This window comes from Rhizobium oryzicola (assembly GCF_030504645.1).
GTDB classification, from domain to species: domain Bacteria; phylum Pseudomonadota; class Alphaproteobacteria; order Rhizobiales; family Rhizobiaceae; genus Neorhizobium; species Neorhizobium oryzicola.
Window position 1 is genome coordinate 619,452 of record NZ_JAUKWQ010000002.1, and the last position, 57,671, is coordinate 677,122.

Sequence of the window (57,671 nt, forward strand, 5' to 3'; positions counted from 1 at the left end):
TAGAGTGCCGGAACGGCATCCAACAGCGCCTTGGTATAGTCCTGCGTCGGCTGGCTCAGAATGTCGTGGCAGGGACCGGTCTCGACGATATCGCCGTGATGCATCACCACCACCCGGTCCGAGACCTTGCGGACCACGCCAAGATTGTGCGTGATCATCAGCAGCGCCATGTTTTCTTCGCGGACCAGCGTATTGATCAGGTTGAGGATTTCGTCCTGCGTGGTGACGTCGAGCGCGGTTCCCGGCTCGTCGGCGATCAAAAGCTTCGGCTGGTGCAGCAGCGCAAGCCCGATCAGCACGCGCTGGCGCATGCCGCCGGAGAGTTCGAACGGATAGGCATTCATCACCCGCTCGGCATCGGCGAGCTGCACGCGGCGCAGCACGGCAGCAATGCGGCTGCGGCGTTCGGAACGGGATGTCGAAATACCATTCCGGCGGTCTGCAAAGCGCATCACATCATCGAGATGGGTGCCGATGCGGAACACCGGATTAAAGGAGGAGAGCGGGTCCTGCATGATCAATGAAAAAGCAGTGCCCTTCAGCGCCTCCCGTTCGCCGCGTGGCAGGGTCAGCACATCCTTGTCTTGGACGCGGATGCTGCCGGAACGCACGGTCGCATTGCGGGGCAGTGTGCCGATGATCGCCTTGGCCGTCACCGACTTGCCGGAGCCGGTCTCCCCGATCAAGGCGACCCGTTCGCCGGCTGCGACCGAGAAGCTGATATCGCGCAGCACCTGGCGGGTGCGGCCATAGGAGGTGAAGTCGACCGACAGGTTTTCGACGCTGAGAAGAGTGTCACCCAATGCTCAGCCCTCCACGTCGAACATGTCGCGCAGGCCATCGCCCAGCAGGTTGAAGCCGAGCGTGACGTAAAGCACGGCGGCGCCTGGGCAGAGGACCTCCCACCAGAAGCCGGGCATGAACTGCCGCCCATCAGCCACCATTGAGCCGAGATCGGGCGTCGGCGGCTTCACGCCGAAGCCGAGGAAGCTGAGTGTTGCACCGAACAGGATGACAAAGGCGGCATCGAGCGTCGTCTTGACCGAGATGACGGCCACGCAATTGGGCAGGATTTCGCGAAAGAGAATATGGAGAGGTCCAGCACCGGCGAGCCGTGCCGCCTCGATGTAATCCTCGGATGCGATGAACTTAGAGACCGAATAGATCAGCCGCGCATGCCAGGTCCACCACAGCAGCGTGATGGCAATCATCGCATTCATCAGCGTCGGTTCGAGCAGGTTGGAAACGGCAAGCGCCATCACGAGCGGCGGCATGGCAAGCATGACATTGGTGAGTCCGCTGATCAGCCGCTCGGTCCAGCCGCCGAAATAGCCGGCGATCAGGCCAAGCACCGTGCCGACTGGAACGGAGATGCCGAGAACGCCGAGAACGAGCAGCAGCGAGACCCGCAGGCCAAACACGGTGCGCGAGAAGATGTCGCGTCCGGCCTTGTCGGTGCCGAACCAGTGGCTCGCATCCGGCGGCAGGTGGCGCGCCTTGAAATCGACGATGGTGCCGACATGCTTTGGATAGGGTGTCAGCCAGGGTGCGAAAACCGCGAGAATGACGACTGACAGCAGGATCAGCGTGCCGATGACCGCAGCCGGATTGCGGCTGAAGCGGTACCACATCATGTAGCCGGCGCTGAGGCCGCGATCGGCAGGGTCCAACATCTTGATGTCAGCCATCAGAGTGCCTCCTTCCGGCGCATGCGCGGGTCGATGATCGAGATCAGGACGTCGACAATGAGGTTTGCGACGATGAAGAACAGGCCCGCCACCAGCACCACGGCGGTCACCGCATTGAGATCCTTCTGCAGGATGGCGTTGAGGCCATAGGACGCGAAACCGCCCCAGGCGAAGATCATCTCGATGACGAAGGCATTGCCGATCAGAGAGGCGAATTCGAGCCCCATGATGGTCAGCGGCGCGATGGACGAGAGCTTCAGCAGGTAGCGGAAGATGATCACGCGTTCGGGCACGCCAAAGCTCTGCAGCGTCAGCACATGGTCCTTGCGCTGGTTCTCGATCATCGAGGAGCGGGTGATGCGGGTGATCTGGCCGATGCCAGCCATCGACAGCGCAAAGGCAGGAAGCGCAATATGTTGCAGGGCGCTGCCGACTACATCAAAGCGCGCCGCCAGAAGGCCGTCCAGCAAGAGAAAGCCGGTCGGGCCGCCCTGCCATCCAAGCCCATGCTCAAGACGACCGATGATCGGCCAGCCACCGGGGAAGCGCGCCGCCAGCAGTTGCAGGGTGATGGCAAAGAGGAAGCTCGGGATCGTGACGCCCGTCAGGGAGAGAATGCGTCCGACATGGTCCAGCGTGTGGTCGCGGTAATGGGCGGTGACGACGCCGAGCGGAATGGCGACGAGGAACATGAAGACGACGGAGACGAGGACAAGTTCGACCGTCGCAGGCACGGTCTGGGCAAGATCGGTCGTGACTGGGCGTTGCGACACCAGTGAGATGCCGAGGTCACCGTGCAATGCCTTGCCGATATAATCGAGATACTGGACCGCCACCGGCTGATCGAGCCCCATCTGCTGCCTCAGCGCCTGCACCTGTTCCGGCGTGGCCGCCGGTCCGAGCGCCATCCGGGCCGGGTCTCCGGGAACAACGCGTGCCAGCGTGAAAATCATCAGGGACAGCACGACCATGACCAGCAGGAAACTGCCGAGCCTGGCGAGGATTGCCGTCAACGGGTGTTGCCGCATCGTGGGGAAATCCCTCTCAAGGACGTTATCTGCCCCCAATCTCCTCTGCCGGGTCATGATCGACAAGCAGGTGGAGGTATAGTTTTTTGTACAAGAGGTATAGGTTTTCTATCGGCATCGGCTTATGCATCGATCATGAATGTTCCCTTTGATCGCCCGCGCCTAAGGCACCTTGTTTCCACGAGCGACGCCCGCATCGTCATCCTTTCCGCTGCAGCGGGGGCGGGCAAAACGGTGCTGATGCAGCAGCTGGCCACGGAGGCTGGTGGGCAGGTCTGCACGGCTCTCCAGCCGCAGCAGACGGATGTTCAAGCAGGTGCGCTCTTCTGGGATGTGCCGCGCAAGGCGCGGACGCTGCGCCTTTCAGACCCGGTGATCGAAAGCGCGGAGCGTATCGTCATCGCCTGCAGGCCGCAGCAGAAGGTCACGGGCCTGGCTCGCGCGCGATTGCACGATGGGGCTCTCATCATCGGGCCGCAGGACCTGTGTTTTGGGGATGCCGACCTCGCCCATCTTCCGGTCGATGTGATGCGGACGGTGATCGATCAATATGCCGGCTGGCCCGCCTTCCTGAGGCTTACTGATGACGGTGAGGACGACGCCCATATCGTCGACTATTGCCGGGAAGCGCTGTTCGCCCATCTCTCGCCTGGTGACATGGCAGCACTGTCGCTCTGGCTTCAGGCGAGTGATCAGCCAGCGCCAGCGATCTGTGCGGAGATTTTGCCGCCTCATCTTCTTTCCCAGCCGGATCGCTATCCCCGACTGCTTGAGATCCTGCGCGAGGCGGTCCATCTCAACCTCGAAACCTATACCAGCCCAGCCGCGCTGAAAGACATCGCCGCGACGCTTGAACATTCGGGCCAAGCCCTCTCAGCCATGGCTCTGCTGCTCGATCATGGACTTGAGGGGCCGGCTGCCAGCATTCTCGAACGGGCCAACGGCCGCGACCTGATCTATCGCAGCAGCGTTGCGGCGTTCCAGGACACCATCATGCGGTTCTCACACGAGATGGTGGCGGCGAACGAAACGATCCTGCTTGCGATCTGCCGGGTGCTGATGAAGCAGGGCGAATTGCATCGCGTTCGCCATCTCCTATCGAAATATCTGGGCTTTGATTTTCTCGATCCGATGAAGGTGCTGGTGAAGGGCTCGCGCTTCTCCTTCGATGCCCGCACCTTTCGGCTGAACCTAATGCTTTCGGAGGACATGACGCCCAATGATGCAATGATCGATCGACTGCGCGAGTTCATGGCAGACTATCCGCTGGGAGAATATGGAAAATGGGCATCCTACTACAACGCGATACTGGAGTTCGAAATTCGCCGCCGCAATTTCCGCGAGGCGGAGGCAGCTGCTGCCCGCGCCCTCATCTATCTGAAGAAGATGGGTGGGCAGCCGCTTCTGGAATTCTTCATTCACCTGCACCAGACCGTCCTGCGCCTGTCGAGCGGCGACGCGCTTCTCGCCCTCAAGGCGGTGAGGGACGCTCGTTCACGCCTGGAGCAGGTTCCGCACGAGGCGCCGGCGGAATTTCGCATGCTGCGTCTCGCCGAAGCCTGCCTAGATTACGAAGCCGGGCGTCACCAGCCGCTGCTCCACTTCGTCCAGACGGACTTCGATGGGTTCGCGGCGGCAGAGATCTGGCCAAGCCTGATGCAATTCGCGCTGCAGTATGCGTCGCAGGCGCTGATCGATCACTTCCCGATGGGCGTGCGGCCGGGCTTTCTCGATGGGCTCTGGATCCATCTGTCTGATGGTCTGCAGTTCCACGCCATGATGGAAATCCGCACCGCTATTGCTTACCAGAATGCCGGCCGCTGGCGTGAGGCTGCTGCAACATTGACGGCCATCCGCATGCCGATGGGCAAGAATTGGATCGACAGCGCGGTGGATGAGCTTTCGCGACTGAACCGGCGCGACGAGATTGCCTATGTCATGGCCTGGCTTCGCGAGGCGGTTCATCTGTGGACACCGCGCGCCTATCTCGCGCAACAGCTGGAGGCCCTGATCGCCAATCCGAAGGTGACCAATCGGGAGCGGGTCGCCCTTGAAATCTGGCTGAGCTATGCGGCCCATCAGCGTCGGGAAACCGGCCTTGCCCGCAGCCATCTGCTATCGGCCCTGGAGAGTGCCAACCGCCTCGGCTGTCATGGTGTGCTGTCGGAAGAGCGCCTGTTTCTGTCGCCGCTTCTGGAGAACAAGCCTCTGCGCAGTTTTGTCGAGAAATCCATCGGTGTCCGCAGTTCGCTGGCAATTTTCAGCTCGTCGCTCAATTCGCCGCATGCTCGTGCCCTCAAAGGCGGGCTTTCGCAACGCGAGGCGCAGATGCTGCAGCTGGCGGCAGCTGGTTTGTCCAACAAGCGCATTGCCGCGACGCTCAACATTTCCGAGGTGACGGTAAAGTACCATATCGGCAACCTTTACCGCAAACTCGGTTGCAGTCGGCGCGCGGAAGCGCTCAGTGCTGCCACCGCGCTTGGCTGGATCAGTTAGAGACGATCGCGGTCAGTTCCGCCTAGCGCTGCACGTCAATTACGACACGTCCGCGGGTCCTGCCGGCAACAATGTCATCAGCCATTCCGGCTTCAGGCGCTGGAAGCGGCTGTACCCGCCCCATTCTGTCTCGGAAAGACCAAAGCCGTTGACCAGCACCCGGTCTCCCGCTTTCCAGAGAGGGGAGCGGGATTCCACCACCGTCCCGGCAATGTCGATGCCGCCCACCATCGGAGTGCGGCGCGCGATGCGTCCCTTGCCGCTGATCGCCAGGCCATCTTTATAATTCAGGCCGGAAAAGGCAATTTCCACAAGCACATCGTGATCTGGCAGATCACCAAGGCTGAGCGCTCGGAAGCCTGCCTGAGGCTTCCCGTCCACCAGATCGATAACGAGGGCGTTGAAGGTTTCGCTCATCGGACGAAGCGCTCCTGTCTCTGAAGAATAAAGGTCACTGTGAAGGTCATGCTTCGGAAGCGGCGGAGAGCTTCCGTTCTTCCCGCGCCTGCAGCGCCGTTTCGACGCTATCGGTGGTTCTGACGCTCGTCGTGGTCGTCGTCACGGAGAAATTTCTTGGGCTTCGCATTCATCGCTTTTGAATGCGACTTGGGAGACTTAGCTCCTGTTTCTGACATGCTCCCCGAGTTTGGTTCAGCGGGAGCTCTTTGAAGCCACCATTTCACTTTTTCCGATGGGCCAGTTCAATGTAACGCGGGTTCACAAGGTCGCGGTCGAGTTTCATAGTTTCGTCATTCTGAAGCTTGCCAAGGTGACCTGCTCGTGACGCCTGCCTCTCCGCAACATCGTGTGCCTTCGTCCGAAACGTCCGATGCGGGTTTGCGCGACCAGTCCTGCCGGACGATGCTGGAGGACCTGCGCCAGCGGGGCGAACTGCTGGTCGTTGACGAGGAGGTCGATCCGATCTTCGATCTTTCGGCGCTGTTCTCCCTCACGCATGATACGCATGCCGTCATCGCCAACCGGGTGAAAGGCTTCGACATCCCCGTCTTCGGCAACCTGCTTGCAAATCGCGACCGCATCGCGCTTGCGCTCGATGTGCCGCGCGAGGGCATCCTGCAATCGCTTCTGGCGTCTGTGCAGAAGCCCGTCACGCCGGTGGTGGTGCAGAAGGCGCCCGTCCAGGATGTCGTGCTGTGGCAGGACGTACTGGTGCGTCTTCCCGTGCCGACTTTCTTTTCCAAGGAGACCGGCCCCTATATCACGGCGGGCCTGATGGTGGCGCGGGATCCGGAAACGGGCCTTGGTAACGCTTCCTATGCACGGCTGAAAATCCTCGGGCCGAACGAGGCGATGATCGGCATTGCACCGAACCATCACCTGGCCATCATGGCCCGCAAGGCGGCGGCAAAGGGCGAGGCACTCCCCTTTGCCGTCGTGCTCGGCGCCCACCCGATCATCCAGCTGGCGGCCTGCCTCTATTTGGGACTCGGTGATGACGAGATGCATTGCGCCGGCGCCCTGTTCGGCGAGCCCGTTCGCATGGCCCGCTGCAAGACCAGCGAAGTTCTCGTGCCCGCCGAGGCGGAAATCGTCATTGAGGGCAAGATCCACGCCGATAACCCGGTCAAGGAAGGCCTGGTCTCCGAATATCACGGCATGTACGAGGATTATGGTAGCGGTGTCCTCGCCACCTTCGATTGCCTGACGATGCGCAAGGACGCCATGTTTCAGGTAATCGAGCCCGGTTATCATGCCGAGCACATTTATCTTGCGGCTATCCCGATCGCGGCCAGCCTGAAGGCACAGCTCTCCCGCGTCATCCTGAATGTCGGTGACGTCGCGGTAACGGCATCCGGCTGTGGGCGAACCAATGTGGTCATCCAGATCCATAATCCCCGGCCGGGTCAGGCACGGCGCGCCATGGCCATCTGCTGGGGGGCGGTCTCCATCGTCAAGACCGTCACCGTCGTGGATTCCGATGTGGACCCCTGGGATCTTGAGGCGGTTGAACTGGCCAAGTCCACACGCATGCGTGCCGAGCGGGATATCCTGATCGTGCCGGGGATGACTGCCGATCGTTCCGAGCCACAGGAGGACAGCTTCCTGGTGACCAAGATCGGCTATGACGCCACCTGCAAGTCGGGCGACCGCAAGGAAGGTTACGACAAGGCGCTGCCGCCGGCGGACTCCTACGAACGCATGCGCGCTGTCATCGCTGGTTTGAGGGAAGGCCGCTGATGCAGAAGGGCTGCCTCATTCCGTCGAAGCCGTATGATCAGGGGGGCGCGCCATGCGCAAGCTGATCATCGGCATCACCGGTGCATCCGGCGCCTGCTACGGCATTCGTGCCTTGCAGATGCTGCGTGAGATCGAGGATGTGCAGACCCATCTGGTCATATCGCCATCTGGCATGCGCACCGCGCTGGAGGAGGGGACTGGCCTTTCCGGCGAGGACATCCGGGCGCTCGCCGATGTCTGTCATCACCACAAGGATATCGGCGCTTCCATCGCCTCGGGCTCGTTCCGGGCGGATGGCATGCTGGTTGCCCCTTGTTCCATCAAGACATTGAGCGGCATAGCCCATTGCTACGCCGATGACCTGATGACCCGGGCAGCGGATGTCTGCCTCAAGGAAAGGCGCCGCGTCGTGCTGATGGTGCGGGAGACGCCGCTGCATGCCGGCCATATCACGTTGATGGACCAGGCGACCCGCAGCGGCGCGATCATCATGCCGCCGGTGCCGGGCTTCTACACGCAGCCAAAGACCATTGAAGACCTTGTGACCCAGACCGTGGGCCGCGCGCTCGACCTCTTCGACATCGATCATCCGAGCGTGCGCCGCTGGAAAAAGGAGTGCGCCACCGAGGCATGACGGAATGCGGATCCGGCAAGCTGTCGGGTTCGATCAAAAAGGGGAACGCCAGCTGACGACAAACGCAGCGGCAAAACTGGAGAAGATCCATGACACAGCTGAATTGCATGATGACATCATCGGCATTGCCGGCCGCGCGTGCCACCGCACTGGCTCTGACGCTGCTTTGTGCCACATCGGCCGGGATCACCCGGGCTGCGGCCGAGGAACAACCCGTTCGGGGTGGTGAGATCACCATCGTCAACGGTTCGGATATCAAGAGCTGGGACCCTGCCATCAACGGCGGCACCTTCCCAGGCGGGCCGATGGACATGCTGGATGCCGTTTACGGCTTCATCGTCTACGTGGATGTCGACGGCAAGGTCCAGGGCGGCATGGCCGAAAGCCTGAAGAGCGATGATGCCAAGGTCTGGACGCTGAAGCTTCGCCCGAACGTGAAGTTTACCGACGGTAATCCGTACGATGCGGAAGCGGTCAAGTTCAACTGGGACCGCGTGGCGGACCCCGCGACCCTGTCCCCGGCGCAGGCTTTCGTTGCCTCGTGGAACAAGGGCATCAAGATTATCGATCCGCTGACGCTTGAGATCACTCTCCCGTCGCCGGATCGCAATTTCGGTTCGTCGCTCGCCCAGCTCGCCCCGTTCATCGCCTCTCCGGCGGCGCTGAAAGCTGCCGAGAAGAAGACCGACATCAAGCCGGTCGGCGCTGGCCCCTTCCTCTTCGACAGCTGGAACCAGGGCGTGTCGATGACGATGAAGCGCAATCCGAACTACTGGGACCAGCCTCGGCCCTACCTGGATACGCTGAAGTTCGTCGTCATCCCGGAAACCAACAGCCGTATCTCAACCGTGGTTCAGGGCGGTGCGACGATGATGGCGGGCTATCCCTACCAGTTCGGCTCCAACGCGACGGCCGAAGGAGTGACGACGCATGAGATCAAGATCCCCGGCCTTTACCGCGCCTATTTCAATCAGGCGAGCGGCGTCTTTACCGATCGCCGCGCTCGCGAAGCCTTCTATGAAGCCATTCAGCGTACACGGCTCATGAAGGCCTATACGCAGGTCGACGGCTATGTGATGCCGACAAACTACTTCACCGCATCGTCTCCCTATTACGACGCGACCTACAAGCTGCCGGAATACAATCCTGAAGGTGCCCAGAAGTTGTTCAACGCGCTGGCGAAGGACGGCAAGAAGTTCGACATCAAGATCGTCACCTATTCCAACTCAGACCTGAAGCGTCTTGGCTCCTATCTGCAGCAGGCGCTCGGCGCCTATGAGAATGTCAGCGTCAAGCTGGAACTCGTTGATCAGGCCATGTTGACCCCGACTTGCAAGACGCAGGGCAATTTCGATCTCTGCATCGATGGTGGCGTGCTGGTGTCGAACGGCGCCGAGCCGATCATCTCCAACCTGCTTGGCTCGAAGGGAAGCGACAATTGGGGTAAGTATAGCAGCCCTGAGATGGACAAGGCGCTGGCCGCGGCTAATGCGACCATGGACCCGAAGGCCGTGAAGGCTGCCTATGCTGAAGTTCAGAAGCTCGTGGTGCAGGATCTGCCGCTCTACATCTTCGGTTCGGAAACCCGCCATTTGCTCATCCGCAACAACACCGGCGGCATTGTCCCGTCCAACGGCGGCATTCTGCAAAAGCAGTTCCTCTTCGTCTGCAAGAGCGCCTGCACGACCAAGTGAAACTTGGGGAGGCCTCGCTGAGGAGGCCTCCCGTTCCGCCGCGATCCTCGTTGGCGACAAACCCGTCTGTCGTGTCCTGATGGCGCGGCACCCACTTCTGCGAAGGTAGATTTCGATGTTTGATAAGCGTCCCCGGACAACGTTTCGCGCCCTGATGTCGGCAGGACAGGTGTTCACCCCTTGCGTCTGGGATTGCTATTCCGCCAAGGCGGCGGAAATGGCGGGTTTCAAGGCGATCCTGCTCAGCGGCGCTTCGCTTGGCTTCAGCATGTCCGGCGTACCCGACATGGGGCTGCACAATCAGGAAGAGCTCGTCTGGGCAACGGACCGCATCTCGGACTATTCGCCTCTGCCGCTGATCATCGATGCCGATGATTGCTTTGGCGATGTGGCGCAGGCTTACCGCACCTGCCGCAGGCTAGCCAAGGCGGGTGCCGCAGCCATTCTGCTTGAGGATACGCCGAATGAGCGCGGCTATGCCCGTTTCGGGCGCGCCATGGAAGCGGCGACGCTTGCCGGCAAGCTGGACGGCAATATCGATCATCCCGTCGTGTCGCAGGAGCTTTGGCTCGCCAAGATCAAGGCTGCGCTCGATGCCTGCGCGGGCACCGACTGCGTGGTGATCGCCCGCACCGAATCCAAGCTCGAAAAGGGGCTGGACGACGCGATCGAGCGCTGTGTCCGCGCCGAGGAACTGGGCGCGGAAATGACCTATGTTCATGGCCTGCGCACGCTGGAAGAATGCCAGAAAGTCGCCAAGGCACTGCCAGGCTGGAAGATGTTCGGCGATGTCGCCACCGTCAACGGCAAGGCCTTCGTGGAACTGGAGGACATCGCCGCCCTCGGCTTCAACCTCGTGACCATGCATTACCTCGAAAAGGGATCGATGTGGGGCATGATGGATTTCGGCCGTCGCGTCTTTGCCGAAAGCAGCACCCGCTATTCCGACGAGCACACTATGGGCGGGCTGACCAAGGAAGAGCAGCGCCAGCTCCTGGAGCGCGATATCGGCTGGCTGGCTGCCGAGGACGAGTGGAAGAAGATCTGATCTGGCATGCGGTTTGCTGGGTCCGGCGGACATCTCGGTCTGCCGGCGACAATCCTTCACACGATAATCTTTCAAACCGGGCAGCGAGGAAAGGGATCACCATGACAAATCTGATGCCCTATGCCAGGGCGATATCGGGCCGCCTTCTGGCTGGAATCCCGGTCTTCGTGCTGGTGACCTTCGGTGCGACGGCGCTCTCCAGCCTTGCCCCCGGTTCAGCAGCCCAGCTGATCCTCGGTGACAATGCCACCCCCGAACAGATTGCCCAGTTGAACAGCGCCTATGGCTATGACCTGCCTCTTTGGGAGCGGTATCTGAAGTGGCTCGCTAATCTGCTGCGCGGTGATCTCGGCGAAACCCTCTTCAGCCAGCAACCCGTGCTGCAGGTGGTGTTCGACCGGGCCGCCGTGACCTTCGAAATTGCCTTCCTCGCCATGCTGGTGTCGCTGATCAGCATTCCCTTGGCGATGTTTGCCGCCAGCCATCCGGGCGGCATGGTCGACCGGATTCTGCGGTCCGTCTCATCGATCCTGTTGGCCGTGCCGACCTTCGTCATCGTCGTGCTGCTGTCCTACATCTTCGCCATCGTCCTGCGCTGGCTGCCGGCCACCGGCTGGGCCAATCTGAGCCAGAACCCGCTGGCAAACCTGCGCTATGTGGCGCTTCCCGTCCTCTGCCTCAGCCTGCACCAGACGGCCTATCTCTACCGGGTTGCCCGCAACGAGATGGTGGCAAGCCTGCAGGAGGATTTCGTGCAGGTGGCCCGTGCGCGCGGTCTTCCGCTTGGCTACATCATGTTCCGCCATGTGCTCCGCCCGTCCATGCCGCAGATCCTGACGGTGATGGGCCTGTCGCTCACCTATATGCTGGCCGGTTCCTTCGTGGTGGAAAGCTACTTTGCCGTGCCCGGCATCGGCTGGACCGTGCTGACAGCCGTCAAAAGCCATGACATCCCGCTGGTTCAGGCCATCTTGTCGCTGACGGTCGTCATCTTCGTCGTCATCTTCATGCTGGTCGATATCGGCTATGCGATCATCGATCCGAGGGTTTCCGTATCATGAGACCCGTCGACGCCCATTCGAACCCTGCATCATCGACGAGCCTGGCGGATATCGCGCGCGCCGCCATGCCGGCAACCGCCAGACTGCGGTTTCCGGGGGCTGGCATGTTCGACATGCTGGCTATCGCCTTCCTGGCGCTGCTTGTCCTCGTTGCGCTTTTCGTGGACATCATCCCCGGCCTGGTCAGCCCGAAATTCCCCTATGGCGATTTTTCGCAGCTGCCGGACCTGACGCTGAACGGCTTGTTCGGCACAGACGAGATCGGCCGCAGCATTCTCTCCCGCGTGCTTTACGGCGCCAGGGCGTCGCTCTCGATCGTTCTGGTGGCGACCTGCCTTTCGGTTTCCGTCGGCATCCTGCTTGGCATGCTGGCCGGTTATTATCGTGGGCCGCTGGAGCGGATGGTCGATCTCTATGCCAACACCATGTCGGCACTGCCCTCCATTCTGGTGGTACTCGCCTTCGTCACGGCGACCGGGACCTCGGTGCTCGCCATCATGCTGATCCTCGGCATCCTCGACATCGGCACTTATGCGCGCGTCGCAAAGGCCGGCGTGATCTCCCAGAACAACAGGGACTATGTGCTGGCGGCACGCGCGATGGGTGCCAGCGATGCCCGCATCATGATCCGGGAAATTCTTCCCAATCTGGTTCCGGCGCTCACCGCCGTCATGCCGACGCTGATGGCCGGCCTCATCATCACCGAGGGCTCGCTCAGCTTCCTGGGCTATGGCATTCCGGCGCCGGCCCCAAGCTGGGGCGGCATGATTGCCGCGTCCACCGATCTGCTCAGCCGCTTCCCGGTGCTCATCGTCGGGCCGACGGGAGCCATCGTGCTGACGGTCTATGCCCTCAATACGGTTGGCGACTATCTTGCCCAGCGTCTCAACAGCCGCGAACGGGGGAACTGACATGTCTTCAGCCCCTAATTCCGCCATTCTTGAATGCCGCGACATGTCGTGCCTGATTTCGGCGCGGCCTGAGCCGCTGCGCGTGCTGGAGCATATCGATTTTTCCGTGGCGCGCCGAACCTCGCTTGGCATTGTCGGCGAATCCGGTGCGGGAAAGTCCATGCTGATCAAGTCGATCATGGGCATTGCGCCGAAAAGCGTGCAGGTCAGCGGCGCCATTTCGATCGACGGACAGGATCTGTCCGGGATGAAGCCGAAGGAGCGTGCGGCCTTCATTGGCCGTAAGGTTGGCATCGTCTTCCAGAACCCGATGACCTCGCTCAACCCCTATGTGCCCGTCGGACGCCAGGTGGCGGAAGCCGCACGCCGGCATCTCGGGCTGTCACGGGAGGCGGCGAGAAACCGCGCCATCGAACTGCTGTCGGTGGTCGGCATCGCCGATGCTGCGGAATGTTACGGCTATTACCCGCACCATTTTTCCGGCGGCATGAAGCAGCGCATCATGATTGCCGCGGGCCTCGTCTGTGACCCGGAATTGCTGATCGCCGACGAGGCGACGACGGCGCTCGATGTCACCGTGCAGAAGGAAGTCCTCGACCTCCTGCAGACGATCCAGGAAGAACGGCGCATGTCGCTGATCCTCGTCTCCCATAATCTGGGTGTCGTTGCGGGCCGCACGGATGAGGTTCTCGTGCTCTATGGCGGCCGCGTCGTCGAGTATGGCCCGACAGCGGAGGTCTTCCGCAATCCGCGCCACCGCTATACCGAGGCGCTGCTGTCGGCCATGCCGCAGATGGATCAGCCGGCACACAGCCGATTGCGGACCATACCCGGCCAGCCGCCGAGCCTCGCCGCCAAACCGGATGGATGTCCGTTTGCGCCGCGCTGCGCGGTCGCGGCCGATATCTGCCGGCGCGTCATGCCGCCCATGGCAGTCGCATCGGACTCCAGGCACCGGTTCGCCTGCCACCTGCCGCTGGAAGCCCAAGCGCCTATGCGTTCGCCTGATCCCATTGTCGCTCAGGGAGGCGTCGGTCATGCGTCCTGATATGCCTTCGCCCGCCGTGGCGGACCAGCCTTTGATCAGCATCGAGAACCTTTCGGTGCAGTTCACCCGTGCCGGCAAGCAGATGCGTGCCGTTCAGGATGTCTCCCTGCATGTGGCGCCTGGCGAAACGCTTGGGCTTGTCGGCGAAAGCGGCAGCGGCAAGACGACGATCGGCCGCGCGCTGCTGCGCCTTTTGCCCGAGGCCAATACGCAATGGCAGGGTTCGATCCGCTATCAGGGCACCGATCTTGCGGGCCTTTCGAAGACGGATATGCGGCGCATGCGCGGCCGTCTGCAGATGATCTTTCAGGATCCGGTGTCCTCCTTCAATCCGCGGCGAAAGATCGAGGACATCGTGGCCGAAGGGCTGGAGATCCAGGGCATAGAGCGTTCCGAACGGAAGCTTCGCATGGAGGCGGCCTTGCGCGATGTCGGCTTTTCGCTTGCCGATGTGGCAGGTCGCAGGCCGCACCAGTTTTCCGGCGGACAGTGCCAGCGTATCGCGATTGCCCGGGCGCTGGCGGTGCAGCCGGAACTGATCGTCTGCGACGAGCCTGTCGCCTCGCTCGACGTCTCGGTCCAGGCGCATATCATCAATCTGCTGCAGGATATCCGCGAAGCCCGCCGGCTGACCATGATCTTCATCTCGCATGATCTCGCGGTGGTGAAGAATGTCAGCGACAAGGTCGCGGTTCTCTACATGGGCAAGGTCGTCGAGGTTGGAACCGGCGAGCAGGTCTACAGCCGACCGGCGCATCCCTATACGCGCACCCTGCTCGAAGCCGTGCCGGTTGTTGATGCCAGCCGCAAGATCAAGCCGGCGGCGGAGCGCATGGTCATGCCGTCCAGAAACCGGCCGCCGGAGGGCTGTGCCTTCCGCCTTCGCTGCCCGCGCGCTGCCGATCGCTGCGCGAAGGAAGAACCAGTGCTCGGCGTCGGACCGGGTGGGCAATCGGTTGCCTGTCATTTTCCGCATGACGAGCCGGCGCCCAATCTCGTGTCGGAAAGCGCGTGAGATGGCCATGCAGGACGAGACATTTTCCGAAATGCTCTGGCCGGACATGCTGCGCCTCTACGCAATGCCAGATGTTGCACCGCTCTGCCTCAGCCTGCAGGACGAGGCCGATGTGGATGTTCCGCTGCTTCTGTTTTTGGTCCTGGCGGATCGTCATCAGTTGGGATGCTCCGCTGCAGATCTTCAGACGTTTCTCTCCGCCGCGTCCCAGTGGCGCGAAACCGTCTTGCGGCCGCTACGGGATATTCGCCGCGCGATGAAGAACGCCTTCGACGGAGAGGGTGAGACGGCGCTGCGCGATGAGATCAAGCGCCTCGAGCTTCAAGCGGAAAAGCAGCATGTGGCGCGGCTTGCCCGCAATTTCACGCCGTCTGACGGCGCGGTGGGATTGCTGGCTCGACGTTATCTCACCGAAAGGGCCATTCCTGCGCATCTGCTACACGCGTTTAAGGATGTCTTCCCTCCCGCTGTCGCCGCCTTGGGCCCGATGCACAGCTCCGACATCATTTCCATGACTTCAGCCAGGACCATAGCGCCATGAGTGATTTCGATACCGTGATCCGAGGAACTCTCGTCAACGAGGATGGCGTCACCGAAGGTGGATATATCGCCATTCGCGATGGAAAGATTGCCCATCTCGGACAGGGGGCGGCACCCTCGGCCCGCGAGGTGCATGATTTCGGTTCGGCGCTGGTTCTGCCGGGCACGATCGACGGTCAGGTTCATTCGCGCTCGCAGAAGGACCAGGAGGATTTCGTCTGGTCGACGCGTTCGGCGGCGGCAGGTGGCGTTACCACGGTCGTCGATATGCCCTATGACGCCGGCGCTCTGATCTGCACCGCCGATCTTCTGACGGAAAAGGCGGAAAGTGCGGCGAAACAGGCGCGGGTCGATTTCGCGCTCTATGGGACGATCCGTCCCTCGGAAGGTCCGGCCCATATCGATGCCATGGCGAAAGCCGGTGCGATCGGCTTCAAGTTCTCCACTTTCGAGACGGATCCGAACCGCTTTCCGCGCATTCCGACGCCTCTGCTTTATTCCGCCTTTGAAGCGGTCGCCAGAACCGGCCTCATTGCCGGCGTCCACAACGAAAACGACGAATGCGTGAAGGTGTGGAGCGATGCGGTGAAGGCGACGGGCCGCACCGATTATCTGACCCATGGCGAATCCCGCCCGCCGATTGCCGAAACGCTGGCGATTGCCGAAGTCTACGAGATCGCCGAGGCCACCGGCTGCTCCGCGCATATCGTGCATTGCTCGGTGGGGCGGGGCTATGAACTGGCCCAGGCCTACCGGGCGCAAGGGGTCGATGCGACGATCGAGGCCTGCATTCATTATCTTGTGCTGAGCGAGGAGGAGGATGTGTCGCGCCTCATCGGGCGCGCCAAGTGCAACCCACCCATTCGCTCCTCCAATGAGCGGGAGAAGATCTGGAAGCATCTGGCCGAGGGCCATGTGACCATTGTCTCCACCGATCACGTGTCCTGGAGCCTGTCGGCCAAGTCCTCGCCTAAAATGCTGGAGAACTCCTCCGGCATGCCGGGGCTCGAAGTGCTGCCAAGCCTGCTCCTGGATGGCCTGACGGAACGCGGCCTGCCGCTAACGCATGCGCCGCGCCTGCTCTCAACCAATGTTGCGCGGCTTTTCCGCCTGACGGACCAGAAGGGGTCTCTCGCGCTGGGCCTCGACGCCGATATCGCCGTCTTTGCCGAGCGTCCGCGCATCTACGATCCCTCCGCCAGCGGACACAACATCGTCGGCTGGAGCCCCTATGAGGGCCGCACGATCCGCCATGCGCCGGTCGCGACATTCCAGCGGGGTCGGATGATCTTCGACGGCACGAATGTTCTGGCAGAGCCGGGCGCCGGCCGGTTCATCCGTCCGACCGTCACTGCCCTGGGCGGTGCGGCATGAACGCGATGATCCGCACGGACAGGCAGAAGCTGCAGGCGGATTTCGATGCCTTGGCGGCGCTGACTGAACCGGGCCGCCCTTGGACCCGCCGATCCTTCACGCCGTTGTTCCTCAAGGGCAGGGAGTATCTGCAGCGACGCTTTGCGGAAGAGGGGCTGGACTGCCGCATTGACGTTGCCGGAAACCTGATCGGTCGTTGGGAAGGCAATAATCCTTCGCTGCCCGTCCTGATGACGGGATCGCACAGCGATACAGTGCCGAGTGGCGGCCGCTTTGATGGCATTGCCGGTATTCTCACAGGGCTTGCTGCCATCTCTGCGCTACGCAAAGCCGGCATTCGGCCGTCCCATACGATCGAGCTCGTCGATTTCCTGGCGGAAGAACCCAGCGAATGGGGACTATCCTGCATCGGCAGCCGGGGCATGGCGGCTGCGCTGGAGCCGCATCATTTCGATCTGAAGGGGCCGAACGGTGAGGATCTGGCGTCTGCCATCACCCGCATGGGCGGCAAGCCGGAACAGATCCGCCAGAGCCGCCGCACGGATATCGACCGTTTTGTCGAGATCCATATCGAGCAGGGGCCGGTTCTGGAAAGGTCAGGCATGCCTATCGGCGTTGTCACGGCCATTGCCGGGATTGCCCGACTTCGCATCCGTTTCGAGGGCGAGGCGGGGCATGCCGGTACGACGCCCATGGACATGCGGGCCGATGCGGGTCTTGCCGCGGCAAGGCTGGCGCTGGCGCTTCGCGATGCGGCACGTGCTGTCACCGGGCAGGGGCATTTTACCGCCACGACTGGCATCATGCGGTTCGAGCCGGGTGGGGCCAATGTCGTTCCCGGCGCTGCAGAACTGATCGTTGATATCCGCGCTGAACAGGACGCGGCCATGGACACCTTCCTGAAAACGGCCGAAGGACTTGCCGGATCGGCAGCCGATGCCGAGGGTTGCCGTGTGGCATCCTTTGAACGCTTGAGCCGGACCTTTGCCGTTGCCTGCGACGAAGCCACCCGCACCCTCATTTCGACGGCGGCAAGCGATATGGGCCTTGCCGCCATGCCGCTCGCATCGGGCGCCGGGCACGATGCCGCTTTCGTGGCGCAGATTGCACCCGCCGCGATGATCTTCGTGCCCTCGAAGGGAGGGCGAAGCCATACACCAGAGGAATGGACCGATCTGGAGGCGATCGCGCTCAGCGCCGACCTTCTGGCGCTGACACTGCTGCGCCTGGATACCAGAAAACACACCTGAACACCGCGGAGCCGTGCTTCGGGCCGGCTTCCATACTCATCTGAAGGACCACATCATGACTACCATCATTCTCGACGGCGACACCCTTTCGATCGATCAGGTCGTGCAGATCGCCCGCGAGCATGCGCAGGTGGAGATTTCCCCCGCCGCCCGCGCCGAGATCATCAAGAAGCGTGCCTATATCGAGGAGAACTGGCTGACGGAAAATGCGCCAGCCACCTACGGCTTCAACACCGGCGTCGGCAAGCTGAAGGACTACAAGATCAACCAGTCCGACAATGTCCAGTTCCAGAAGAATATCGTGCTCTCGCACTGCTCGGGCATCGGCGAACCGGCATCCGAGGAGATCGTGCGCGCCATGATGGCGGTGCGCATCAACGCCTTCTGCGTCGGGGTGTCGGGCCTGCGCATGGAAGTGGTGGACCGTCTGGTGGCCATGTTGAACCGCGGCGTGCATCCGGTGGTGCCTATCCAGGGTTCGGTCGGGGCATCGGGCGATCTGGCGCCGCTTGCGCATATGGTTTCCGTGCTGATCGGCTTCGAGGAGGCGGAAGCCTTCTACAAGGGCGAGCGCATGGCCGCTCCGAAGGCGCTGGAGCTTGCCGGCATTTCCCCGGTCGAGTTCGAGCTGAAGGCCAAGGATTGCCTAGCTCTCATCAACGGCAACAGCCTGTGCGCCGGCATGGCGGCGCTGACATTGCATGACGCGGAAAAGATGATGAAGATGGCAGACGCCATTGGCGCGCTCAGCCTGGAAGCCATTCGCGGCGAGCAGGCCGCCTTCGATGCCCGCATCCATGAGGCGCGCAAGCAGCCGGGACAGATCAAGGCTGCAGAAAATATCCGCCGTCTGATCGCCGGTTCGAGACGCACCTCGGAGGCCTCGCGCGCCGTGCATCTGGAAGATGACATTCTGCACCCGACCTACCATCCGCGCGTCCAGGACCAGTATTCCTTCCGCTGCCTGCCGCAGGTGCATGGCAGCTGCCGTGACCAGCTGGAGCATGCCAAGTCGGTGGTAACGCGGGAGTTGAACGCGGCAACCGACAATCCGCTGGTGTTCTGGAATGAGAATGGTGCGCTGGAATTCCTCTCGGGCGGCAATTTCCACTGCGAACCCATCGCCTTTGCCATGGATCTCGCGGCGATCGCCCTCATTGAAATCGGCAATATCTCCGAACGCCGACTGTTTGCACTCTGCGACACCACGCTCAACTACGGCCTGCCGCCGAACCTCGCCGGCAAGCCGATCGGCCTCAACTATGGCTACGGCATCATTTCCACGGCTGCTGCCGCCGTTGCCTCGGAAAACAAGACGCTGGCCTTTCCTTCGGTCGCCGATACGATCCCGACGAAGAGCAGCCAGGAAGATCATGTCTCGATGGCGGCCTGGTCCTGCCGCAAGGCGCAGCAGGTTCTCGACAACATGCCGAAGATCATCGGGGTCGAAGTGTTGCTCGCCACGAAGGCGATCTTCTTGACGCGCCATGCGCTCGGGCATTTCCAGCTGGGGAAGGGCACGCAGCCCCTCTATGACGCAATGGCAGCGGTCATCCCGCTACAGGAAGGCGACGGCTACATGCAGAAGCAGATCAAGCCGGCCTTTGCCATGGTGACCGGCGGCCGCGTCCTTGAGGTCGTCGAGACGGCCGTTGGGGCGCTGGCCTGAGGGCCGGCACGGGCCGGGGAGGAGACCTAATCTCCGGCCTTGTCTGGACATGAGGTTGCGCTGCAATATGCCCTTGAGGGTCGGCGCCCCCCTGCTATTCTGGCCGGCATGGAAAAGAACCCCATTGAGCTTCGTCTCCTGGCCAGCTTCATTTCGGCCTGCCAGAATTCCCGCATTTCAGATACTGCGGCCAGTCTCGGACATACGACGTCGGCGCTGAGTACCGCGCTCCATAAACTTGAAGAGCGGATGGGGCTGAAACTCTTTGTCCGCCACGGCGGGCATCTGCACTTGACGGCGCCGGCCTTCTGGCTCTTCCGTCACGGTTGCGAACTGCTGATGCTGGAGGATTATGCCCGCCGCGCCTGCAGGCAACCTCCGGATCATCTCAACAAGCTCATCGTAATGCTTGACCTCAGCCTGGCGATCGGCCGCTTCTCCAAGGCGCTGATCAAGGCGACGCAGGACATGATGCGCCTTCATGCCGACACCTGGGTGGAATGGCGATTTGCCGATGCGAGCGCAAGTGCGGCGGGCGAGGATGCCGAGGAGCAGATGGACAGTCTGTTCGGCACGCGCGTCGAGCATGTGCGCATTGCCTATGACGAAGCGGAAGGCGTGGTCTCCGCTCGTGGCCATCTCTATGATGACGCCTGGATCGTGGCGGGCGGACATGGCACGGATCTCGATATCGAGGCGGGTGGTGAACCTGCCATCGTGATGAAGATGCGGCCGTCGCTGCTCAAGGCGCTTTCTACCCACATGGAAGGCCGCTCTCTCTCCCATCGGCTTCGTTACATTGATGCGGAGCCCGCCCGCTTCGGCGAGCTTCTGGTGGAATCGCCGCATCACCGTTTCCTGATGCCTGCGAGCATGCTGGCAGAGCGCATGGGGCTCACGCGGATTGACTGGGTGCCTCTCACGCCGGGGCTGATCTCGCCGCTCTCGGGTCATGTCCTGGAGACGCGGACGGGCCGCGGCGCCAGTTTTCTGAACCTGCTGGCCGATAGCCTGAAATCGGAAATCAAGGGACTGACATTCGAGCCGCGTCTCAGCATGCGGCAAGTCAGCTATTTCAACCTCACGTGCTCGGCCGGCGGCATCTCTGCGGCGGCCCGTGTTGCCAATCTCGCGCAGTCGTCGATTTCAGCGCAGATCCAGAAAATGGAAACTGCCATCGGCTGCCCGCTGCTGGAGCGTCGGGGCGATGGGCTGGTGCTGTCGCAGCAGGGGGGCGTAGCGCTGCGGCTGTCGCGGGCCATGGAGGACCGCCAGGCCACGCTCGTGCGCCAGGCGCTGGATCTGGCAGCCCATGCACAGGCGAGAATTCGCATTGGTACGCTTCCAAGTTCCGGTCATGACAGCGTGATGACCGAGAAGATCGCGAAAGTGGTGACCAGCATCCATTCCGCGCATCCGAACTGGTTGTTGCAAGTCAGCGAGGGATCCAATTCCCTGCTGCATGAGAAGGTGAAGAGCGGAGACCTGCACCTAGCCATCGTCGGTTCTGCGGAGCCACAGGTCGCCCGCATTCCACTCGGGCCGACGGAGGCGCTGTCTGTGGTGGCGCGTCCCGACTTTCAGTTCCCCGAGGGGGAGGAACTGGCGCTGGAGCAGGTCTGCAGTCTCCCCATGGTGCTGGGCGTGCGCCATCTGAGCATTCATCAAAGTCTGATGCAGGTTGCCCGCGCCCGCAATTGTTCGCTCAACCCTGTCATCGAGGTGGGGTCGCTGGCCCTTGCGATCGCGATCGTGCGGCATTCGCCACTTTGCACCGTGCTGCCGGCATCGTCTGTGCGAAAGGATGTCAAGGCAGGCCTCCTGAAAGCGCGCAGGATTCGCCGCGACGAAATTCCGGGCGCGCTCTCGGTGATCTTTTCAGCGAGTCGGTCACTATCCGAACCGGAGCGGGTTTTGATCCAGGCGTTCCAGCGTGTTTTTAAGGGTAATTCCGGTGATTGGGCAGACGCCCTTGATGAAGCGTGAACAAATGCTCCTCCTGCGCTACGCGATTAAGACAGGCTCTAGCTGACAACGCAGCCCTCTGATCTTGGATCTCGACCTGTCGCATCATTCTGACGTCGACCGAACGGTGCTAGATCAGGGCGAATGGTGTCGTCTCTAGGCAGTTTTATTGGATCGTCCGAAGCGGGTAGTCACTCGAAGGTAGGACAGTCTGTCGAACGAACACTCAATTTTGTGCTGCCGAATGATCGCTTATGATCGACTTTGCGCATTTACGTGATGATAACCAAGCTGTGCGCCAATATCTCGTGATCGGCCCGGTGCTTAAGCGATGATTATCCGGAATTTAACGGGTTTCTATTATATAATTTAGCTCGTGCAAACTGGTTTATCCTTCATGTTGAAATTCGGATCCCATAAGAATACTTTAAAGTTGTTTCTTCGTGGGCTCGCGGTGCCGGCAGGTAACCCGAATCTGAACCTTGCCCAGTTCACGGCGTTCTCGAAGCAGGTTCCGATATTATATTTGATCTTGCTTACAAATATGATCGCGCTCAGTTGGACGCATTGGGACGTGTCGCCTCTTTGGTTGACGCTTCTGATGCCGGGCCTGTTTGGCGTAGGGTGTATCGTGCGCACCGTCGGATGGGTCCGCAACCGCAACAAGGCAGTGACTGCCGACATGGCGTTTCGACGGCTGATTGCGACGAACCGCCTGGCCGCGCCCATCGCCGTCTTCTGCGTGAGCTGGTCTCTGGCGCTGCTGCGAGACGGGGATGCCTATCAGCAGGCGCATGTGGTTTTCTTCATGGCCATCACGGTGATTGGCATCATCTTCTGTCTGATGCACCTGCGTTCGGCGGCACTCGTTGTAGCCGTCACGGTGAACCTGCCATTCTTCATTGCCATGATGTTGACTGGAAAGCCGACTTTTATCGCTGCGGGTTTCAATGTCCTGCTGGTAACGGGAGCGATGATTGCCATCGTCGTCACGCATTACCGCGATTTTCGCCAGCTGCACGAATCGCGCCAGGTTCTCCTGACGCAACAGGAAAAGCTGCAGGCGCTTTCCGATGAAAATCTTCGTCTCGCCAATCTGGACAGCCTGACTTCCATTGCCAACCGCCGCAGCTTCTTCGCGGCATTGGACGAGGCGTTCGACGCTGCGCGCCGCAATGGCGGTGCGCTTGCTGTCGGTATCATCGACCTGGATGGGTTCAAGCCCATCAATGACATGTATGGCCATGCTGCCGGAGATAGGGTTCTGGTGGAGGTGGCCGAGCGGCTGCAGCATGCGGCGGGGCCGGATCTGCGTGTATTTCGTCTGGGTGGTGATGAGTTTGCGCTTCTCAACACTGGCGATTGTGCGGAAAAGGAATTGAGCGGGGTCGGGCAGAGCATTTGCCAGTCGATCGCTGCCCGAATCGATCTTGGCGGACGCAGCGTGCAGGTCACAGCCTCCATTGGCTTTGCCGTCTTTCCGGGTGTGGGCGATGGTGCACAGGATCTTTATGAGCGGGCCGATTACGCCCTCTATGCCGCGAAGCGAGATCGTCGCGGCGGCGTGGTCGTTTTCAATGCCGATCAGGCCGAGCGCCTGGACAGGCAGCGGCAGGTGGAAGGCGCGCTTCTGTCGGCCGACCTCGATCATCAACTGTTTCTTCTGTACCAGCCGATTTTCGATATCAGGGACAATCGCTGTGTCGGTTTCGAGGCGCTTGCCCGTTGGCACGACGAGAGGCTCGGCCTCATTTCACCAGGAGAGTTCGTGCCGATCGCCGAGCATAATGGCCGCATCAACCTGATCACCCGCATTCTTCTGGCCAAAGCGCTTTCTGAAGCAAAAACATGGCCGAGTGGTACTTATCTCTCGTTCAATCTTTCGCCGCATGACCTGGCAAGTGCGGATACGATGCTGCGCATCATTTCCCTCGTGCAGGCAAGCGGCTTTGACCCTTGCCGTATCAACTTTGAAATCACGGAGACTGCGGTGATCCGTGATTTCGCCCAGGCCATCGAATCGCTTGCCCTGCTGCGCAATCTCGGGGTCAGTGTTTCCCTGGATGACTTCGGTACTGGCTATTCAAGCCTGACCTATGTGCACAAGCTGCCGCTCTCGAAAATCAAGATCGATCGCAGCTTTGTTTCCGATGTTAACTGCCGGCCGGCCAGTGCGAAGATCATCACCTCCGTGCTGTCGCTCTGCCGCGAACTTGATCTCGGTGCGATCATCGAGGGTGTGGAAACGCAGGAGGAGTTGGAGACGCTGAAGGCACTCGGTGCGCAGGTGGTGCAGGGCTATTATTTCTCCAAGCCGCTGACGCCCGCCGCCGCGCGCAGCCTTGCGCTCAATGCCGGTGCGGCTTCGTCTGACGGGCTTGCGCTTTCGGCCTCATGAGCGGGGAGGCTACTTCTTGGAGACCGGATGACGTCCGGGGCGGGAGCGAGGCAGGTGGATACCGGTGCGGTCCTCTGCCGAAAGAACAGCTGCCCGCGACATGTTGAGCCGAATGGCCAGGCGATGGGCGTTCAGCCCTTCCTCCTTGGCCTGGGTTAGAATTTCCTCCCAATTCAGAGAGGGTTTGCCGGTCTTGGCGGCATCCGGGTTAACCCGCCGAAGTCTGATGCCCGTTCGAAACTCGTATTTACGGACGGTTGGCGATTGAACGCCCAGCTTTTCGCTGAGCTCTCGGATCGTCAGGTCGTTCGCTTTGGCATGCGACAATTCCGCCTGCCAGTCTATAGAGTTCTGGGTGGGCAACGTCTCTCACCTATTTCAATTTCGACTCAAGCAGGGCAAGCCTCTGTTCAAGAGCCGAGAGCTGATCCTTGCCCGGCTCTTTGCCGTCATCGGCTTCCCCGTCGCCGAACAGGATAGCATAGGTGATGGGATCGTTGTAGCGCATCATGATCTTCACGAAATCGCGCGGCGGCACGCCGACGGCATTCGCATAGGCTTCATAACGCTCTGCAGGCACGCGCCCGCGCCCTGCCTCGATCTGCGAGATGAAGGTGTAGTATTCAATGCCGACCCGCCCTGCCAGCTCCCGCTGGCTGAGGCCTGCCGTCTCGCGCTTTTCCCGAAGCCAGGCGCCAGCTTCCCGACGCAAGGCGCCCATTTCGTCCTTTGCTTTCATGTTGGCCGCGTGTGGTTGCATTGCCCCAAAACCCTTGAATGATCTGGAAAACGAGCACCGAAACACTTGCGTTCAGGTGCCTCTTGTTTCCATTTGTTTATTGAGCACTGTATATAGCGCTTAATTAATTTGTGTAAAGCGAACAGTGATAAAAAATATGAAACATATTCATGTTGTCGGCGTTATGTTCGATTTTTGCCATATTTTGTGGCGTTTTTCGATGTTTCCACGAACTCACTATACAGTGATAAGGACTCTTTTGTAAAAAAATATCAGATTTTTGTAAAGTGAAGCATTGACGTTTTGAGGGGGTGCGTATAGCAATCGCTTCCGACCGACACACTTGGTCGTTCCAATCGAGAGGAAACTGAAATGGCTACCATCCAAGGCGTATATGTTGCCCTGTTCGGCCGTCCGGCCGACCCGACGGGTCTTGCGTACTTCAACTCCGTCACCAGCGGCGGCGCGAACCTGTCCGCAATCGGCAACCTGGCTGCAACGCAGGAGTACCAGGCTCGTTTCGCCGGCCAGAACAATGTTCAGATCATCACGGCAATCTACCAGTCGCTGTTCAACCGCGATCCGGAAGCTGCTGGCCTGAACTTCTTCGTTGATGCGCTCAACAAGGGCACGCTCAGCGTCAACAACATCGCCATTGCGATCCTCGATGGCGCGCAGGGTTCGGACCGCACCGTGGTTGATGCCAAGGTTGCTTCGGCAAACGCCTTCACCGCCGCGCTCGACACACCGACGGAAGTCGCGACCTATGTGGGCACGAACGCAATCACCGCTGGCCAGTCCTTCCTTGCTGACGTTTCCACGACGGCAAAGACCTCTGCCCAGGCTGACACGGCGATCTCCACGCTCGTCACCACCAGCAACACCGGCAATGTCTCGGTCGCTCTGACGACCGGTACGGACGACAATATCGTTGTCGGCACGGGCGCAAATGATGCCACGTCGAAGAACGACATCATCACCGGCACCTGGGAATCGACCGACAAGGTCAATGGTGGCTTCGGCGTTGACACCTTCAACGCAACGCTCACCGGCAACCTGACGGCTGCTGCTGGCAACATCCAGAATGTTGAAATCTTCAACCTGAAGGCAACGGCTGCTTCGGTGGTTGATGTTGCAAACATCACCGGCGCAACGCAGATCTGGAACGCAAGCTCCACGGCTGACCTCACGGTGAGCAACATTGCGCTTGGCACGACGGTCGGCATCACCGGCACGGAAGCGTCGGCAACGACCTTCAACTTTGCCAACGCAACCGGCTCCAATGATTCGGCGACGCTGGCTGTAAACGCTGCTGCCAACACCGGCACGGTGACCATCGGTGCGATCGAGAACCTGACGATCAACAACACCGGCACGTCCAATGCTGGCGTCGTTGCTGCTGCCGACGCCAAGACGGTTGCCGTTACGGGTTCGGGCGATCTGACTGCGACGATCTCGGTTGCTGCCAATGGCTCGATCGATGCTTCCAGCCACACCGGCAAGCTGATCTTCACCTCAGGCGCTACCGTTGATGGCCTGAAGGTTGTTGCTGGTGCATCCAACGACACTATCAACATCACGGCTGGTGCGCATGGCGTCACCGTCACCGGTGGTGCAGGTTCGGATGCATTCAACTTCGGCGCTCTGACCGGCGTGACCGACGTGACGAAGATCGACACCCAGGTCAACACCATCACCGACTTCTCCACCACTGCGGATAAGTTGACGGTCGGTCTTACGGGCACCAAGGCCGTTCTGGACAATATCGCTCTCGGCAACATCAATGGTGCGACCACGCTTCAGGGCGCTGTTGCTGCAGCTGCTGCTGCCACGGCTGCAAGCGGCTACGCCGTATTCACCTGGCACGGCGATACCTACCTGTTCCAGAACGATGCCACGGCTGGCTTCAATTCTGGCGATGGCCTGCTGAAGGTTGTCGGCGTTTCCGACGTTGCTGCTCTCACGACGGCAAACTTCGCGATCGCCTGATCGGTATCAGACAAAGGTGTAGCCACGGCCGTTGGCCGTGGTGTCCTTCTAGAGCCCGCCGAATCGATTCGGCGGGCTTTTTGCGTTTGAGTGGGTGGACCGGTGAGGGCGTTCTTGTCTTGGTGAGGCAGATGCAGCGGTACACTCTGGCCCGATCTGCCAAGCGTATCTGGGATTTGGTGGGCTATGCTGACGGCGGTATGCTCAAGCTTGTTGGGACCCTCTAATGCCGCGTAATCCTGTTCACATCAGTAAATTCTTCCCGGAAGGCGAGGGCGAATTCGCTGTGACGTTTATCCGCAAATAAAAAGGGCGGGATCTGTTCCCGCCCATTTTCTCTATAGAGTATCGACACGACACGCGGCTGATGCCGCCGATGTCAGAGACGGAACTTGGATTCCAGCCGCGCCAGGCGCGACGCCAGTTCTGCCAGCGAAAGCTGTCCGTCTTCAGAAGCTGCAGGTTCTGCCGGAGCAGGCTGATCTTCAAACAGCAGACGGTAAATCTGCGGCTCATTGTAGCGCATCATTGTTTTGGCAAATTCCCGCGGCGGGATTTTGAGGGCTAAAGCATAGGCTTCATAGCGTTCCGGCGGCACCCGGCCACGCCCGGACTCGATCTGGGAGATGAAGGTATAGAACTCAATGCCGACCCTGGTCGCAAGCTCGCGCTGGCTCAGGTCAGCAACTTCACGCCGCTCCTTCAACCATGCGCCACATTCGCGCCGTAGTGCTGCGAGTTCATCCCTTCCTGTTGCTCTGTGAGCCTCCGCCTGCATCGTCTTTCGCCCTTGTTTGCGTGTTGTGCCGCCCATGGCCTTGTTGTGTTGTAACTCTATAGAGCAATTTTATGACGCCTGTAAAGATGCTGTCTACGTTTCCATTGCACATCATATAGGCTCAAAACCCCCTTTTTCACTTCATTGATGCTTTCATGACGGGTTGTGCACGGTAAAAGAGCGTGTGCAGTGAAATTAATAGTCATGAATTTGTGTGAGGTCGTATAGCGCAGGGTTGACGTTAAGCCAAACACGGTATAGCAGTTCCTACCGACCGACGTACGGTCGTTCCAATCGAGAGGAAACTTCACAATGGCTACCATTCAAGGCGTATACGTCGCCCTGTTCGGCCGTCCGGCTGACCCGACGGGTCTCGCTTACTTCAACTCCGTCACCAAGAACGGCGCTGACCTGTCCGGTATCGGCGATCTTTCTTCGACTGCAGAATACAAGGCTCGTTTCGCTGGTCTCTCCAACGTCCAGATCGTAAACTCGGTCTATCAGTCGCTGTTCGGCCGCGACGCTGATGTTGCTGGTCTCTCGTTCTTCGCGAACGGCCTGGCTTCCGGCAAGTACAACATCAACAACATCGCGATCACCATTCTCGATGGCGCGCAGGGCACTGACCTGACGACCGTCAACAACAAGATCGCTGCAGCCAACCTCTACACGGCTGCTCTCGACACCACCCCGGAAATCGTTGCTTACACCGGCAATGCTGCTGCCGACGCTGGCCGCGCTTTCATCGCTGGCGTAACGACCACCGTTCCGGCCCAGACGGCTGTTGACACGGCTGTTGCCAACATGGTTTCGACCGCTGGTAACGCTTCTGGCCAGACCTTCACGCTGACGACCTCTGCTGACATCCTGACCGGCACCGGCGGCAACGACACCTTCATCGGTGACAACACCGGTACCAATGCGACGGTTACTGCTGGTGACCAGATCAACGGTGGCGCTGGCGTCGATACGTTCAAGTACTACCTCGCTGCCGCTACCGGCGTTGAAGCAGCTGTTCTGCCGCAGCTGACGAACGTTGAGAACATCTACTACAAGGGTGGTGTTCTTGGTGATGCGAAGACGCTTGACGTGTCCGGCATTGCTGGTGTGACGGGCGTTGAAATCGACACGCCTTCTGCTGCATTGGTTGCCAACGCGAACTTCACTGTTAAGACCTCTGCTACGCAGGGTGTGACGCTTGATAAGATCAACGTTGCCAACGGTGGTACTGCGAAGGTTACGCTTTCCGGCGCAACGGCTGTTACCCTCAACGGCAACGGTACGGATTCGACCAACAACGGTACGCTGCAGGTCGACTTCTCAAGCGCGACTGCAACGTCTGCAAGCATTGCAACGACCGGCGCATCCAGCAAGGTTACCCTGCTTAATAGCGGCGCTAAGGTCAGCACCCTGACCATCACCGGTACTCAGGATCTGACGCTCGCTGAAGGCCTGACCACGCTGAAGACGATCGACGCTTCTGCCGCTACCGGCAAGATCGCTGTTGATACGTCGTCCGCGACTGTTGATGCTGCGTTCACCTTCAAGGCTGGCGCTGGCAACGACACCCTCACGCTGTCCCAGGCAAGCCTCCAGGCTTTGACCTCTGGTGCTCAGCTGGCTGGTAACGCTGGTACGGACACGATTTCCATCGTGAACACCGGCAACGACATCACCTTCGCTGCCAAGGAGTACACTGCTCTGAACGCCGCAACGGGCTTCGAAATCCTGCAGGTTTCCGGTAAGTCTGCTGCGACGGTTGATGCCTCTCAGCTGACCTCCATCAAGGAGTTCGCAGTTGGTGCCGGCACCAACACCATCACCAAGGTTGCTTCCGGCTCGGCTCTGGACATTCTTGCTGCTGGTACGCAGAAGGTTTCCGGCTCGGTTGGCGTCAGCGATCTGACTGTTAACCTCGGTTCTGCTACGGCAACGGCTGGTGTCACCAACACTGCTCTCGACGTAACGGGTCTGACCAACGTTACCGTCAATGCCAACATCAAGCCGGGCACTGTCGGCGCAACGTTCGATCTCGGCACGCTGACGAACAGCGACAACTCGACGTTCACCATCAAGGGTAACGGCGACGTTAAGATCGCGCTTGCAGCTGCAACGGCAACGGGTAGCAAGGTTGACGGTTCTGCTTCGACCGGTATTCTCGACATCACCGGCAACAAGGCTAACCTCGATCTGACGAAGGCTGCTCTGGCTGACGTTCTGATCGGCGGTGCTGGCAACGACAAGATCCACGTCGGTGCAAACGGTGCGATCGTAACCGGCGGTGCAGGCAACGACCAGTTTGACGTTGTCAAGGCTGTTGTTGGTACGGGCGCAACTTCAGGTAACACTGAAACTCCGTGGACGACTATCAAGGACTTCACGAAGGGCGACAGCATCCAGTTCGGCACCGACTTTAAGGTTGCCAGCGCTGTTACCAAGGTTGACCTCAGCGGCCTGGCTGCCAACTCCACCGACACCCAGGTTGTTACGGCCCTGCTGGCTAAGGGTAACGCAAAGGGCGATGTTCTTTGGGGTACCTACAACGGCCAGACCTACGTATACGAAGACGCAGGCACTGCAAAGACTGCAGACGCTGGCGACATCGCTGTCAAGATCACGGGTATTGTTGATCTGTCCACCAGCACGCACGCTGCTGACCAGATCCTGGTTTTCGCATAATATTGTGAGACCTTCGGCGTGTTGCTAACGCCTGCGATTTAAGGAGAGCCAGCCCTTTGGGCTGGCTCTTTTTTTTGGAGCTACCGAACAGTTATGGGGAAAGAAGATGGCGGCATGGGCGGCAGGATATGTATCCGACCTTGACTATAATTTCGGCTATTTCCCCGAGTTGAACCCAACCCATCTGGAGCTGGCTTTGCTCAGCAGGGGGATCAAGCCGCCCAAGATCGAGAATGCGTGCGAACTAGGGTTCGGGCAGGGGATTAGCGTAAACGTACATTGTGCGGCCTCGTCAGTGCGATGGTATGGCAATGACTTCAATCCCAACCAGTTGCTTTTCGCGCGAGACCTTGCCAGTAGTTATCAGGATGGCGCGCGCCTGACCGATGAATCCTTCGTTGAATTCTGCCGCCGCGATGATCTCCCGGACTTTGACTATATATGTCTCCACGGCATTTGGAGTTGGATCAACGAGGAAAATCGGGGCGTAATCGTGGACTTCCTGCGCCGCAAGTTGCGCGTGGGCGGTGTTCTTTACATCAGCTACAATACGCTGCCGGGATGGGCTCAACTCATGCCGTTGCGCTATCTGATGGCAAGTCATGCGCAGGCGCTTGGTTCGCCAAAAGGCTCGGTTTATCACCGTTTGACCGATGCGTTGAATTTCGCAACACAAGTTCTGTCTACAAATGCTGCGTTTGGGCGTACGAATCCGACTGTATTCGATCGGCTAAATCTCATTCACACGCAGGACCGCACTTATTTAGCGCACGAATATTTCAACCAAAATTGGCGCCCCATGTATTTCAACGAGGTTGCCGCGCAATTGGAGCCCGCAAAGTTATCCTATGCAGCTTCAGCTAATCTCTTTGATCACATCGATCCTATCAACTTCTCTTCCGAGCAACTGGAGTTGCTGTCAAGCATACCCGACATCGCACTGCGTGAGACGGTTCGCGACTACATCATAAACGGCGTGTTTCGTAAGGACTACTGGGTAAAGGGTACTCAGACGCTCAGTGATGTGGATCGTATAGCGGCATTGGCAGAGTTTCACGTGGTTGCGACTTGTTCCTGGGGGGAGGCGCCCAAGAAGATCACTGGCCCTCAGGGCGAGGCATTGCTTGATGAGCGCATTTATCGGCCGATCCTCGAAATGCTGTCGGACTTTCAGGTGCAGGCGCTATCGCAATTGGCTACCAAGTTATCGGATCGTTTGAATTTCGAGCAAATTCTACAGGCTTTGCTGATCCTTGCGGGAATGGGACGTTTGCATTTCATTCGGCCGCACAACAATCTTAAATCGATCAAGACGAAAACGGCATCGTTGAATCACAAGCTGTGCGAGCGAGCGAAGAGGGGCGGTGAGATTGCGGTGCTCGCCAGCCCGCTGACTGCTGGCGGTGTTCCGGTGGCACGTTTCAGCCAGCTGTTTGTTCTCGCCATGCAAACTGGCAAGAAGAGCGCGGATGAGCTTGCGCTGTTTACGTTGGATATTTTACGTGCGTCCGGCCACGCCCTTGTGAGAGACGGGCAAATCCTTTCTGGGCGAGAGGAAGCACTGGTTGAACTAACCACTCAGGCTACGACGTTTTTGCGCAGCGAATTTCCCAAACTACGCGCCCTGCAGGTCGTGTAGCGATCTGTCCTGAAGATATCAGATTGTCTGAAATACTCGGCGCCTATGCGCCGAGAGACATTCTGCGACGCTTCTTTCGTGCATCATCCATTGATTACATGTCATGAGTCTACTGTATTTTCGCGTTGATGCAGCGCCATCCGGCCGAAGCGGCAACTGTTAGTTCATCAACGTGGTCGTATTCAGTAAAGTCTCTTCTAAAGAAATCTTGAGTCTTTTTGGTGTGATTTCATGCTTCGCGGTGTTTTTCATAGTTTTCGTCAGGTGACATTCTGAAATATATGTGAAGCGATATGCGGGAGCGCTGCATGCGTCCGGCTGGGTCGTCGATTCGCGCATTATCTAGAAGCGATGCATGGATGGTGGTGCCAGCACGCGAGCCATGCGCGCTGCAAATCCGCCATTGCGTCTTTTCCCCGTCTCCTGCACTTTACGTAACAATTGACGACTGGATTCGGAATGATTTGAACAATCCCGTTAAGGCTTCTGTTATGGTCTCCCCATAACGTCCGTCGCAAGTTGATACTTGATTAAGGAGTTCGGAATGATTCCGACGGCAAGAGGGGCGCTGCGCGTCATCAAAACCTCTCTCATCCTGAAGGTTTTTCTGGTCTGTTTTCTGGCCGTGCATGCGCCGTTGATCGGCCTGATTGTCTATCTGGCTTTTGGCCTGCCGGAAGATCCTGTCCCTATGGTCTCCGCCGTGGTTGCGGTGACGGTGTTGGGCACTGTGTTTTCCTTCGCCATGATGTGGATGTTCTTCAAGCCGCTGCGGACGCTGGCCGCCTCCGTGCGCCGCTTCAATGTGGATGGCGTTCCCTTCCAGCTTCCCTCCGATCGCAGTGACGAGGTGGGCGTGGTGCTGCGCTCCGTCACCTGCATGGTGTCGGATATGAACCTTCTGATGATGCGGCTGAAGCATCAGGCGCTGACGGACCCGCTGACGGGGCTTGGCAATCGCCGCTGGCTGAACGAGAGGGTTGCGGAAGAGATCGCGCGCGCCAAGCGCCAGCGTGAGACGATTTCCATCATCGTCTTCGATCTCGACAACTTCAAGCAGATCAATGACCGTTATGGCCATGACGTGGGCGACCATGTGCTGGTGGCTGCCGGTGAGCTGATCACCAAGCATGTGCGGCCCTATGATCTCGCGGCCCGGATCGGCGGGGAAGAATTCTGCGTGGTGTTGCCGCGCACCCGTGGTGCCGATGCACTGACCATTGCCGAGCGCCTGCGCGCCTGCTTTGAGGAAGCGATCGTGCATCCCTTGGCCAAGGGTCGTGTTACCGCAAGCTTCGGCGTCTATCAGGCCGAGCCGGAAGATGGCCTGGCGCGCATGCTGACCTTTGCCGATAATGCGCTTTATCATGCCAAGCAGTCCGGCCGGAACCTTGTGCTCTCCTACGATCCGGACAAGCAGATGAGCAGTACCGGAAACCGGCGCGATTAAGCGCGCAACGGGGTGGGAGGCTGAGGCGTTTCACCCCGCCGAGACTTTGTTCACGCCTCTCTGTAAGGAGAGGCAGATGCGTGACGCCTTCGGTGGGTTGCGTGGTGGCTTGGCGTTGCGTTGTGCCTCAGCGGCCCGTTGCCATCAGCGCTGCCGGTTCGCCGACGATGGCATCGCGCTGCTGTTCGACAAGATCCCGCGCCAGTTCGAAAATTCCTTGCGGATCATCCTCTGCATTTTCATCCAGCATGTCCATGGCGGCGGCGTAGACCGCCTGTTCCTCCGCTGGGGAAAGCACACCTTTCTGCACGAGCACGCCCAGAAGGCTGGTGACCATTGCCGCAGACGCAAGGGCATTGGCCGAGGCGCAAAGAATTTCCGTTTCCGTCTTCATGCAATGCCATCCCCTGTCTTCGATAAGATAGTCTCTCAGCTATCATGAAAAGAAAAGGGGGAATGGCGATCAAATTTTCTCGGCAACGTTGCATGTGCCGTCCGATGGAGACGCTCCCGGCGGGCGGCGATCGCGATGGCCGCTCTGCATTCAGGCGGCGAGCAGCGCTCTCAGCTGTTCCTCGCGGCGAACGCCATGTTCATAAAGATTGATGATGAGGGCTGCAAGTTCAACAGCTTGCGTGCTGCGCTTGTCCAGCCGACGCCTGTTGGCAATGGTTTCGAAGAGCTGCTGCAGCATCGACAGTTCTTCAGGCATGATGACGCCACGATGCGTCGTCTTGTCCTTGATCATCAGGATCACCTTTATCAGATCCGCCCGCCTCATGCGGGAGGTTTATGTGCCGCGCGTGCAGAAGGGCCATCGCGATCGCATGTTGACCGGGGGTCGACGGCCCTTCTGCCTGTGGGGCAGGGGGACCATGGCCGACTCCGCGGCCTTCGTCTTGTTTGGTTCAGGGATAAAGTTAGCGAGAGGTTATGTCCTACATCGAGGCGCATCAATGCGGGACGAATGCCCCGTCAAATTCCCGTTATGGGCTCTTTCCATCTATCCCCACCCGTGGCGCGCGCCTTCCATATGCAGTATGGCTGCGGAAAATTTTCGAGGTCATGTGATGAGCCGGTTGCCCATTCTTTCCCTGCTGTTGACGATCGGCCTTTCTGGCCCCTCACTTGCCACGGATATACGGCCTGCGGCCTCCACGCCTCCCACCGGGGCCTCTGCCAAGTCTCCTGCATTGGTCGAGCCTCGGCTGAAGGTGAAGGGGTCAGGCATTGCGACGCGTCCGCGTGTGGCGCTGACCTTCGATGCCTGCATGGGGCAGGCGGATCCGCGTATCATCTCCGTGCTGGTCAACGAGCGCATTCCGGCAACCATCTTCGTCACTGCCCGCTGGCTGCGCAAAAACCCGGAGACGACAGCCATCTTCCTCCAGCATCCGGATTTGTTCGAGCTGGAAAATCATGGCGAGAATCACATTCCCGCGGTGGATGTGCCCGTCGCGATCTACGGCATTCCGGCGGCCGGTTCACCAGATGCGGTGGCGCGCGAAGTGTCAGGCGGGGCGAGCGCCATGCTTGCGTCCGGCATTGCTGCGCCACGCTGGTTCCGTGGCTCAACTGCGAAGTATGATGCCTCATCCATCCGGCAGATCCGCCAGATGGGCTATCGCATTGCCGGTTATTCGGTGAACGGGGATGGCGGTTCGCTGCTGGGCGCCGATATGGCGGAAAAGCGTGTGGCGGGGGCGAAAGATGGTGATGTGGTGCTGGCCCACATCAACCAGCCGACTCATGCAGCAGGCGAGGGCGTGGCGCGCGCTTTGCTATCGCTGAAAAAGCGCGGCACCGAATTCGTAAAGCTTTCCGACGCGGAAGAGATCGGCGACAACGAGACAACCCGATAACGATCAGCCGCCAATGCGGATCTCTGCTCGGCTATGGGTCTTTTCCAGATTGCCATAGAACTCGCTGGCACGGGCGGTGCGGATCTGGCTTTGCAGATGCTCCACTTGTGCCTCTGCAGTCCCCCGCAGCAATTGATCCAGATCCTCGTGCCTGATGCCGTCGGCCTGCATCAGCATGGCAATCAGGGGATCATGCATGAGATCCTGTACAGTCATTTCCTGGTCCATGACTTTTCCTCCGTCTTCATTGCGAATCATTCTGCCGCAGGATTGCGACGGAAATATCGCTGCGCGCGCCCCGTCCTCTTCACAGGTTCGGGAGCGCATTCAGCCCTTCATGTCCCATTACGTGGCATTTCTCGGAACGGATGTTCCGGGGCACTCATTCTGTGCACAGATAGACAGCGCTTTCATTCTTCTTCCTTACGCGCCAGCAACTTCGGTTCTGCTGCCCGGAGGCGCGGCCTGTGGATGACCTGTGGATAGAGAAAATCAAGTTCGGTAAATGTTTCCATTCCGTTCTGCGGCAGGAATTTTGTTGCATCGCAACAATTATGCTGATGCCAGAAGCACTTGCTTAGTTAATTTTAACGCCTTGGCGATAGCATGGGAACGTAGCCGGTCCTGAACCGTTTGTGTCTGCGCAAGGGAGTATCCGCCATGATCATCAAGCTTCTCGAAATTCTTCGCGAGCAGGACGATGCAGGTCTTGCCACGGGGACCTATGCAGACGGCGCCTTTTATCTGACACGTGATGGAGAGGCCAAGGAAGGCAAGCAGCATTGCATGCGCGAGTCCTATGACAGGGATTTCAGGACCGCCCGCCGTCTCGCAGACAGCGCACTCGTTTTCGCCTGATAAAACTTTGCGTGTGACGGTCGGGAAACCGACCGTCCCTTATATCCGCATATTGTTATGTTCCGCCAAACCTTTATAAGGTTTCGCATTATGTGAATGCGGGCACGGGGACAGGACATGTTTCGGCAGGCGGGGCTGGCGGGGCTCGATATAGAGCAACTCTTCAATCATTCTCCGAACCCCTATGTTATCGTCGACCGCGATCTGCGTATCGTTGGTATGAATGAGGCCTATTTGGCTGTTACCATGCAGAAGCGCGATGCGCTGGCCGGGCACATGCTCTTTGAAGCTTTCCCGAGTGATCCTGAGTCACCCCATGGCCGCATGCTGCGTCAATCCTTCGCGAAGGTTCTGCAAACGGGACAGGTGGATCACATACCGCTCATTCCCTATCCCATCTCCAACCCCGACGGGACGCTTGCGCATCGCTACTGGAGTGCCACGCATACGCCCATCAACGATGCTGAAGGACGGGTGGAGTACATCCTTCAGCACACGGTGGACGTGACAGAACTGCATATGCTGCGGCAAGCCAATCCGGATGCCGATTGGAAGATGCAGACCGACCTTTTGCGCCGTGCAGATGCCGTGCAAGGCCAAAACCTGGCGCTTGGCCGCGAGCGGGAATATTTGCGGGGTCTTTTCGAGCAGGCGCCAGGCTTCATGGCGGTCCTGCGTGGCGAGCGCCATGTCTTCGAGATCGTGAACGCGTCCTACCGGAAACTGGTTGGCCGCGCCGACCTGATCGGCAAAACGGTCCGTGAAGCACTGCCCGAGATTGCTGGTCAGGGCTTCTATGAACTCCTGGATAATGTCTACAGCTCCGGAAATCCCTATAGTGCGCATGGCGCCAGGGTAACCCTGCAACACCCCGACGGCGGTGAAGCGAAAGAGGTTTTCCTCGATTTCATCTACCAGCCATTGCGGGATGCCGATGGAGCTGTCAGCGGTATCTTTGTTCAGGGTAATGACGTCACTCAGCTTCACCAGGCTGAGGAGGCGGCCCGGGAAAGCGAGGATCGCTTCCGCACGCTTGCGCATTCCTTGCCAAACCATGTCTGGACAGCAACGGCGGATGGCCGCGTTGATTGGAGCAATCCGTCGATGCTGGACTATCTTGGTGTCAAGGATCCCATTGCGGAGTTGGCGGAGTTCGAGCCCCTCCTGCATCCGGAAGATGTTGATCGCGTCTTCGATCAATGGCGCCAGTCGCTGGCGCACGGGCAGGCGCTCCAGAGCGAACACCGCTTGCTTCATCGCGGTGGCGCTTATCGTTGGTTCCTGACACGCGCCGTTCCCATTCGCAATGGTGTGGGTGAGATCGTTCGCTGGGTCGGCACCAACACTGATATCGAAGAGCAGAAGAAGACGGAATCGCGCCTTGAGACCCTGGCGAGCGCGCTGGAAACGCGCGTCGAGGAGCGGACGGCAGAGCTTCAGAAGACGCAGGAAGTGCTGCGTCAGAGCCAGAAGATGGAAGCCATCGGCAATCTGGCCGGCGGTATTGCTCACGACTTCAACAACCTTCTGCAGGTTATTACCGGCAATCTGCAACTGCTTGCGAAGGATTTGCGTGGCAACGATATTGCCGAGCGCCGCCTGAATAGCGCTCTCGATGGTGCGTCACGCGGCGCAAGGCTTGCCTCGCAATTGCTGTCCTTCGGGCGTCGCCAGCCTTTGGCCCCTAAGGTCGTCAATCTCGGCCGGCTCGTGCGCGAGATGGATCACCTCATCCGCCGCAGCATTGGAGAGGCCATCGAGATCGACACGATCGTAGGTGGCGGTTTGTGGAACACGCAGGTTGACCCGTCCAATGTCGAGAACGCCCTTCTGAACCTTGCGATCAATGCGCGCGATGCCATGGAAGGCCGCGGTCGGCTTACGATCGAACTTGGTAACGCCTATCTGGACGATCACTATGCCCAGAACGCCTTCGACGTGAAGGCCGGCCAATATGTGATGCTGGCGGTCAGCGACACCGGTTGCGGCATGCCGGCCGATGTTTTGGCGCGGGCCTTCGATCCCTTCTTCACGACCAAGCCGGAGGGCAGGGGAACCGGGCTTGGCCTTTCCATGGTCTATGGTTTCGTGAAGCAGTCGGGCGGGCATATCAACATCTATAGCGAGGTTGGCAGCGGTACGACGGTTCGCATCTATCTGCCCCGTTCCATGGAAGTGGAAGATGTGATTGCCGAGGAGCCGTCAGGCAATGTCGCCGGCGGTACGGAAACCATTCTTGTCGTAGAGGATGACGAGGCCGTTCGAGATATTACCGTCAGCATGTTGAGCGAGCTCGGTTACAAGGTACTGAAGGCGCGGGACGCCGACAGTGGATTGGCCATCATCGACAGTGGCGTAATGATCGATCTTCTCTTTACCGATGTCGTGATGCCGGGGCGGCTGAAAAGCAGCGAGCTGGCCCGCAAGGCCAAGGAGCGGCGGCCGGATATCGAAGTTCTCTTCACCTCGGGCTATACGGAAAACTCGATCGTGCATGGCGGGCGGCTTGATGCGGGTGTGAATCTGCTGAGCAAGCCCTACGCGCGCGAGACACTTGCCCGCAAGGTGCGGTTCTTGCTGGATAAGGCCAGGGAAAACAGAGCAAATATGGCCACGACCGCGACTCCGCAGACTGCAACGCCATCAAGCAGCAACAGCGGCATCCGTGTTCTGCTTTGCGAGGATGAAGCGCTGATCCGCATTTCGACGGCGGACTACCTCCAGGACTTCGGCATTACCGTTGTGGAGGCTGGCACCGGCCAGGAGGCGTTGCAAGCCATCGATGGAGCGGCGATCGATATTCTGGTGACCGATGTGCATCTGCCTGACATGAATGGCCTCGACCTGTTGAACCGGATGCGAGAAACGTACAAGGACCTGCCTGTGATCTTCGCGACCGGCGACCTGCATTTGCCAGGCATGGAGGCGCTCGATCAGGCTGCGCTTGTCACCAAGCCCTATGATTATGATCTGCTTGCCAAGTTGATCCGGGACATGGTCAATCGCCGCAGGCCGACTTGATCAGCCAGTGTATCGGTTGCTCGATCTCTTCAAGATCGATGCAATTTTATCCGTCAGATTTTTCAGCCCCTTAGCAAGATGGTGGCTGGTCGGAACTGAATGGCGCGTTTCCATTCTGGCACCGTCACATCTTCTTTGGTCTATTGCCGCCGTCAAGCATTGCGGGGGCAATATCAAATATGCGTATCATGCATTTTCCATTTGCGGCCGTCGTCCTTATGTCGCTGCCGTCCTGTTATTCTATGTCCAAAGAAGAATGCGTTGCGGCCAACTGGAAGGTGGTTGGGGAAAGCGATGGCGCCAACGGATATAATCCTCAAAGTCGTTTTGCGGAGCACACGAAGTCTTGCGCACGCGTCAAGATCGTGCCGGACCAGACGGTCTGGTATTCGGGCTTTCAGGAGGGCATCAAGCGCTACTGCACGCCGCAGAGCGGCGCCATCCACGGCGAGGCCGGCGACGAGTATAACAATGCCTGCCCGGCAGAACTCCAGTCGGGGTTCATGAGCGGCTATTCGCTGGGCAAGCGCGTGCGCGATTTGCGTGGGCAATTGGATAACATCAATTCCGACATCAGCAATCGCGAGCAGGATACGGATCAGGCCTATAAGGATCTGAAGACGGCGCAGGATCAGGAGCGGGGTCCGCTCAAGATGCGCATCGACGACAACGATTTTAACATCCGTCGCCTGCGTCGCGATGCCGACGATGTTTCTGCTCAATTGTCTGCTGCGGAGCGGGATCTGGCGGCTTTCCGCGCCAATCCGCAGTTTATTGCGATGCCCCGGCCATAATAGAAAGGTCAGCCCCTCCATTTGCGGGAGGGGCTGATATTTGCCTCAGAGGCTCGATCCGTTTTCCTGGATCACCTTGGTCAGGCTGCCCGTTGCCGGGAAAAGCGGGATCAGGCATGCCTGGAAGGCGTGGTAGATATCGCCCTTGCCGGGGAAGAGGCTGTTCGCCGGCTTCAGGTCTTCCGTCGTTTCCTCAAACCAGCCGCCATGGTCACGATCCAGGAAATGCGCCGCAATCGTCGACCAGATCGTCCGGTAGCTTTCCTCATGGAAGCGGCTTGGCGCATGGTGGTTGAGGAAGTGGGCCGCCCCGGCTGCCTCACACATCGGCCACCAGAGCTTGGACCGCTTGTCCGGATTGTCCTGCCAGTCGAGCGTATAGAAGAAGCCCCCTTTTGCCTTGTCCCAGCCAAGCGTCATGGAGCGTTCGAACAGCGCTTCCGCGGCCTCAACCATCCAGGCTTGGCGGTTGCCGCCGAGCGCATAGAGCTGCAGCAGCAGGCGCGCCCATTCCAGCCAATGGCCCGGCGTGGTGCCCGCCGGGCGGAACATTTCGTTCGGGTGATAATAATTGCGGTCGACCACCCAGTTCTCATCGAAGTGTTCGGCGACCCGGAAACCTTCTTCGCGGGCGCGGCGGTTGATCAGGAGGTCGGCGATACTTTCCGCCTTCTGCAGATAATGCGCCTCGCCGGTCGCTTCGAAGGCGGCCATCAGGCTTTCCGTTAGGTGCATGTTGGAGTTCTGGCCGCGATAGCCGGGCACCGGCTGCCAGTCTGCGGAGAACTCTTCCGCGATGGCGCCGTGTTGCTTTTCCCAGAACTTCGTTTCGATCACATCGGTGATATCAGTCAGCATCTTGTCGGCGAGCGGGTGTTCAACCACCTTGGCCGAGGAGGCGGCCAGCAGAACGAAGGCGTGGCCGTAACCCTGCTTGGACGCGTCCGCGGCGCCATCATCATTCGCCTGCCAGAAGTAGCCGCCGTTTTTCTGGTCGCGATGCTTTTCCCAGAGATAGCGCATGCCATGGTCCACCACATCTGCCGCGCCCGGTCGGCCGAGCAGATCAGCAATGGCAAAGCAGTGGACCATGCGGGCGCTGGCATGGATGCCACGCGCCGGATTGTTGGTGTCGAGCGGCTGGCCCTGACGGTTCAGATCATAGAAGCCGCCCTTGGGATTGATCGCACGGTACTGGAAGAAATCCATCAGGCCTTCAGCCTGAGCGAGCAACCATCGGCGATGGTAGGGACGCTCCGCCCAAAGTTTGGAAAGCCCAGCCGTTCTGATCATGATTTCCTCCACGCACAAGAAAAAGTAAGCTTCAGCCCCTATATCTTCATGCTACCCAACTGTCATGAGCAATCGCGAAATCAAGGTGTTACAAGACTGTAACATTGACATAAAGATATCTTTATGTGATTAAGCGTTGATTGGCGTCAAGCTTCGAGGAGAGTGCCCGTGTTCGATCAACTGTTCGGCCCCCAAGGTGCAGCACGAAACGGCGAAGAGATTTTTCAGGCACTGGCAAAGGCCGCCCGTGAGCGTATCCTCATTCTCGACGGCGCCATGGGTACGCAGATCCAGGGACTTGGCTTCAACGAGGACCATTTCCGCGGCGAACGTTTCATTGGCTGTGCCTGTCATCAACAAGGCAATAACGACCTTCTGATCCTGACCCAGCCGGATGCGATCGAAGAAATCCATTACCGCTATGCCAAGGCGGGTGCCGATATCGTCGAGACCAATACCTTCTCGTCGACCCGGATCGCGCAGGCCGATTACGAAATGGAAGGCGCCGTCTATGATCTCAACAAGGAAGGCGCCGAAGTCGCCCGTCGCGCCATTGAGCGCGCCATGCGCGAAGATGGCAAGCGCCGCTTCGTGGCCGGCGCCATCGGCCCGACCAACCGCACGGCCTCCATCTCGCCGGATGTGAACAATCCCGGCTTCCGCGCTGTCTCCTTTGATGATTTGCGCCTTGCCTATGCCGAGCAGATCGACGGTCTGATCGACGGCGGCGCCGACATCATTCTGATCGAGACTATCTTCGATACGCTGAACGCCAAGGCTGCGATCTTCGCCTGCGAGGATCGCTTCGTCGCGAAGGGCATCCGTCTTCCCGTCATGATCTCGGGCACCATCACCGACCTCTCGGGCCGCACGCTCTCCGGCCAGACGCCGACCGCCTTCTGGAATTCCGTCAGCCACGCCAAGCCGTTCACCATCGGCTTCAACTGTGCGCTCGGCGCCGATGCCATGCTGCCGCATCTGCAGGAAGTGTCCGCCATTGCCGACACTTTCGTCTGCGCCTATCCCAATGCCGGCCTGCCGAACGAGTTTGGCCAGTATGACCAGACGCCGGAAGGCATGGCCAAGCAGGTGCGGGAATTTGCCCGCCAGGGCCTTATCAATATCGTCGGCGGCTGCTGCGGCTCGACGCCGGACCACATCCGCGCCATCGCCGAGGCGGTGAAGGAATTTGCCCCGCGGCAACTGCCGGAGCATCGCCCCTTCATGTCGCTCTCGGGCCTCGAACCCTTCGAGCTGACCAAGGACATTCCTTTCGTCAACGTCGGCGAGCGCACCAATGTCACCGGCTCGGCCAAGTTCCGTAAGCTGATCACCGCTGCCGATTACACGTCCGCCCTCGCTGTCGCCCGCGATCAGGTAGAGAACGGTGCACAGATCATCGACATCAACATGGACGAAGGCCTGATCGACTCGGGCCGCGCCATGGTCGAGTTCCTGAACCTGATTGCCGCCGAGCCCGATATCGCCCGCGTGCCTGTGATGATCGATAGCTCCAAGTTCGAGATCATCGAAGCCGGCTTGAAATGCGTGCAGGGCAAGGCGGTGGTGAACTCCATCTCGCTGAAGGAAGGCGAGGAGAACTTTGTCCGCCAGGCCAAGCTGATCCGCGCTTATGGTGCTGCTGTCGTGGTCATGGCTTTTGACGAGCAGGGCCAGGCCGACACCTACCAGCGCAAGGTGGAAATCTGCCGCCGCGCCTACAAGATCCTGACCGAAGAAGCGGATTTCCCGCCGGAAGATATCATCTTCGACCCCAACATTTTCGCGGTCGCGACGGGCATCGAAGAACACAACAATTACGGCGTCGACTTCATCGAGGCCACGCGCACCATCCGTCAGGAAATGCCGCTGGTGCATATCTCCGGCGGTGTGTCGAACCTGTCCTTCTCGTTCCGCGGCAATGAGCCGGTGCGCGAGGCGATGCATGCCGTCTTCCTCTACCACGCCATTCAGGCGGGCATGGACATGGGTATCGTGAACGCCGGTCAGCTGGCGATCTATGAGAACATCGATCCGGAACTGCGCGAGGCCTGCGAAGACGTGGTGCTGAACCGTCGCACTGACGGCACCGAGCGGCTTCTGGCTGTGGCGGAAAAGTTCCGCGGCGCGGGCGCCAAGGAAGCCAAGGCGCAGGATCTGTCCTGGCGCGAATGGTCGGTCGAGAAGCGGCTGGAGCATGCGCTGGTCAACGGTATCACCGAATATATCGAGGCCGATACGGAAGAGGCGCGCCAGAAGGCCGAGCGTCCGCTGCATGTCATCGAAGGTCCGCTGATGGCGGGCATGAACGTCGTCGGCGATCTGTTCGGCTCCGGGAAGATGTTCCTGCCGCAGGTGGTGAAATCCGCCCGCGTCATGAAGCAGGCGGTGGCCGTTCTGTTGCCATACATGGAAGAGGAAAAGCGCCTGAACGGCGGGAGCGAGCGCCAGTCCGCCGGCAAGGTGCTGATGGCGACCGTCAAGGGCGATGTGCACGATATCGGCAAGAACATTGTCGGCGTCGTTCTCGCCTGCAACAATTACGAGATCATCGACCTTGGCGTCATGGTGCCCGCCACCAAGATCCTGGAAACGGCTGTCGCCGAAAAGGTGGATGTGATCGGTCTCTCCGGCCTCATCACGCCTTCGCTGGACGAGATGGTGCATGTTGCCTCCGAAATGGAGCGGCAGGGCTTTGACATTCCGCTGCTGATCGGCGGCGCGACCACCAGCCGCGTCCACACGGCGGTGAAGATCCATCCGAAATACAATGCCGGGCAGGCGGTCTATGTGACCGACGCAAGCCGCGCCGTCGGCGTCGTCTCCAACCTTCTGGCCGAAGGTGGCCGTGAGGAGTATGTCGCCAACATCCGGGCGGAATATGCCAAGGTGGCGGCGGCCCATGCCCGTGCGGAGGCGGAAAAGGTGCGCCTGCCGATCGAGCGTGCCCGCGCCAACCGCGAGAAGATCGACTGGGCGGCCTATCAGCCGGTCAAACCGAGCTTCACGGGCACCAAGGTGTTCGAAGATTATTCGCTGGAAGAACTGGTGCCCTACATCGATTGGACGCCCTTCTTCCAGACATGGGAGCTGAAGGGTCGCTACCCGGCCATTCTCGAAGACGAGAAGCAGGGTGAGGCGGCACGTCAGCTCTATGCCGATGCGCAAGCCATGCTGAAGAAGATTGTCGATGAAAAGTGGTTCCGCCCCCGCGCCGTGATCGGCTTCTGGCCGGCCAACGCGGTGGGTGACGATATCCGTCTCTTTGCGGATGACGGCCGCTCCAAGGATCTCGCAACCTTCTTCACGCTTCGCCAGCAACTTTCCAAGCGCGATGGCCGCCCGAACGTGGCGCTGTCCGACTTCGTGGCGCCGCTCGACACGGCCAAGCAGGATTATGTCGGCGGTTTCGTGGTGACGGCGGGCATCGAGGAGGTGGCGATTGCCGAACGCTTCGAACGCGCCAATGACGACTACTCATCGATCCTCGTCAAGGCGCTGGCCGACCGTTTTGCCGAAGCCTTTGCTGAACGCATGCATGAGCGCGTGCGCAAGGAATTCTGGGGCTATGCGGCAGATGAAGCCTTCTCCAATGAGGATCTGGTGTCGGAAGCCTATGCGGGCATTCGCCCGGCCCCCGGATATCCGGCCCAGCCCGACCACACGGAAAAGACGACGCTGTTCGAGCTTTTGAAGGCGACGGAAACGACTGGCGTGACGCTGACGGAGAGCTATGCCATGTGGCCGGGCTCCTCCGTTTCAGGCCTCTATATCGGCCATCCCGGCTCCTACTACTTTGGCGTTGCCAAGGTGGAGCGCGATCAGGTGGAAGACTATGCCCGCCGCAAGGGCATGGCTGTTGCCGAGGTCGAACGCTGGTTGGGACCGGTTCTGAACTATGTGCCCGGCAATGATGAGGACGCGGTAGAGGCGGCGTGAGCCGCGCGTCGCTAGTCGCGAACGGTCTCTTTCGTCATGCTCGGCCTTGTGCCGAGCATCTACGGCTGTAGCGGCGTATGATCGGTAGAGTAATCTGGACCGTTGGCAGACCCTCGGGTCAAGCCCGAGGGTGACGACCGAAGCGGCCATATCGCCTCAAGCCGCCGAATTTCCATGGGTCAGGCTGGCGATCTTCTTCACATGTGAGACGGCGGCGGTTCCACCTGCGGTCTGGGTGAAGAGCGCGAGCTTTTCGTCGTCATCATCGGCAACCGGGGTCAGCGCCTTGTCCATATAGGTTTTCGAGGCCGGGTCCTTGGCGATGCGATAGGCCTGGAATGCGAGCTTGCCGATGACGCCGGCGAGCCGCACATGCTTCACCACCGTCCCCAGCGCAAAGCGCGGCCAGAAGATCAGCGGATGTTCTGCCTTCAGCCCGGGGCGGCGCTCGCTCGGATGTTTCAGGCGGATCAGGCCGCTCTGCAACGGATGCACGTTTTCCAGCGGCACGGTCGTTGCGAAGGAGACCAGCACCTTGACGAGGCTGGAGAGCGGGCCGCCGGTCGCAACCGCGCGGCGCAGCAGGGTCTTCATGTGATCGTTCGAATAATAGAGCGACCAAGCTTCCTGATAGATGCTCTCCCATTCCTCTTTGCTCATCTTCGGATGCGCGGTGCAGACATGCTCCACGTCGTAGATGTTGAGGTCAGGGTCCATCTCGACGCCCTTGCGCCAAAGGGTCTGGTGATCTTCCGAACCGGGCAGGGGGGTGAGCACGAAGAACTCGATCACATCGAGCGGCAGTTCTTCCTGGATGATGCGGATGTCGCGGCGGATCGAGTCCGGCGTGTCGGAGGGGAAACCGAGGATATAGCCCGCCAGCGTCAGGATGCCTTGCGCCTTCCAGGCCAGCAGCATCTTGCGATATTCGGTGATCTTGTTCTGATTCTTCTTGGCGGCGGTCAGGTTGTCGGGGTTGACGTTCTCAAGCCCGATAAACACGCGCGTCACGCCCGCCCGCTTGGATTTCTCGATGAAGTTTGGGATCTTGTGGCAGAGCGTATCGACCTGGATCATCAGGCCGAGTGGGATGCCTTCCTCTTCCTTCAGGTAGATCAGGCGGTCGTAGATCGCTTCCCAGTCCTTGTTGCGGGCAAAGTTGTCATCCGTGATGAAGAATTTATGGATGCCCTGTGCCCAGTTCATCCGCACCAGCCGTTCCACGTCATCCGCCGAGCGGAAGCGGGACTTGCGGCCCTGCACGTTGATGATGGTACAGAAGGAGCACTGGTATGGACAGCCGCGCCCCGCATCGAAGCTGGTGCTGAGACCGAGTGTGTGCTGGATCGTATCCTTCGGCAGGAAGGGCACCGGCGTGCCGATCATGCCCTGCAGGTCGTTCATGAAGTTATAGAGCGGCTTCAATTCGCCGGCCACCACATCGCGCAGCACCATTTCGAAGCGGCCTTCGGCCTCGCCGGCGAACATGGAAATGCCGAGTTCGCGGCATTCATCGAGGCCAATGGCGGTACCGTCCAGCATGGAGAGGCAACCGGAGACATGGAAACCTCCGATCGAGACGGCGATACCAGCTTTGCGGAAGGGGCGGGCGATATCGAGCGCACGCGGATACTGGTTCGACTGGACGCCGACCAGTCCGACCATGCCAAAATTGCCGTTCTGGCGGAAGCTCTCCACCAGTCCAGGAATGTCGATGCGGGTATTGGTCTCATCGATGACGGTGATGTCGATCGAAACATTCGCCCCGAGAACCTGCCGTTCTGCGCAATCGCGCGCGATGCCGTAAATGGCGGCCAGCGAGTTGGACGGGATCATGGCGCGCCACCAGCGGATGACGTAACCGTCATCGTCGTAATGCGACGGCTTTATAAGAACGAGTTGAAAGCGGCGATGAGCATTCTTGGAGGCATAGAGCAAACGAGGTTCTTTCTTGCGCGCACACTCCCGAAACCATATCCGGAAGGTCAGTCTGGCGTGGCCCTTCGCGCGTTTCCCCTAACGAAGCGATATCCCTAATCATGGATCTGCCAGGCGGCAGAGGACGGATCATCGAAAATCACTTTCGACGACTGTCAGCCTATTCTGGCAAATGCAAAGAGGCAAGCGGCGGTACCGCTTGCCTCTCATCAAGTCTTCGTCGGTCGTTTGCCGTCGCCACATACCGGCGACATTGTTCGAATCTCAGTGCGCAGTTGCTTGCCGGGACGTCAGTTCCTCAATGCCGACTTCCGCTTCGATCTCATCGCCGCGCGCCATCAGGTAAAGACCAACTATGAACGTCAGTGCCGCGATGAACAGCAGATACCAGGCATGTGCCATGGAATTGGTGGGCAGCATGGTGGAAATTGCCAGCGGCGTCAGCCCGCCAAAGATGGCGTAGGAGACGTTGTAGGAGAAGGAAAGCCCGCTGAAGCGCACCGGCGCCGGGAAGGCCCGCACCATCACATAGGGTACCGCACCCACCATGCCGACAGCCAAGCCCATCACCGCATAGAGCGCGAAGAGCACCGTCACCGAGACGGAGGCATAGGTATAGAAAGCGAAGGTAGCGACCGCAAAGAAGATGCTGGCCGGCACGAAGAAACGGCCGGAACCGACCTTGTCGACAATGGCGCCGGCGGAGGCTGTGCCGATGATCAGGAAGAGCGTGCCGAAGCTGGTGGCGGCCAGCGACATCTGCGCCGTGTAGCCATAAAGCTTTTGCAGGAAGGTCGCAGTCATCAGCGTCGTCACGACGATGCCGGCGGACAGGATCCAGGTCAGCAGCACGGAGATGATCACGCCACGGGTATAGTCGCGAAGCACGGCCTTCAGCGGCAGTTCCTTCACCAGCGCGCGGCTCTGTTTCATCTCCGCGAAGATCGGCGTTTCCTGCAGCCACTGGCGCAGATAGACGGCGATGAGCCCGAAGATGCCGCCGAGCAAGAAGGGGATGCGCCATGCGAACGCTGCCACCTGATCCGGCGTGAAGACTGTGTTGATGATGGTTGCGATGAAGGAACCCAGCAGGATGCCGAGCGTCAGACCGGAACAGAGGAAGCCGCAGGCAAAGCCGACGCGGCGGAAGGGCACGTGTTCGGCCACAAATGTCCAGGCGCCCGGCACCTCGCCACCGATGGCCGCACCCTGCAGGATGCGCATCACGATGAGCAGGATGGGCGCTGCAACGCCGATCGTGGCATAGGTCGGCATGGCCGCCATGCCCAGCGTTGATAGCGCCATCAGCAGGATCGAAAAGGCAAAGACACGCTTGCGGCCGAAGCGGTCGCCGAAATGCGCCATCACGATGCCACCCACGGGGCGCACCAGATAGCCGGCCGCAAAGATACCGAAGGTCTGGATCAGTACCAGCCAGTCCGGCATGTCGGCCGGGAAGAACAGCTTGCCGATGACGGTGGCGAAGAACACAAAGATGATGAAGTCGTAGAACTCCAGCGCCCCGCCCAGGGCCGAGAGGCCGAGTGTACGGAAATCTTGGGCGGTGAGACTGCGCGGAGCACCGATGGGGGCAGATGTGGCGGCGGACATGATGCAGACTTTTCTGATGGTTGTATCAGAAAGTCGTGCCGCGTCCTTGTCGCGATTTCAAGCGATTTTAACAGTTTTGCAAGGATTGCATTGCTGGTCTACCACAGGGCTTTGCTGAGAATGACGCTTCGATAGTTGGTGTGAGACCATTGCGTATGTTCGATAAACCGGAAGCCGAGCCGCCCGTACCAGTTCACGAGATGTGTGGCCGGTTCGGCCGTATCGAGCGCGAGTTCGGCTGCACCGCTGGCTCTGGCCAGCTGTTCTACTTCCCGCATCAGACGGAGCCCTATGCCCTTGGCCTGCAGGGACGGATCGACGGCAAATTGCGCCAGTGATGCGACATCCTTCCGGTCATACCAGGGGCAACCCCTCGTTTGGGCGGCATTTCGAAATAGGATCGTGCCGCACAACCGGCTGCCCTGAAACGCAAGGAGGCAGGTGCCTTGGCCAGCCCTTTCCCGTGTCACATCCACGCTTTGGTCAGTCGCCATGTACTTCAGCCCCATGCGGGCGAGACGTCCATAGGCCGCGTGCAGAAGCGTTGTGAGGTCTTCAATGGAATCTGTTGGCTCAATGGGACGAATGACGAGTTCGTCGCGGGCGGTATGAGTAACGTCCATTTTTCAAGCTCCTGATAGGCTTATTGTTTCTGGACGTCTTTCGTCGCTCCCACAATCGAGTTAGTGTGCGGGACTGGTCAGGAAATCTCACAGATGCGGACGTCACTTCCTCCCCTCAATGCGGTCAAGGCCTTCGAGGCGTCGGGCAGACTCTGTAGTCTCACGCTTGCCGCATCCGAGCTTGGCGTCACGCACGGCGCCCTCAGCCGCCAGATCAAGATCCTGGAGGATTGGCTGGGTGTTAGGTTGTTCGTGAGGGAAGGCCGAGGCATTAGCCTGACATCGGAGGGGCGGCAATTTCTGAAAGAGGCGACGAAAGCGCTCGATAAGCTCTCGCGCGCAGGCGAAGCGTTGGCCGGACAAAATGAACGGCGAGTGCTGCGCGTGAGTGCCTCGCAAACCTTCACCATGCGCTGGCTGATACAACGGCTGCCGTCATTTTCGACTGCCCACCCGGATATCGAAGTCCGCCTGTCTGCCTCCATCCTGCCACCGGATCAACTGACGGAGCGATTTGATCTGGCCATCCGCCGTGGCATGATCGGTAGATATGGAGAGAGCGTCCCCTTTTTGCGCGAGACCTGCGTGCCCGTGGCAAGCCCGGCCTTGCTGGCAAGGCAACCCGTTCATTCGTTCTCGGATTTGCAAGAGCATGTGCTGATCCATGCGCAATCCGTCGCCGATCTTTGGCCGCGATGGCTCCGGAGCGTCGGCATGCCGGAAATCGAGGGGCGGTCGCAATTGCGCTTCGATCCTCTTTATCACAGCCTGCAGGCCGCACTGGATGGCGTGGGCATCGCGATGGGACCGAGCGCCCTGGTGGCGGAGGATGTGAGGCAAGGGCGTCTTGTGCAGCTTTTCGCCGATCATCCGCTGGCCATGGACGACTTTCATGTGCTCATTGCGGATCAACCGCAATCGCTGCGGCATGCGCGGACATTCCGGGATTGGTTGCTTTCCGAAGGTGCTGATTCTTTTAGAGCGTCAGCACTTGAAGGGCAGGAATGAACTGGCCGTGCCGCCTTTCATGGCGGCGACGGTGAGCGCATTTGCGAGCTTGAAGTCGACCGGTGTCTGCGGGCAAACTGCAATGGATGCGAGACAGCCTGAGGCGATAAACGCCTCGTTGCTTTGGATGAACTCCTGGCTCACCGCCTCAAAGGGGAAGTGGGAGCGGGCCTTCTTCCATGCGTCTTGATAGATCTGGCATTTCTTGATTTGCCACGCCGTTGGGCTTTCCTCCGCGATTGCCGGAAAAGGTGAAAGCTGTGTGCAGACGGCAAGTCCGAGGAGCGCATTTCTCATGTCTGGTGCCGGTCATCTCTGGCTCACCGCTTCTGCGATGGCTTGGCCGATCTCTGCAATGGCGCGATTGCGATCATCCATCGAAGCCTTCGTGCCGGTCATATAGACGGCTGCGACGATCGGTTCGCGCTTGGGCGGCCACATGACGGCAATGACGCCACGTGTGCCGAAGCCGCCCGCCCCCGTTCGGTCTGCGATGATCCAGCTGGCTGGAACGCCTGCCCTCAGGAGCGGTCCACCCACCTCATCGGCGATCAGCCAGTCTTTCAGTTGCGCCCGATCAGCCGGTGGCAGGGCATTGCCCAAAAGCAGCGTTTTCAGCGTATTCGCCATGGCAGCCGGCGTGGTCGTGTCGCGCTCGTCCCCCGGCTTGCTTTCGTTCAGCTCCGGTTCGTTGCGATCGAGCCGCGTGGTGGTATCACCAATCTTCCGCAGGAACGCGGTGACCGCCTGTGGGCCGCCTAGCACCTCAAGCACCTTGTTGGCGGCGGTGTTATCGCTTGTGCGGAGCGTTTCCTGGCAGAGTTCAGCAGCGGTAATCTTTTGGCCCACGCGCTTCTTGGTGGCGGGCGCATATTCCAGAAGATCCTTCTTCTCAATCGTCACTTTTGTCGAAAGCGCCTTGTCGCCGGCATCCAGAAGGGCGCCGCAGGCGACAGCCTTGAATGTGCTTGCCATCGGAAAACGTTCGTTTTCCCGATAGGACCAGGTACGGCCGTCGCGGGTGTCGATGACAGTCAGGCCCACCTGCGCGTTTAGAGACTTCTCCGCCAACTGTGCGGCAGCGACGATCCCGCTGTCTTCTGCGGCCAAGGCGACCGAGGAGAGAAGCGGAAACACCGCCACCAGCGCCGAAATCATAATTCTCATCGCCATATCCCTCGCATGCGATCCGCAAAACAGGCGAAAGCCTGCCTGAGGGCCAGCTTATGCCGTGGCAATCACGACAAACTCAGGGCGTCGGCGGGGAAAGAATGTGGCTAATCCCACTTATCGCGGATCAGGTTTTCTCGATGCGAAGTAAGAGCGCCGTAGTGTCATCCGACTGCTTGAAGCGGGGATATTGAAGCGCATTCGGATCGATCTCGCGCTCAAAGCGGCGCAATTCCGCAATCAGCGATTTGAGGCCTGCCGTTGCCGCGCGGCGGATCAGGCTGCCTGCATCATAGGCGTGGTAAAGGGCGACCAGATCCACCAGACCATCCGAGCAGATGATGGCGGTTGCGCCGCCGGACATGGCGATCTCCTGCGAGGTCAGGTGGTCTGCTACCTCAGGCACCAGCCCGAAGGACCAGCCGCGCCCGCCCGGCGTATTCTGGCCTTCGCGGCTCTTGCGCAGATCCGCCAGTGTCGTCGGATCGTTGACGATGGAGCTTGCGCCGCCCATGCCGCCGATGCGCTCAAGATGTGCCCTTGCGGCCGTCTGTTCGCGTTCGAAGGCATCCGGTCGCGCAGCCAGAAACTCGCTGCGCCCATCATCGTGCAGAAGATAGACGGCACTGTCGCCAAGCCCCGTGAAGGTGACGCCACCGTCCACGGCATTCAGCGCGGCAAACGCCGCCAGCGGCCAGGCATAGCGCGGCTGTTCGCCAGCGGTCGCGAAAAACACCTCGCGTGCATCCGTGGAAATCCGGCGCACAAGTTCGCGGATGTCGATACCTGCCTGCCAGTCCCGCGTCAGCCGCTCCATGGCGAATTCCGCCATCCAGGCGGCATCCGAGCCATAGCCATCCATGAACTGCTGGTCGCCAAGACCGGTCGCGCCATCCAGCACGAAGGCGGCGTGATTGTTGTAGCCGGCGCGGTCTTCATTCGCCCGGCCAAACTTGCCGGGATCGCTGACGGCGTCGATGATATTCAAATGGATGGGCATGGGACTATTCGAACCTGTCGATGATGCTGATGCCGCTTTCGCGGAAGCTGTCCATGGCGGGCAGGGCGGTCACCGCGTCCGTCAGGCTGATATGGCGTCCGATCAGCTTTTCGGGGTGAAGCGAGCCTGCCTCGATCATCGCCAGCATGGCGTCATAGCGCCAGGACTGCATGCCGTGGCTGCCATAGATTTCCAGCTCATGGGCGATCACCCGCGCCATGGGGATCTGCGGCGTGGCGTGATCCGCCAGCATCAGGCCCACCTGCACGTGGCGGCCGCGGCGCCTAAGATTGGAGATCGAGTTGCAGCAGGTCTGCGGATGACCAAGAGCATCGACCGAGACATGTGCGCCACCACCGGTCGCATCGCGCACGGCCTGGATGACATCATCCACGTCACGGCTGTTGATGGCGATCTCGGCACCGAGGTCGCGCGCCAGCGCCAGCTTGTCCTCGGCGATATCGATCGCCACGACACGGGCGCCGAGCGCCTTGCCGATCATGATCGCCGAGAGGCCGACACCGCCGCAACCATGCACGGCAAGCCATTCGCCACCCTTCAGCCGGCCCTGATCCACGACGGCCCGGAAGGATGTGGCGAACCGGCAGCCGAGGCTGGCAGCCGTTGCATAGGACATGCTGTCCGGCAGGTGTACTAGGTTCTGATCGGCATGATGAATGCCGACATATTCCGCAAACGAACCCCAATGGGTAAAGCCCGGCTGGAACTGTTCCTCGCAGACCTGCTGGTTGCCGGAGCGGCATTCGTGGCAGTGGCCGCAACCGGAGACGAAGGGAACGGTGACGCGATCGCCGACCTTGAAGCGGCGGATATCGGCGCCGACAGCCGTGATCACGCCGGCAAACTCATGGCCCGGCACATGCGGAAGGCTGATGTCGCTGTCGTGACCCATCCAGCCATGCCAGTCGCTGCGGCAGAGCCCGGTCGCCTTGACCTCGATCACCACGCCATCCGGTGCCGGGGTCGGATCCGGAAGCGTTGCAACGCGTGGGGTTTCGCCGAACTTTTCGAAATATAGGGCCCGCATGGCTACTCCTTCATCTGCTGGGCGAAGGAGTAGCCTGATTTGGATTAATCCGCCAGAACCATCAGGTCGTCGGCTGCGACCTTCAGGGTCACGGTTTCGCCGACGGCGGGCGGCGCGCGGCCCGGATCGTTGAACATGTCGAAGGAGAGGACGGGGCCGCCGACATCGAGCTTGGTGCGGATCACCGAGCCGAGGAAGTGGCTGGAGGCGACCTTGCCGTTGATGGCGATATCGCCACGCGCGCCTTCGGCCAGCGAGCCGCATTCCGGGCGCATTGCCACGGTGATCTTTTCGCCTTCGCCTTTCGGCAGCGGCTTCTTCAGAGACACCACCTGCTCGCCGAGCTTGACGGTGCTTTCCGATGCGTTGACGACGGTCGCGTCGATCAGGCTCAGCGTGCCGACGAATGAGGCAACGAAGCGTGTGGCCGGGCGGTTGTAGATCTCGAAGGGCGTGCCGATCTGGTCGGCGCGGCCGGCATTCATGACGACGATGCGGTCGGAGATCGACAGCGCCTCTTCCTGGTCATGCGTCACGAACACGGTGGTGATGCCGAGCTGCTGCTGGATCTGGCGGATTTCCTCGCGCAGCGACACGCGGATCTTGGCGTCGAGGGCCGAGAGCGGCTCATCGAGCAGCAGGACCTGTGGCTTGGGCGCGAGCGCACGGGCGAGCGCCACGCGCTGCTGCTGGCCGCCGGACATCTGATAGGGATAGCGGTCGGCCAGATGTTCCAGATGGATCAGCTTCAGCATTTCCTGCACGCGGGCGGCAATTTCCGCCTTCGGCTTGCCGGCGATCTTCAGGCCGAACGCGACGTTGTCGAACACGTTCATGTTCGGAAACAGCGCATAGGCCTGGAACACCATGCCGATATTGCGCTGGTTCGGCTTCAACTCGGTCTGGTCGCGGCCGTTGATGACGATCGAGCCGCCGGTCGGGGTCTCAAAGCCGGCGATCATGCGCAAGACGGTGGTCTTGCCGCAGCCGGACGGGCCGAGGAAGGAGATGAACTCGCCTTTCTCTATCGCCATGTTGAAGTCATGCACGACCTTGGTGGGACCGAAGGATTTCTGGAGATGGGTGAGGGTCAGGAAGCTCATGGATCTGTCTTTCCTCAAACCGGACGCTGCGCGGATTTCTGGAAGCGGGAAACAAGCTGGATCAGCCCAAGGCAGCCCCAGGTGATGACGAAGGCGATAACGGCGAGTGCCGCGGGCTCATAGGCGCGGTTGGCGCCGAGAAGCTGCATGTAAGGACCGAAGGCGGGGCGGTTCAGAAGGGCGGCCATGGTGAATTCGCCGATGACGATGGCAAAGGTCAGGAAGGCGCCCGACAGGACGGCCAGCAGCACATTCGGCAGGATGACCTTGCCGATGATGGTGAACCAGCCGGCGCCCATGCTCTGGGCAGCTTCCGTCAACGTGGTGACGTCGATCGTGCGCAGACCGGTATCGACGGCACGGTACATGTAGGGCAAAGCAAGCGTCGTGTAGCCGAAGACCAGTAGCGCATCGGTGCCGAGCGAGGTGGCCGTCAGCGGCAGCCAGCTCGACGTATTGTAGAGGCGGATATAGCCGAACACGATGACGATGGCCGGGATGACCAGCGGCAGAAGCGTGATGAATTCGATATAGGGGCGGAGCCAGGGCAGCTTCAGGCGCACCCAGTAGGCGGTCGGCACCACCAGTACCACGCCGACGATGATGGTCAGCAGCGCCAGCGTCACGGAATAGGTGAAGGTCTGCTGGAAGCGCGGGTCGCCAAGAACCACCGCATACGCATCGAAAGAATAGACGCCGCGCCGCATCTTCAGCGAGAAATTGGTCATGCCGATCAGCGGAAGGATGAAGTAGAGGAGGCCGACGATCAGAGCCCCCCAGGCCCAGAAGCGCTTCATTTCATCCACCTTTCGCTGCGGGCGCGAAGCCAGACATAGATTGCATTGGCAAGGCCCGTGACGACGATCATGCCGAAGGCGAGCGCATAGCCAAGATTGGGATTACCGAGCACGTCGCCGCGGATCTGCGCATAGAGCAGGATCGGCACGATGCTGAGCGACGAACCTGTCAGCGCAATCGCGGTCGCGACAGCACCGAAGGAATTGGCAAACAGCAGCGCAAAGGTGCCGAGAATGGACGGCAGCAGGATCGGGAAGGCGACGAGGCGCCAGTATTGTGCATTTGTGGCGCCAAGAATGGAGGCAGCTTCGCGCCATTCCCGCTTCAGGCCATCCAGCGCCGGCGTGATGATCAGGATCATCAGCGGGATCTGGAAGAAGAGATAGGTGATCGTCAGGCCCCAGAAGGAGAGAAGGTTGAAACCCATGGCGCGCAGGTTGATGTCGAAATCATCGCGCAGGAAGAGCGTGATGAAACCGGCGGGACCCAGCGTTGCGATGAAGGCGAAGGCCAGCGGCACGCCGGCGAAATTGGAGGCGACGCCGGAAAAGGTCATCAGCGGGCCGCGGATTGCCTGCGGCAAGCCGCCCAGCACCAAAGCGGCGGACATCGCAAAGCCAATCAGGCAGCCGAGAAGCGCCGAGGCAAAGCTGATGCGGATCGAAATATCGAAGGCCGCGAGGATCGAGGGCGTGAAGAGATTGTAGAGATTGGTGACGGTGAAGCCGCCCTCGGGCGTCTGAAATGCGCCCACCGCGATCTTCATCGTCGGCAGGATCAGAAACAGCAGGACAAAGATGGTGAAGGGCACGACGCCCAGCCAATGGAGCGGCAGGCGGATGCGCTCGGCCCGCACGGTGTCGGCAATCTCGACGTGTGTTGTCATTCCCCTCGGCCCGCTTCTTCATGGAACGGCATTATCACTTTGGTCATATCATGAACCGCCGCTTCGGTCCTGACAACTGAAGCGGCGGCCTATTCTGGCAAAGGTTGTGCTTTACTTCACGTTGGCGCCGACAACCTTGTCCCAACCAGCCTTGACGGCTGCGGAGTTTTCATCAACTTCCGAAAGCGTCGGGAAGTAAGCCTTTTCGTAGGATGATGCCGGCGGCAGCTTGTCGAGCAGGTCCTTTGGAACCTTGCCGGCCTTGGTCAGCGCGTTGAAGCGAGCCGGGTGGCAATAGCCCTTCAGCCATGCGATCTGGCCGTCGTCGGAATACAGATGCTCCATCCACAGCTTTGCAGCGTTCGGATGCGGAGCGTAGGCGGAAATGCCCTGAACGTAGACGCCAGCCAGTTCGCCCTTTTCCGGAACGACGATTTCAACCGGCGGGTTGCCCTTCAGCGTGTCCTTGGCGGCCAGCGCGTTGTAGTCCCACATCACGACGATCGGCGTTGCGCCCTGAGCGAGCGTACCGGCCTTGCCGATGACGGGAACGAAGTTGCCAGCCTTGTTGAGCTCGGCGAAGTACTTCAGACCGGCTTCACCGGCATCCTTGCCAGCCTTGGCGCCGGTGGAGAGACCAGCCGACAGAAGAGCGAGAATGGCCTGGTTGGAGGCGCGCGGGTCACCGGCGAGAGCAACCTGACCGGCATATTCCTTCTTCTTCAGGTCTTCCCAGCTCTTCGGCGTGTTCTTGACCAGGTCCTTGTTCACCAGGAAGGCCATGGCGCCGTAATAGTCGCCGTACCAGTAGCCTTCGGCGTCCTTGATATTGTCCGGAATCTCGGCCCAGGTGGAAACCTTGTAAGGCTGCAGCAGGCCTTCCTTCTTCATCTGCGGGCCGAAAGCGAGACCGACGTCGACAACGTCAGGAGCCTGCGGGCCCTTGTTGTCCTTGTTGGCCTTGATCGCTTCGACTTCGTCAGCGGAGCCGGCATCCGGGTTCAGTTCGTTGACCTTGATTTCCGGATACTTCTTCTGGAAGGCGGCAATCACGTCGCCATAGCCGCACCAGTCGTGGGGCAGGGCGATGGTGGTGAGCGCGCCTTCCTTCTTGGCAGCTGCGATCAGTTCTGCGCTCGGCTCTGCAAAAGCGGCGCTGGTCGAAACAACGGCGATGGCCGTCGTGAGCGACAGAAGACGATTGATCTTGGACATCGATTTCCTCCTGAGGGTTTAAAGCGTGTCGGGCGCCACTCGTAGTGACAGTTGATGAATGGGATGTGACAGTGCGTGTGGTTGATTTCGTGTTGCGTTTTTTAGGTTTGCGGCTTGGCTTTCCTGTTTTTCGAGGGGGGGAATGGCGTGCGGGTATTTTCGGGTCTGCGAAAGAGGCGGCTGCGTTCAAACAGAGCCTCCAGCGAGTCCAT

General features: G+C 59.9%; 47 protein-coding genes and 1 pseudogene (2 of these 48 cut by a window edge). 25 read left to right on the forward strand and 23 right to left on the reverse strand.

From position 1 onward, the window contains the following. The 3 genes in view from nikE to Q2T52_RS10310 are tightly spaced (at most 3 nt apart) and all read right to left on the reverse strand, a layout consistent with a single transcriptional unit that may run on beyond the window. Positions 1-803, reverse strand: the 5' end (the start) of a protein-coding gene (nikE, locus tag Q2T52_RS10300; RefSeq protein ID WP_302076632.1) for a nickel ABC transporter ATP-binding protein NikE. Its footprint begins 844 nt before the window's first position; the window shows 803 of its 1,647 coding nt (coding positions 1-803); its start codon is at positions 801-803; the stop codon falls past the left edge of the window. 3 nt (positions 804-806) lie between these two features. Then, positions 807-1,688: an ABC transporter permease gene (locus tag Q2T52_RS10305; RefSeq protein WP_302076633.1), complete on the reverse strand. Its 882-nt coding sequence runs from the start codon at positions 1,686-1,688 to the stop codon at positions 807-809. Next, positions 1,688-2,716, reverse strand: a complete 1,029-nt coding sequence (locus Q2T52_RS10310) for an ABC transporter permease (protein ID WP_302076634.1) — start codon at positions 2,714-2,716, stop codon at positions 1,688-1,690. The genes Q2T52_RS10305 and Q2T52_RS10310 overlap by 1 nt, the downstream gene beginning before the upstream one ends. Before the next feature lie 135 nt (positions 2,717-2,851). On the opposite strand from Q2T52_RS10310, the gene Q2T52_RS10315 reads away from it, so the two are divergent. Further along, the gene (locus Q2T52_RS10315) at positions 2,852-5,212 is read left to right on the forward strand and encodes a helix-turn-helix transcriptional regulator (RefSeq protein ID WP_302076635.1); all 2,361 of its coding nucleotides are present in this window, start codon (positions 2,852-2,854) and stop codon (positions 5,210-5,212) included. Positions 5,213-5,281: 69 nt separating this feature from the next. On the opposite strand, the pseudogene Q2T52_RS10320 reads toward Q2T52_RS10315, so the two are convergent. Beyond that, positions 5,282-5,629, reverse strand: a pseudogene (locus Q2T52_RS10320) (alcohol dehydrogenase catalytic domain-containing protein); the annotation flags it as partial. Between the two features lie 444 nt (positions 5,630-6,073). Here Q2T52_RS10320 and Q2T52_RS10325 point away from each other — a divergent pair. The 14 genes from Q2T52_RS10325 to Q2T52_RS10390 all read left to right on the forward strand — a co-directional run bounded on the left by Q2T52_RS10325 (position 6,074) and on the right by Q2T52_RS10390 (position 24,018). Beyond that, on the forward strand, positions 6,074-7,411 hold the full coding sequence (locus tag Q2T52_RS10325) for a UbiD family decarboxylase (protein ID WP_367187297.1): 1,338 nt from the start codon (positions 6,074-6,076) through the stop codon (positions 7,409-7,411). 52 nt (positions 7,412-7,463) lie between these two features. Further along, the gene (locus Q2T52_RS10330; protein WP_302076637.1) at positions 7,464-8,045 is read left to right on the forward strand and encodes a UbiX family flavin prenyltransferase; all 582 of its coding nucleotides are present in this window, start codon (positions 7,464-7,466) and stop codon (positions 8,043-8,045) included. 89 nt (positions 8,046-8,134) lie between these two features. Next, complete coding sequence (locus Q2T52_RS10335) at positions 8,135-9,739, forward strand: ABC transporter substrate-binding protein (protein WP_302076638.1); 1,605 nt, start codon at positions 8,135-8,137, stop codon at positions 9,737-9,739. Positions 9,740-9,854: 115 nt separating this feature from the next. Beyond that, a complete protein-coding gene (locus Q2T52_RS10340) occupies positions 9,855-10,787 on the forward strand; it encodes an isocitrate lyase/PEP mutase family protein (protein WP_302076639.1) in 933 nt (310 codons plus the stop codon). A gap of 101 nt (positions 10,788-10,888) precedes the next feature. Then, entirely contained in the window at positions 10,889-11,848 is a 960-nt protein-coding gene (locus Q2T52_RS10345; RefSeq protein WP_302076640.1) for an ABC transporter permease, read from the forward strand. Then, on the forward strand, positions 11,845-12,759 hold the full coding sequence (locus Q2T52_RS10350; protein ID WP_302076641.1) for an ABC transporter permease: 915 nt from the start codon (positions 11,845-11,847) through the stop codon (positions 12,757-12,759). Before Q2T52_RS10345 ends, Q2T52_RS10350 begins: the two co-directional genes overlap by 4 nt. Before the next feature lies 1 nt (position 12,760). Then, positions 12,761-13,807, forward strand: coding sequence for an ABC transporter ATP-binding protein (locus Q2T52_RS10355; RefSeq protein WP_302076642.1), 1,047 nt, complete (start codon positions 12,761-12,763; stop codon positions 13,805-13,807). Then, the gene (locus Q2T52_RS10360; protein ID WP_302076643.1) at positions 13,797-14,822 is read left to right on the forward strand and encodes an ABC transporter ATP-binding protein; all 1,026 of its coding nucleotides are present in this window, start codon (positions 13,797-13,799) and stop codon (positions 14,820-14,822) included. The genes Q2T52_RS10355 and Q2T52_RS10360 overlap by 11 nt, the downstream gene beginning before the upstream one ends. A 7-nt stretch (positions 14,823-14,829) precedes the next feature. Continuing rightward, positions 14,830-15,363, forward strand: coding sequence for a TIGR02444 family protein (locus Q2T52_RS10365; protein WP_302076644.1), 534 nt, complete (start codon positions 14,830-14,832; stop codon positions 15,361-15,363). Further along, a complete protein-coding gene (gene ertD, locus Q2T52_RS10370; protein ID WP_302076646.1) occupies positions 15,360-16,736 on the forward strand; it encodes a hydantoin-5-propionate amidohydrolase in 1,377 nt (458 codons plus the stop codon). Before Q2T52_RS10365 ends, ertD begins: the two co-directional genes overlap by 4 nt. Continuing rightward, positions 16,733-17,986 carry a Zn-dependent hydrolase gene (locus Q2T52_RS10375; RefSeq protein ID WP_302076648.1) on the forward strand — a complete coding sequence of 418 codons (1,254 nt, stop codon included), beginning with the start codon at positions 16,733-16,735 and terminating at the stop codon, positions 17,984-17,986. The genes ertD and Q2T52_RS10375 overlap by 4 nt, the downstream gene beginning before the upstream one ends. Positions 17,987-18,041: 55 nt before the next feature. Continuing rightward, complete coding sequence (gene hutH / locus Q2T52_RS10380) at positions 18,042-19,655, forward strand: histidine ammonia-lyase (protein ID WP_302076649.1); 1,614 nt, start codon at positions 18,042-18,044, stop codon at positions 19,653-19,655. A gap of 39 nt (positions 19,656-19,694) precedes the next feature. Further along, on the forward strand, positions 19,695-21,641 hold the full coding sequence (locus tag Q2T52_RS10385) for a LysR family transcriptional regulator (RefSeq protein ID WP_302076650.1): 1,947 nt from the start codon (positions 19,695-19,697) through the stop codon (positions 21,639-21,641). 553 nt (positions 21,642-22,194) lie between these two features. Further along, a complete protein-coding gene (locus Q2T52_RS10390) occupies positions 22,195-24,018 on the forward strand; it encodes a putative bifunctional diguanylate cyclase/phosphodiesterase (RefSeq protein ID WP_302076651.1) in 1,824 nt (607 codons plus the stop codon). 9 nt (positions 24,019-24,027) lie between these two features. Here the strand turns inward: Q2T52_RS10390 and Q2T52_RS10395 are convergent, their stop codons facing one another. Both Q2T52_RS10395 and Q2T52_RS10400 read right to left on the reverse strand, forming a co-directional pair. Continuing rightward, positions 24,028-24,381 carry a hypothetical protein gene (locus Q2T52_RS10395; RefSeq protein WP_302076652.1) on the reverse strand — a complete coding sequence of 118 codons (354 nt, stop codon included), beginning with the start codon at positions 24,379-24,381 and terminating at the stop codon, positions 24,028-24,030. A 10-nt stretch (positions 24,382-24,391) separates the two neighbouring features. Further along, positions 24,392-24,757 (reverse strand): helix-turn-helix domain-containing protein, encoded by a 366-nt coding sequence (locus Q2T52_RS10400; protein ID WP_367187292.1) that lies wholly within the window; start codon positions 24,755-24,757, stop codon positions 24,392-24,394. Between the two features lie 372 nt (positions 24,758-25,129). Between Q2T52_RS10400 and Q2T52_RS10405 the strand changes: the two genes are divergently transcribed. Next, positions 25,130-26,746: a beta strand repeat-containing protein gene (locus Q2T52_RS10405; protein ID WP_302076653.1), complete on the forward strand. Its 1,617-nt coding sequence runs from the start codon at positions 25,130-25,132 to the stop codon at positions 26,744-26,746. Between the two features lie 379 nt (positions 26,747-27,125). Here Q2T52_RS10405 and Q2T52_RS10410 read toward each other — a convergent pair whose 3' ends face one another. Next, positions 27,126-27,524 carry a helix-turn-helix domain-containing protein gene (locus Q2T52_RS10410; protein WP_367187293.1) on the reverse strand — a complete coding sequence of 133 codons (399 nt, stop codon included), beginning with the start codon at positions 27,522-27,524 and terminating at the stop codon, positions 27,126-27,128. 312 nt (positions 27,525-27,836) lie between these two features. Between Q2T52_RS10410 and Q2T52_RS10415 the strand changes: the two genes are divergently transcribed. The 3 genes from Q2T52_RS10415 to Q2T52_RS10425 all read left to right on the forward strand — a co-directional run bounded on the left by Q2T52_RS10415 (position 27,837) and on the right by Q2T52_RS10425 (position 33,292). Next, complete coding sequence (locus Q2T52_RS10415) at positions 27,837-30,203, forward strand: beta strand repeat-containing protein (protein WP_302076654.1); 2,367 nt, start codon at positions 27,837-27,839, stop codon at positions 30,201-30,203. 106 nt (positions 30,204-30,309) lie between these two features. Further along, positions 30,310-31,842, forward strand: coding sequence for a methyltransferase regulatory domain-containing protein (locus Q2T52_RS10420; protein ID WP_302076655.1), 1,533 nt, complete (start codon positions 30,310-30,312; stop codon positions 31,840-31,842). Between the two features lie 544 nt (positions 31,843-32,386). Next, a complete protein-coding gene (locus Q2T52_RS10425) occupies positions 32,387-33,292 on the forward strand; it encodes a GGDEF domain-containing protein (RefSeq protein WP_302076656.1) in 906 nt (301 codons plus the stop codon). Positions 33,293-33,419: 127 nt separating this feature from the next. On the opposite strand, the gene Q2T52_RS10430 is transcribed toward Q2T52_RS10425, so the two are convergent. Together Q2T52_RS10430 and Q2T52_RS10435 are read right to left on the reverse strand one after the other, a co-directional pair. After that, positions 33,420-33,686 carry a hypothetical protein gene (locus Q2T52_RS10430; protein WP_302076657.1) on the reverse strand — a complete coding sequence of 89 codons (267 nt, stop codon included), beginning with the start codon at positions 33,684-33,686 and terminating at the stop codon, positions 33,420-33,422. Positions 33,687-33,836: 150 nt separating this feature from the next. Then, on the reverse strand, positions 33,837-34,040 hold the full coding sequence (locus Q2T52_RS10435) for a hypothetical protein (protein ID WP_302076658.1): 204 nt from the start codon (positions 34,038-34,040) through the stop codon (positions 33,837-33,839). Positions 34,041-34,362: 322 nt separating this feature from the next. Here Q2T52_RS10435 and Q2T52_RS10440 point away from each other — a divergent pair, with 322 nt between their 5' ends. Further along, positions 34,363-35,154: a polysaccharide deacetylase family protein gene (locus Q2T52_RS10440; RefSeq protein ID WP_302076659.1), complete on the forward strand. Its 792-nt coding sequence runs from the start codon at positions 34,363-34,365 to the stop codon at positions 35,152-35,154. 3 nt (positions 35,155-35,157) lie between these two features. On the opposite strand, the gene Q2T52_RS10445 is transcribed toward Q2T52_RS10440, so the two are convergent. Then, positions 35,158-35,382 (reverse strand): hypothetical protein, encoded by a 225-nt coding sequence (locus Q2T52_RS10445; protein WP_302076660.1) that lies wholly within the window; start codon positions 35,380-35,382, stop codon positions 35,158-35,160. 432 nt (positions 35,383-35,814) lie between these two features. On the opposite strand from Q2T52_RS10445, the gene Q2T52_RS10450 reads away from it, so the two are divergent. From Q2T52_RS10450 to Q2T52_RS10460, 3 genes are all read left to right on the forward strand, one after another. Next, the gene (locus Q2T52_RS10450) at positions 35,815-36,012 is read left to right on the forward strand and encodes a hypothetical protein (RefSeq protein ID WP_302076661.1); all 198 of its coding nucleotides are present in this window, start codon (positions 35,815-35,817) and stop codon (positions 36,010-36,012) included. Between the two features lie 117 nt (positions 36,013-36,129). Then, positions 36,130-39,033: a hybrid sensor histidine kinase/response regulator gene (locus Q2T52_RS10455; RefSeq protein ID WP_302076662.1), complete on the forward strand. Its 2,904-nt coding sequence runs from the start codon at positions 36,130-36,132 to the stop codon at positions 39,031-39,033. A gap of 242 nt (positions 39,034-39,275) precedes the next feature. Next, entirely contained in the window at positions 39,276-39,827 is a 552-nt protein-coding gene (locus Q2T52_RS10460; protein WP_302076663.1) for a DUF2799 domain-containing protein, read from the forward strand. A 45-nt stretch (positions 39,828-39,872) separates the two neighbouring features. On the opposite strand, the gene Q2T52_RS10465 is transcribed toward Q2T52_RS10460, so the two are convergent. Continuing rightward, complete coding sequence (locus Q2T52_RS10465; protein ID WP_302076664.1) at positions 39,873-41,120, reverse strand: AGE family epimerase/isomerase; 1,248 nt, start codon at positions 41,118-41,120, stop codon at positions 39,873-39,875. Positions 41,121-41,288: 168 nt separating this feature from the next. Between Q2T52_RS10465 and metH the strand changes: the two genes are divergently transcribed. Beyond that, positions 41,289-45,059, forward strand: a complete 3,771-nt coding sequence (gene metH / locus Q2T52_RS10470) for a methionine synthase (RefSeq protein WP_302076665.1) — start codon at positions 41,289-41,291, stop codon at positions 45,057-45,059. 156 nt (positions 45,060-45,215) lie between these two features. On the opposite strand, the gene Q2T52_RS10475 is transcribed toward metH, so the two are convergent. The 3 genes from Q2T52_RS10475 to Q2T52_RS10485 all read right to left on the reverse strand — a co-directional run bounded on the left by Q2T52_RS10475 (position 45,216) and on the right by Q2T52_RS10485 (position 49,231). Next, positions 45,216-46,997, reverse strand: a complete 1,782-nt coding sequence (locus tag Q2T52_RS10475; RefSeq protein ID WP_302076666.1) for a B12-binding domain-containing radical SAM protein — start codon at positions 46,995-46,997, stop codon at positions 45,216-45,218. Positions 46,998-47,261: 264 nt separating this feature from the next. Continuing rightward, a complete protein-coding gene (locus Q2T52_RS10480; RefSeq protein ID WP_302076667.1) occupies positions 47,262-48,608 on the reverse strand; it encodes an MFS transporter in 1,347 nt (448 codons plus the stop codon). A 98-nt stretch (positions 48,609-48,706) separates the two neighbouring features. Continuing rightward, the gene (locus Q2T52_RS10485; protein WP_302076668.1) at positions 48,707-49,231 is read right to left on the reverse strand and encodes a GNAT family N-acetyltransferase; all 525 of its coding nucleotides are present in this window, start codon (positions 49,229-49,231) and stop codon (positions 48,707-48,709) included. 93 nt (positions 49,232-49,324) lie between these two features. On the opposite strand from Q2T52_RS10485, the gene Q2T52_RS10490 reads away from it, so the two are divergent. Further along, the gene (locus Q2T52_RS10490) at positions 49,325-50,239 is read left to right on the forward strand and encodes a LysR substrate-binding domain-containing protein (RefSeq protein WP_302076669.1); all 915 of its coding nucleotides are present in this window, start codon (positions 49,325-49,327) and stop codon (positions 50,237-50,239) included. On the opposite strand, the gene Q2T52_RS10495 is transcribed toward Q2T52_RS10490, so the two are convergent. From Q2T52_RS10495 to Q2T52_RS10535, 9 genes are all read right to left on the reverse strand, one after another. Beyond that, entirely contained in the window at positions 50,216-50,536 is a 321-nt protein-coding gene (locus Q2T52_RS10495) for a hypothetical protein (protein ID WP_302076670.1), read from the reverse strand. The two genes, Q2T52_RS10490 and Q2T52_RS10495, sit on opposite strands and share 24 nt — an antisense overlap. 12 nt (positions 50,537-50,548) lie before the next feature. Further along, on the reverse strand, positions 50,549-51,406 hold the full coding sequence (gene bla / locus Q2T52_RS10500; RefSeq protein ID WP_302076671.1) for a class A beta-lactamase: 858 nt from the start codon (positions 51,404-51,406) through the stop codon (positions 50,549-50,551). Positions 51,407-51,536: 130 nt separating this feature from the next. After that, entirely contained in the window at positions 51,537-52,409 is an 873-nt protein-coding gene (locus Q2T52_RS10505; protein ID WP_302076672.1) for a hypothetical protein, read from the reverse strand. 4 nt (positions 52,410-52,413) lie between these two features. Further along, complete coding sequence (locus tag Q2T52_RS10510; protein WP_302076673.1) at positions 52,414-53,457, reverse strand: zinc-dependent alcohol dehydrogenase family protein; 1,044 nt, start codon at positions 53,455-53,457, stop codon at positions 52,414-52,416. 44 nt (positions 53,458-53,501) lie between these two features. Next, positions 53,502-54,560 carry an ABC transporter ATP-binding protein gene (locus Q2T52_RS10515; protein WP_302076674.1) on the reverse strand — a complete coding sequence of 353 codons (1,059 nt, stop codon included), beginning with the start codon at positions 54,558-54,560 and terminating at the stop codon, positions 53,502-53,504. A gap of 14 nt (positions 54,561-54,574) precedes the next feature. After that, entirely contained in the window at positions 54,575-55,357 is a 783-nt protein-coding gene (locus tag Q2T52_RS10520) for an ABC transporter permease (RefSeq protein ID WP_302076675.1), read from the reverse strand. Beyond that, positions 55,354-56,244, reverse strand: coding sequence for an ABC transporter permease (locus Q2T52_RS10525; RefSeq protein ID WP_302076676.1), 891 nt, complete (start codon positions 56,242-56,244; stop codon positions 55,354-55,356). The genes Q2T52_RS10520 and Q2T52_RS10525 overlap by 4 nt, the downstream gene beginning before the upstream one ends. A 111-nt stretch (positions 56,245-56,355) precedes the next feature. Then, positions 56,356-57,459 (reverse strand): ABC transporter substrate-binding protein, encoded by a 1,104-nt coding sequence (locus tag Q2T52_RS10530; protein WP_302076677.1) that lies wholly within the window; start codon positions 57,457-57,459, stop codon positions 56,356-56,358. Between the two features lie 101 nt (positions 57,460-57,560). After that, positions 57,561-57,671, reverse strand: the end of a protein-coding gene (locus Q2T52_RS10535; protein ID WP_302076678.1) for a MurR/RpiR family transcriptional regulator. Its footprint extends 816 nt past the window's final position; the window shows 111 of its 927 coding nt (coding positions 817-927); the start codon falls outside the window, past its right edge; the stop codon is at positions 57,561-57,563.

Excerpts from the sequence above, each read along its gene's own strand:
- Q2T52_RS10400 (WP_367187292.1), bottom strand. The coding sequence starts at position 24,757 with ATGAAAGCAAAGGACGAAATGGGCGCCTTGCGTCGGGAAGCTGGCGCC.
- Q2T52_RS10460 (WP_302076663.1), top strand. The coding sequence starts at position 39,276 with ATGTCCAAAGAAGAATGCGTTGCGGCCAACTGGAAGGTGGTTGGGGAA.
- Q2T52_RS10305 (WP_302076633.1), bottom strand. The coding sequence starts at position 1,688 with ATGGCTGACATCAAGATGTTGGACCCTGCCGATCGCGGCCTCAGCGCC.
- Q2T52_RS10525 (WP_302076676.1), bottom strand. The coding sequence starts at position 56,244 with ATGACAACACACGTCGAGATTGCCGACACCGTGCGGGCCGAGCGCATC.
- Q2T52_RS10410 (WP_367187293.1), bottom strand. The coding sequence starts at position 27,524 with ATGCAGGCGGAGGCTCACAGAGCAACAGGAAGGGATGAACTCGCAGCA.
- Q2T52_RS10360 (WP_302076643.1), top strand. The coding sequence starts at position 13,797 with ATGCGTCCTGATATGCCTTCGCCCGCCGTGGCGGACCAGCCTTTGATC.
- Q2T52_RS10435 (WP_302076658.1), bottom strand. The coding sequence starts at position 34,040 with ATGATCAAGGACAAGACGACGCATCGTGGCGTCATCATGCCTGAAGAA.
- Q2T52_RS10445 (WP_302076660.1), bottom strand. The coding sequence starts at position 35,382 with ATGGACCAGGAAATGACTGTACAGGATCTCATGCATGATCCCCTGATT.
- Q2T52_RS10440 (WP_302076659.1), top strand. The coding sequence starts at position 34,363 with ATGAGCCGGTTGCCCATTCTTTCCCTGCTGTTGACGATCGGCCTTTCT.
- Q2T52_RS10490 (WP_302076669.1), top strand. The coding sequence starts at position 49,325 with ATGCGGACGTCACTTCCTCCCCTCAATGCGGTCAAGGCCTTCGAGGCG.
- Q2T52_RS10450 (WP_302076661.1), top strand. The coding sequence starts at position 35,815 with ATGATCATCAAGCTTCTCGAAATTCTTCGCGAGCAGGACGATGCAGGT.
- Q2T52_RS10310 (WP_302076634.1), bottom strand. The coding sequence starts at position 2,716 with ATGCGGCAACACCCGTTGACGGCAATCCTCGCCAGGCTCGGCAGTTTC.
- Q2T52_RS10420 (WP_302076655.1), top strand. The coding sequence starts at position 30,310 with ATGGCGGCATGGGCGGCAGGATATGTATCCGACCTTGACTATAATTTC.
- Q2T52_RS10510 (WP_302076673.1), bottom strand. The coding sequence starts at position 53,457 with ATGCGGGCCCTATATTTCGAAAAGTTCGGCGAAACCCCACGCGTTGCA.
- Q2T52_RS10340 (WP_302076639.1), top strand. The coding sequence starts at position 9,855 with ATGTTTGATAAGCGTCCCCGGACAACGTTTCGCGCCCTGATGTCGGCA.
- bla (WP_302076671.1), bottom strand. The coding sequence starts at position 51,406 with ATGAGAATTATGATTTCGGCGCTGGTGGCGGTGTTTCCGCTTCTCTCC.
- Q2T52_RS10375 (WP_302076648.1), top strand. The coding sequence starts at position 16,733 with ATGAACGCGATGATCCGCACGGACAGGCAGAAGCTGCAGGCGGATTTC.
- Q2T52_RS10325 (WP_367187297.1), top strand. The coding sequence starts at position 6,074 with ATGCTGGAGGACCTGCGCCAGCGGGGCGAACTGCTGGTCGTTGACGAG.
- Q2T52_RS10485 (WP_302076668.1), bottom strand. The coding sequence starts at position 49,231 with ATGGACGTTACTCATACCGCCCGCGACGAACTCGTCATTCGTCCCATT.
- Q2T52_RS10515 (WP_302076674.1), bottom strand. The coding sequence starts at position 54,560 with ATGAGCTTCCTGACCCTCACCCATCTCCAGAAATCCTTCGGTCCCACC.
- Q2T52_RS10330 (WP_302076637.1), top strand. The coding sequence starts at position 7,464 with ATGCGCAAGCTGATCATCGGCATCACCGGTGCATCCGGCGCCTGCTAC.
- Q2T52_RS10505 (WP_302076672.1), bottom strand. The coding sequence starts at position 52,409 with ATGCCCATCCATTTGAATATCATCGACGCCGTCAGCGATCCCGGCAAG.
- Q2T52_RS10495 (WP_302076670.1), bottom strand. The coding sequence starts at position 50,536 with ATGAGAAATGCGCTCCTCGGACTTGCCGTCTGCACACAGCTTTCACCT.
- Q2T52_RS10520 (WP_302076675.1), bottom strand. The coding sequence starts at position 55,357 with ATGAAGCGCTTCTGGGCCTGGGGGGCTCTGATCGTCGGCCTCCTCTAC.
- Q2T52_RS10415 (WP_302076654.1), top strand. The coding sequence starts at position 27,837 with ATGGCTACCATTCAAGGCGTATACGTCGCCCTGTTCGGCCGTCCGGCT.
- Q2T52_RS10335 (WP_302076638.1), top strand. The coding sequence starts at position 8,135 with ATGACACAGCTGAATTGCATGATGACATCATCGGCATTGCCGGCCGCG.
- Q2T52_RS10465 (WP_302076664.1), bottom strand. The coding sequence starts at position 41,120 with ATGATCAGAACGGCTGGGCTTTCCAAACTTTGGGCGGAGCGTCCCTAC.
- Q2T52_RS10365 (WP_302076644.1), top strand. The coding sequence starts at position 14,830 with ATGCAGGACGAGACATTTTCCGAAATGCTCTGGCCGGACATGCTGCGC.
- Q2T52_RS10345 (WP_302076640.1), top strand. The coding sequence starts at position 10,889 with ATGACAAATCTGATGCCCTATGCCAGGGCGATATCGGGCCGCCTTCTG.
- Q2T52_RS10430 (WP_302076657.1), bottom strand. The coding sequence starts at position 33,686 with ATGAAGACGGAAACGGAAATTCTTTGCGCCTCGGCCAATGCCCTTGCG.
- ertD (WP_302076646.1), top strand. The coding sequence starts at position 15,360 with ATGAGTGATTTCGATACCGTGATCCGAGGAACTCTCGTCAACGAGGAT.
- Q2T52_RS10530 (WP_302076677.1), bottom strand. The coding sequence starts at position 57,459 with ATGTCCAAGATCAATCGTCTTCTGTCGCTCACGACGGCCATCGCCGTT.
- Q2T52_RS10350 (WP_302076641.1), top strand. The coding sequence starts at position 11,845 with ATGAGACCCGTCGACGCCCATTCGAACCCTGCATCATCGACGAGCCTG.
- hutH (WP_302076649.1), top strand. The coding sequence starts at position 18,042 with ATGACTACCATCATTCTCGACGGCGACACCCTTTCGATCGATCAGGTC.
- Q2T52_RS10455 (WP_302076662.1), top strand. The coding sequence starts at position 36,130 with ATGTTTCGGCAGGCGGGGCTGGCGGGGCTCGATATAGAGCAACTCTTC.
- Q2T52_RS10355 (WP_302076642.1), top strand. The coding sequence starts at position 12,761 with ATGTCTTCAGCCCCTAATTCCGCCATTCTTGAATGCCGCGACATGTCG.
- Q2T52_RS10480 (WP_302076667.1), bottom strand. The coding sequence starts at position 48,608 with ATGTCCGCCGCCACATCTGCCCCCATCGGTGCTCCGCGCAGTCTCACC.
- Q2T52_RS10315 (WP_302076635.1), top strand. The coding sequence starts at position 2,852 with ATGAATGTTCCCTTTGATCGCCCGCGCCTAAGGCACCTTGTTTCCACG.
- Q2T52_RS10425 (WP_302076656.1), top strand. The coding sequence starts at position 32,387 with ATGATTCCGACGGCAAGAGGGGCGCTGCGCGTCATCAAAACCTCTCTC.
- Q2T52_RS10405 (WP_302076653.1), top strand. The coding sequence starts at position 25,130 with ATGGCTACCATCCAAGGCGTATATGTTGCCCTGTTCGGCCGTCCGGCC.